Genomic DNA, 56937 nt, shown 5'->3' with positions numbered 1-56937 from the left:
ACGCGCCCTGGACGAGTTGTTTCCCGACTGGAAAGAGCTCGGCGCCCCGCTCAACACGCAGGTTCTGCGGGACGACATCTACCTCCTGCAGGGGCCGGAAACCGCTACCCAGGTGCCAGGCTTCTTCGTACCGAAAACCATGCACAACGAGGGCAACTACATCATCTCCCTCGGCAACCTGTGCCGCTGGCTGGCCCAGCAGGCCGAAGCCCTGGGCGTCGAGATCTACCCAGGCTTCGCCGCCCAGGAAGCGCTGATCGACGAGAGCGGCGTGGTACGCGGCATCGTCACCGGCGACCTCGGCGTCGACCGCGAAGGCCATCCGAAAGAGGGTTACTACACCCCGGGCATGGAACTGCGCGCCAAATACACCCTGTTCGCCGAAGGCTGCCGCGGCCACATCGGCAAGCAGCTGATCAAGAAGTACGACCTGGCCAGCGAAGCCGACGCCCAGCACTACGGCATCGGCATCAAGGAAATCTGGGACATCGACCCGGCCAAGCACAAGCAGGGCCTGGTGGTACACACCGCAGGCTGGCCGCTGAACGACGAGAACCCGGGGGGCTCCTTCCTCTATCACCTGGAGAACAACCAGGTGGTGGTCGGCCTGATCATCGACCTGTCCTACTCCAACCCGTTCCTGTCGCCGTTCGACGAGTTCCAGCGCTACAAGCACCATCCGGTGATCGCCCAGTACCTGGAAGGCGGCAAGCGCGTCTCCTACGGCGCCCGCGCCATCTGCAAGGGCGGCCTGAACTCCCTGCCAAAGATGGTCTTCCCGGGCGGCGCGCTGATCGGCTGCGACCTCGGCACCCTGAACTTCGCCAAGATCAAGGGCAGCCACACCGCGATGAAGTCCGGCATGCTGGCCGCCGAGGCAGTGGCCGACGCCCTGCTGGCCGACGGCCAGGGCGGCGACCTGCTCAACGGCTACGTGGACGGCTTCAAGGCCAGCTGGCTGTACGACGAGCTGTTCCGCAGCCGCAACTTCGGTGCGGCGATCCACAAGTTCGGCGCACTGGCCGGTGGCGCCTTCAACTTCATCGACCAGAACATCTTCGGCGGCAAGATCCCGGTCACCCTGCACGACAACAAGCCGGACCACGCCTGCCTGAAGACCGCCGCCGAGTCCAAGCGCATCGACTATCCGAAGCCGGACGGCAAGCTGAGCTTCGACAAGCTCTCCTCGGTGTTCCTCTCCAACACCAACCACGAGGAAGAGCAGCCCTGCCACCTGAAGCTGGCCGACGCCAGCATTCCGATCAGCGTCAACCTGCCGAAGTACGACGAACCGGCGCAGCGCTACTGCCCGGCCGGCGTATACGAGGTGGTGACCCAGGAGGACGGCGAGAAGCGCTTCCAGATCAACGCGCAGAACTGCGTGCACTGCAAGACCTGCGACATCAAGGATCCGGCGCAGAACATCACCTGGGTCGCGCCGGAAGGCACCGGCGGGCCGAACTATCCCAACATGTAAGCGAACACGGCGGCCTGTGTGCCGCCCTCCTGAAGGAGCGGAAAATGCCCTACGAAACCCTGATCCTGGAAAAACAGGAAAACGTCGGCTTGGTTCGACTGAATCGTCCCGAAGCCTACAACGCGCTGAACGATCAGTTGATGAACGACCTGACCGCAGCCCTGGACGACCTGGAGCGCGATGACAACATAGGCGCCATCGTCCTGATCGGCAGCGAAAAGGCCTTCGCCGCCGGCGCGGACATCAAGATGATGCGCGAATGGGACATGCTGGATGTCTTCAAGCAGCAGTTCATCACCGCCAACTGGGAACGCGCCTCGCGTTGCCGCAAGCCCGTGATAGCCGCTGTCAGCGGCCTGGCCCTGGGCGGTGGCTGCGAACTGGCGATGATGTGCGACGTCATCATCGCTGCCGACAATGCCCGTTTCGCCCTGCCGGAGATCACCCTCGCCACCATCCCGGGCGCCGGCGGTACCCAGCGGCTCACTCGGGCCGTCGGCAAGTCCAAGGCCATGGAGATGATCCTCAGCGGTCGCCCGATGCTGGCCGATGAGGCCGAACGCTGCGGCCTGGTCAGCCGCATGGTAGCGCTGGCCGACCTGCAGCGGGAAGCCCTGGCCCTGGCCGGCAAGATCGCCGGTTTCTCCCAGCCCGTGGTGGCCCTGGCCAAGGAGTGTGTCAACCGCGCCTTCGAAAGCAGCCTGAACGAGGGAATTCTCTACGAACGACGCATGGCCTACGTCACCTTCGGCACCGAAGACCAGAGCGAGGGCCTGGCCGCATTCGTCGAAAAACGTGCGCCTCAATTCAAGCACCGCTAGCAGGCCGTTGAAAAACGTAGGCGAGGTAGGCTGGCCTAGGCAAAAACGGCCGAAAAAGCGCAGTTTACGCGCTGTAAATGAGCATTTTGAGGCCGTTTTTAACGACGGCCAGACAACGCAGGTAGTTTTTCAACGGCCTGCTAGGGGAATTCACATGGCAGAACAGGATACAACACCGAAAAAGGCCGTCCGCTATTCCGCATACCACATCGAAGTTCCGTTTCTCGATCATCTGGACATCCTGGTAGAGCCCACCCCGGAAGCCCCTCTGCTGGTGGTCGATCTGAAGCGCATGCACATGAACGGCGGCGGGCGGGCGCACGGCGGCCTCATCATGACCTTGCTCGACATGGCCATGGCTGCCGCGGCACGCAATGGAGACAGTGGCGGAGGCCGCTTCGGCGTGACAGTGGAAATGAAGACCAACTTCCTGCGCCCCGGCGGCAGCATCGGCGGACGCCTGTCGGCTCGCGGCAAACTGCGCCACGCCAGCAGATCACTGGCCTTTTGCGACGGCGAACTGCTCGATGCCGAAGGGCAACTGGTGGCGACGGCCAGCGGTACCTTCAAGTTCGTGAGCCGTCCGAAGGGCGACGACGCGCCCTGAACCCCTACTCTGGTGGCGTCCACGCCACCAGAGCCTCTACTGTCCGTCAGGCCTGGTTTTCCATCACGGCCTTACGCATCGCCCCCCGTCCCAGTTGCAGAACGAGCGCCGCCAGCGGCATCGCCAGGGCGAACAGCAAGGCCAGCGAATAGCCCAGCTTGCCGTCATCGCGGAACAGGAAGTCGGTGAATGCCGCGACGACGGACGGACCTGCCCCGATGCCCAGCAGAATCATCACGAACAGATAGATCGACGACAGCCGGCCACGCAGATGCGCGGGGGCGGCGAGCTGCAGCGCCGCAGCCGAGATGCCCATGATCGGGCTGACCAGAATCTGCACCAGGAAAAACGCACCGAGGAACACATAGGGGTCGTGCCAGAGAATCCCCACTACCGCTACCGGCAAGCTGAGCAGGGAGGTCATGCTGAACAGCCACATGTGTGCATCCAGACGCCCCTTGGCGACCTGCCGGTCGATAACCTGCCCGCACAGCAGGGCACCGATGATTCCACCCAGGGTGCCGACACCGCCGAGCCACAAGCCGATCTCCCCCGGCTTCCAGGCGAAGCTGCGGCTCAGGTAGCTCGGCGCCCAGAGCGCCATGCCGGTGACGGCCGCCACGCAGATGGTGAAACCCGCGTGGTGGCAGATGAAGAAGCGCAGGTGGCGGCGGATGTACTGCCACACCTCGTCGAGCATCCCAGCGCCACTCACACTGCCCGCAGCCAGCGTGGTGGAGACACTGCGGCGCAGAGGCTCGCGGAAGGTAAACACCAACAGGCCGAGAAACACCCCGGGCAGACCGATGGTGATGAACACCATCTGCCAGGAACGCACCTCGCCGATCAGTGGCAACAGCACCGATTCGTGCTCGGCCACCAGACCGACGATCATGCCGCCCAGCAGGTAGGCCATGCCGGTGCCGAACAGCGAGCCCATGGAGTAGACCGCCAGCGCCGTGGTCAAACGATGTGCAGGGAAGCTGTCGGCCATCAGCGAATAGGCCGCCGGACTGAGGGCCGCCTCGCCCGCCCCCACACCGATGCGTGCCAGAAACAGCTGCCAGTAATTGTGCGCCATGCCGCATAGCGCAGTGGCGATGCTCCAGATAGTCACACCGCCGAAAATGATCCAGCGCCGGCTGAAGCGATCGACCAGCCAGCCCAGCGGTAATCCGCACACCGCGTAGAACACGCCGAAGGCGAAGCCCTGCAGCAGCGACAATTCGAAATCGCTGATGCCGAGGTCACTGCGGATCGGGTCGACCAGCAGCGAGATCACCAGGCGGTCCAGCAGCGACAGCCAGTACAGCAGAAACAGCACACCGGTCATGTACCAGGCGGCCGAAGTGCGTGGGTAGGGCAACGCGGCCATGCCGCGCTCGGCAGGTTCGAATTTCATCGCGACTCACTCCGCAGCAGGAAACAGGACAGGGCGGGGATCAGGATCAGGGCGCCGATCATGTTCCAGAGGAACATGAAGGTCAGCAGGATGCCCATGTCCGCCTGGAACTTGATCGGCGACCAGGCCCAGGTGATGACGCCCGCCGCCAGGGTGACGCCGACCAGGGCGACCACCTTGCCGGTGAACAGCAGGGCGCTGCGGTACGCCTGTGCCAGCGAGGCCCCAGCACGCATCTGCCACAATTGCACGCTGAGCAGGTAGAGCGCGTAGTCGACACCGATGCCGACGCCAAGGGCGATCACCGGCAGGGTGGCCACCTTGACCCCGATGCCCAGCGCCACCATCAGCGCCTCGCAGAGGATCGAGGTGACAACCAGCGGCAGCACCGCCACCACCACCGCACGCCAACTGCGGAAGGTGACGAAGCAGAGCGCGGCAACGGCCAGGTAAACGAAGAACAGCATGGTACGGTTGGCGTCGCGCACGACGATGTTGGTCACCGCATCGATCCCCGCCGAACCGGCCGCCGGCAGGAACTGGATCTCCTCGGAGTCGTGCTCGCGGGCGAAATCCTCGACCGCCGCCAGTACCCGCTCCAGGGTCTCGGCCTTGTGGTCGGCCAGATAGGCGACCACCGGCAGCACCGAGCAGTCGGAGTTGACCAGTTCCGGGTTGGCCTCCTGGGCACGCAGTACCGAGGTATTCACCAGAGCCTGGCTGTGGCTGATGGTGATCCACTTCGGCGAGGCCTCGAACAGCGCCGAGGACAGCCGGCTCACCGCTCCGGCCAGGGACACCGTGCTCTGCACGCCAGGCACCTGTTGCAGTGCCCACTCCAGGCGGTCTACCTCCACCTGCGTGCGCCAGCTCTCGCAGGCACCGGGCGGAGTCTTCACGATCACCGCGAACTGGTCGCTGGACAGGCCGTAGTGCGAGGTGATGAAAGCATTGTCCCGGTTGTAGCGCGAGTCCGGGCGCAGTTCCGGAGCGCCGGCATCGAGGTCGCCGATCTTCAGGTGCAGGCTGACGGCGAATCCGGCGGCCGCCATCACTGTGCTGCCCAAGATGGCGAGCAAGGCCCAGCTCGGCTCGGTGAAGCGCACCAGCAGCTCCCAGCCCCGCCCCTGCTTCGTCTGCGCCGCGCGGCTTGCCGCGGTAGCACTGACACCGAGATAAGACAGCAGGATCGGCAGCAGGATCAGGTTGGTGAACACCAGCACCGCCACGCCGATGCTGGCGGTCAACGCCAGCGACTTGATGACCGGGATGTCGATGATCATCAGCACCGCGAAACCGACCACGTCGGCGATCAGCGCGGTGAGTCCGGCCAGGAACAGGCGGCGGAAGGTGTAGCGCGCCGCCACATACTTGTGGGTACCGGCGGCGATATCCTGCATGATGCCGTTCATCTTCTGCGCGCCATGGGAAACGCCGATGGCGAAGACCAGGAACGGCACCAGGATCGAATAGGGATCGAGCGAGAAACCCAGCAGCCGCACGATACCCAGTTGCCAGAGCACTGCCACCAGCGAACAGGCGACCACCAGCAGGGTGCTGCGCACGCAGCGCGTGTAGCAGAACAGGATGGCCACGGCGATCAGCGCCGCCACCGCGAAATACAGCATGACCTGGTACAGCCCGGCGATCAGCTCGCCGGCCAACTTGCCGAAGCCGACGATATGGATGCGGATCTTGCCGGGCTTGTCCGGCAGCGCGCTGTGTTCCAGGGCGCGAATGCTCTCCAGTTGCTGCTGGAGCTGGCCGTAGTCGAGCAGCTTGCCGTCGTCGGCATAGCGTTCCAGCAGCGGCGCGACGATCATGCTCGAACGCTGGTCATTGGCCACCAGATTGCCGCGCAACCCGGCGCGGGCGATGTTGGCACGCAGCTCCTCGAGGGATTGCGCCGAGCCGTTGTAGGTATCGGGCATCACCGGGCCGCCACGGAAGCCTTCCTCGGTCACCTCCGTCCAGCGCACCACCGGCATCCAGATCGACTTGACAAAGGGCCGGTTCACCCCAGGGGTGAGAAACAGCGCATCGTTGACCTGACGCAGCACCTCCAGGTAGTCCGGGTCGAAAATGTCGCCCTCGGTGTTTTCCACCACGACGCGCAGGTTGTTGCCAAGCCCGCGCAGGTCGGCCTTGTTGTCCAGGTAGTTGCGAATGTAAGGATGCGACTGCGGAATCAGATCCTCGAAGCCGGCATTGACCTCCAGGCGTGCGGCCTGAAAGGAGAAGATGGCCGTCGCCAGAACGCACAGCAGCACGATCAGCAGACGGTGGTTGAACAGCAGGCGTTCGAGACGGCTGCCCGAAGCGCTATCGAAGCGCTGCGGATCAGCGACCACGGGTCGCCCGTCGGCGCCGCTGCCTTGCAATGGAGTCATGCCGACTTCCTCATTGGGATGGCTGCCTGGATTCGAGATCGATACGTGTCACACCCGCGGCGCCCACGGCGATCAGCGCCGCCTCCCCCGCCGGAGCGACGCCATAAAGCGGCGTCGGCCGATCGATGGTCAGCGGAGTGAAATGCTCGCCACGGGCATCATCGCTCAGCAGCACCTCACCCTTGAGGCTGACCAGCGCCACCCGACCGTCGGCCAGCAGAGTCCCCGCGGTAAGCGTGCCGTCGCTACCGGTGGCGACCCGGCTCCAGCTGGCTCCCTGATCATGACTGACATAGGCATTGCCGCGCAGGCCGAACAGCAGCAGCAGGTCATTGCGCTCCAGCAGGCCGAACCAGGTACCCTGGTAGGGCGTGGCGACAGCCTGGAAGCGCCCGCCCTGCGGGTCGCCGCGCAACAACAGGCCCTGTTCACCAGCCAGGTAAAGTCGGCCGTCATCGGCCAGGGCTATGGCGTTGAAGTGCAGCGCCCCGGGGTTGTCGGCACGCTCGGAGAGCAACTGCCAACTGGCACCACCGTCGCGGGTTTCCAGCAACAGGTCGTAGGCACCAACGGCGTAGCCGGTACGCGCATCAAGGAAATGGACATCGAGGAACGGCCGCCCCGGCCCTTCCTCCTTGAAGCGTTCGGCATCCTGCAAGGCAAAGGTAGCGCTCGGCTCATCCTCAGTGGCTTGCGCTGCCAGAGGCTGCCAGTACTCGATGAGCAGATCGGCCAGTTGTCGTCCGTCCAGTTGCCTGCTCCAGGTCTTCCCGCCATCCGCGGAGTGCAGGATCACCCCGCCATGGCCGACCGCCCAGCCGTCGTCGGTCGTCGGAAAGTGCACCGCGACGAGGTCGACGGAAACCGGCACCTCGGCCTGTTGCCAGGCAACCCCGTCGTCCGAATACAGCACATGCCCTCGCCGCCCCACGGCCACCCAGCGCCCTCCCGGCGTCTGCGTGACACCGGTGAGCATGCTGGCCACGGCCTTGTCGCTGGCAATGGCCGCCACGTCCAGAGGGTCGTGGAACTGCGCCAGCACGCCACCGGCATACGCGCACAGCAGCGCGACAAACAACAGCAGGCCACGCTGCCTGATCGCCATCGATTCGACCTCCTTGAAACTGCGGGTAATGACTCAGCGACCGCTGCGTGCCTGCATGGCTTCCGGCACGAAGATCGAACGTGGCAGGGGCTTGTCCAGCACTCGCCAGCCAAACCTGGTGTCGGCGTAGAGCTGCGAGAACGAGTAGACCCCGGTCGACAGGTCGTAGGCCCAGTAGGTCCGCGACATCGGCGCCTGCTTGTCGTAGAGCTGACTCATGCCCATCTGCAACCCCTTGTAGAGCTTGCCGGAGCCGTCGTACTCGTCGCTCATGCCGGCGCCGGACCAGTCCTCGTCGAAGTAGTACACCCGCTTGCTGTAGACGTGGCGCACGCCGGGCTTGAGGGTGGCCTCGACGACCCAGACCCGATGCAGCTCCCAGCGCACATGGTCGGGATTGACATGGTTGGGGGTGAGCGACTCGTCCGAAGGAACGTTGAAGCTCAGGTCATAGATGTTGTAGGGAATGTACAGCTCGCGCTTGCCGACCAGCTTGAAGTCGAAACGGTCGAGCCGCCCGGTATACAGCTCGGCGTCATCGTAGGTGGTCACCCCGCCCTGGGAAGCGATTGGGGTGTCATAGGCGATGTCCGGGCTCAGGCGCACGCGCCGGGTACTGGCCGAATAGGAATAGCCACGCCGGGGCATGTCGACCATGTCGATGGTATCGAAGTACATCGTCGCATCGCCGACGTTGCGCGCCGGTCCGGTGAAGTTGTAGACGTTCTGGAAGATGAACGAGTCGTTCTTCCTGATCGTCTCCGCCGTGGCCTCGGGGTTGTGGAAGGTGAAGTTGCGCGACAGCTTGATCTCGCCCGACATGATCCGCTTGCCGGTGTTGTCGACATAGAAGTTGCGCATGTGGTCTTCCGCCGCCACACCGTTGTAGCGAGCCATGTGGTTCCACATCACCTCCTGGCCGGTCTTCGGGATCGGGAACGGGATACCGCCGATGGCGCCTTCCAGCGCGTCGCCGTTCTTGGCCAGGCTGGCGCGGGCCGCGTTGTCCCGGGTCTTGTCCAGGATGTATTGCGGGTAGTTGACGCTGCGGTGAGTCGGGTAGACGTCCAGGCGGTAGCTGGGATGGCGCTGCAACATGGCCTTGGTGGCTTCCGACAGCTTGTCGGCGTACTGCTCCATGTTCGCGGCGGTAATCGAGTACAGCGGTTTTTCCTCGGCATAGGGGTTGACCCATTTGCCGCTGTCCTTGACGAAGCCGGGTGGATTGGTCGAGGTGGGCAGCCCGCCGTCGTAGGCCGGTATGCTGCCATCGGCGTTGCCCGCCGCTTCGGCGCCGAACAGCGTCAGATTGTTGCCCAGTTGCGCGGCCTCCTCGGCGCTGACCGCAGCGAAGGCACCAGTGCAGCAGCTTGCCAAAATGCAGGCGAGCAGAGTTTTCTTGTACATGGGGAAATGCCTCGTTGTCGTTGGCGACGGCTCAGAATGAGGTCTGGTAGGTCAGCGATACCCAGCTCTTGTCCAGGTAAGGAGCACCCAGAACCAGATCGCGGGAATCGCTACGCTTCTGGTCGTAGTAGGTCACCGCCAGGTCGACGAAGTGGCGTGCATGGGCCTCCGCCGAAATGCCCACCTTGGCGGTGGTGAAGCCCTCGCTGCCGCCGCCGTTGGTGGGCGCGTTGCCGCTGATGTTGCGCGACAGGAAGATCGGCAGCTTCAGGTCGATGCTCGGAAGCACCTGCACCCAGGTAGGCGTGAAGGACATGGCGACGGCGTAGAATTCATCGTCGGAGCAGCCCCTGATCTTGGTGTCGCCGGCGCAGCCTGCGTTGTAGCCCCTGGCACGGTAGGCGTCGCGATTATCGGTGACCTTGTCCAGGCGCGCCCAGGACAGCTCCCCGGAAAGGCTGGCCGAATCGAAGAACGGCGTATCGCCAAAGGTCTTCACGGCATTGACCACCGCATGCCAGGTCGAGCCGCGCGCGCCCTCCAGCCCGTTGGCCTGATCCGCCGCCAGGCCGCTGGAATTGAGCGGCATGTTCTTGCGGTAGGAGAGCTCACCACTCACCGCCACACCGCCGAGGTTGGAGCTGGCGCTGATGCCATAGAGGTCGATGTCCTTGGCGTAGACGGCACGCGCCAGACCACTGGCGGCATCGACCTGAGAAACCCAGGCCGACTTCTCGTCGAACCTGCGGTAATAGGCGCCGAGCGTGCCGTCGAACCAGTCCGGGCGCCAGCGCAGCGCCAGGCCGTAGTCGCCCTTGTCTCCCTCGATCGCCTTGCCGCGGCCGACGTTGGGGCCTTCCAGGATCGCGTCGGAGCCGGCGAAATAGGTGCCACCCTCCGGAATGCGGTTGGGCTTCCATTCGAACAGGTACTGCGCCGCCAGGATCAGTTCGTCGTTGACCTGCAGGATGGAGGACAACTGATCCACCGGCAGGGCCGTTTCCTTGGCCGAGGCTCCCGGGTTGTCCGTGGCCTTGCGTGAGTCGTTGGGCGCCTGGGAATAGGAAATGGCGTTGGTGCTGCCGAACATGCCCTCGCCCCAGATGACCGAATGCTGTCCGGCGCGCACGTCCAGGGGCATGTCGCCCAGGTCGAAGCGGCCATAGACGTAGGCATCGAGAATTTCCCCGGACGGCCCCGCGTAATAACGCTTCACCACGCCGCTGTAATGATTGTTGACGTAACTGGTGCCACCGGGGACGGTGGCGGGGTTCTTGCCGGCGTAGGCATCGTCGTACCAGGCCGAGGCGCTCAGGCGGGCACCGAAGCGATCCTGGTAGCGCAAGTCCACTTCGCTCAGCAGGTCGAGCCGGTTGGTAATGGTGTCATGGCGGTCGAAGGCCGCGTTGCTCTGGTCGAAGGCTCCGCCCGCGGCGCGATCGATCAGGTGGCTGCGATCCTGCAGACGCATCCCCCAGTTGTAGCGCAGGGTGTTGTCCCAGCGCAGGCGAAAGTCCGAGTCGCCCAGATCGACTTCGAAACCATGGGCCTGCCCGGCAGCCAGCAGAGCGATGGTCATACTCAGGAAAGAGGGCCGCAAGCCCCCCGCGATGACGTGTTTTTTCATTGCCGTGAACCTTTTCTTGGATTTATTGAATAAGGCCATACGAACGGAACAACCCGGTGAAACGAGACTCCAGCCCGGGCAAGTCAAAGCGACACATCATCATTCACATAAATGAACGATATTCAAAATAAAAATAGCACCTCCGTGCACCCTGCACAAGCACACGAATCCCCCTAGAAAATCGCGCAAACGCTCAAGCACGCGCGACCGGTAGCAGCGACCAAGCCGATCCGGCATCTTGCAAGCGAAGAATAAAATCATGAACACTATTCGAGGTTTTCCCTCCACCATCCTGCTCCGGTGTCCGCACATGCCCTACCTCCGCAGAGTTCATACGGTTCTCCTGCCTCCATGCTCAGCCGCGCCATGAGCGAATCCGCCATGCTGAGCGCCGCGCAGCTCCAAAGAGTGGTGGATGCCAACCCCTATGGCTGCTGGCTGCAGTTGCGCGTCCATGCAGTGACGAACTCCGGCATCGAGCTGCGCGTGCCGGGACGCCCGGAATTTATCGGCACCCAGGCACTGCAACGATTGCACGGCGGGGTCATCACCAGCCTCATCGACGTCGCCTGCGGTTACGCCGTGCTCGCCGCCACCGGCCAAGCCGTCAGCACCGTCAGCCTGCATACGGACTTTCACCGTGCCGCGAGCCTCGGCGAACTGCACATAGAGGGCCGGGTACTGCACCAGGGCGGACGCATCTGCACTGCCGAAGCCTTCATCCGGGACGACGTCGGCACCTTGCTGGCCAGTGGGCGCTGCACCATCCACAAGAGCCGGGAAATTCATCCTGCCCTGGCCCCTCAGCCCTGACCCAGGCATCGCTCAGAACATCGCCTGAAACAGAACGGCACTCACAATACCAAACAAACAACCGTACTCGATGCGGCTCGACTTTCTCGTACCGACCCAAGGCCCTCAACGAATGACCAATATCAACGTTCAGACCACAAGCGGCTGGCTCGAGGGAGCCAAAGCGGGAAACACCATTCGCTGGCTTGGCATTCCATACGCGCATGCCGAACGCTTCGGCCCGCCCGAACCCGTAGCGCCTTGGGAAGGCACCAGACCAGTAAAGGAGTTCGCAGCCCAATGCCCACAGCGGCGTGGTAGTGAAACCAAGCGAGCCCAGATCGCCCCGCCAAGCCACGGCGAAAACTGCCTCAATCTCAACATCTGGGCACCTGCAGGCAGCGGAGGAACACTCAAGCCAGTGATGGTCTGGATCCATGGCGGCGCCTTCCTGATCAGCGGCAGCAATCCCTACAATGGAGTCGAACTTTCAGACTTGGGCGATATGGTGGTCGTAACCATCAACTACCGTCTTGGCGTTCTTGGATTCGCCAATTTCGCAGAGGGACTCGACATGCCTGAGGTTCCGTCGAACCTCGGATTGCGCGACCAGATCGCTGCACTCGAATGGGTTCGAGACAATATTCAGGCCTTCGGAGGCGATCCATCCCGCGTGACCATCTCGGGCGAATCCGCCGGCTCCATATCCGTGTCTCTCCTGATGCTTTGCCGCAGAGCCTGGCCGCTATTTCATGGCGCGATCATGCAAAGCGGGGCGCTTAGCCTCATCCATGATCGAGAAAAAAGCCGCCGAGTCGGGGAGCAGTATGGAAAGCTGCTAGGAGTGGAGGCGAGCAATCTCGACGCGCTACGTCGAGTGAGCCTTGCCCAGTTGCTTGATGCGCAGGCCACCATCAATTCGCAAGCCCCGAACGTGATACCTGCTGCGCCGTGGTTCGATGGCGATCTCCTGCCAGCCTCACTGGAAGATGCTCGCACCGCACCAACGGCTCCAGTGCCCTTGCTAGCCGGGGCCAACCGTGAAGAAACCCGGAGATTCGAACTCTTTCCGGGCAACCTGGTGCCGATCCACTGGCAGGATCTGGAGCGGATTCTCCGCAGCCAGCTCCCGCCCGATCAGGTCGACCGCATTATGGCCACTTACCCGGCGACACCTTCCGGCCAGCGCGCCCTGGCCTCGGACCTCACCTTCATCTTACCCACCCGCCATTTCGCCGAGCGCCATTCCGCCGCGCATCCGACCTGGTACTACAGCTTTGACTACGGCCACCCGGTGCTGGGCGCATGTCATGCGCTGGATCTCGCGTTTCTATGGCCAGTACGCGGCATTCTGGGACTACTCGTACGAGGTGGCCCGATGAGGGGCGCGCGCGCTGCGCTTGGCAATCGCATCAAGGCAAACTGGATTCATTTTGTCCGTAATGGCTGTGCGCTGCCCGATTGGCTTCCCTATGCGGCCGATACGCCTAACGTGCGGCGGTTCAATCTGACGGACGAGATGGTATCGGGGCCCGATCATGAGCGTTACGCCGCCTGGGCCGGTCGCGACGTCGGACCGGGGCTCACGACGACCTTGGGCTGATTCGTTATGGTATTGCGGAAGATTCAAGAGAGCACGTTACCGCACCTCATTCATGCCTTTTTGCAAAAAACTCCCAAATCAAAGAGTCAATTCTGCGCAAGAGTAATAGCCCCGGGTACGCCCCCCCTGATTCTTGAGCTACCTATCGGCTTTTCAGTCATGAGCGCAGCCTACTGTGGAGGATCCAGAGCCACTTCAGGCTCTGGTGTTTCTGGCGCATGCAGATCGGCGTAGATGCTCTCTGCCAGCACAATATCCTCATCCGTCAGGTGCTGGAACAAGCCCGTCCGCTTACGCTTGGAGACACGCCCGCTGTTCTCATAGATCACCCCGACAAGCAGCTCAAGATCCCGGTTCGACAGATCCAGCTCGCGATTCAGTTGCTCTTTGAACCTGTCACGCCGGACCAGATGGTTGACCTCATCGCGCATGAGCCCATCGAGGACTCGCGCGGCGCTTTTATTGACCTCGCCTTGCAGATCAGTGAAGTCCAGGTGGGCGAACAGATGAGCATGCGCCTCATCCAGTTCAGGGTCGCTGGCCAAGTCCCTCCGGTGGTACTGCGTGGCGCCAAGTAGCCGTCGCGACAACGCATCGAGCGTGCCGATGTAACTGTCCAGGTTGACCAGAAGGCCGGCAGAAATGGGCAGAATGATGCCCTGTAGTTTGAGACCTTCATTGGCCAGAATGTCCTGCATGATGAAGCGGGACAACCGGCCGTTGCCGTCCATGAAAGGATGGATGTAGATGAAGCTGTGCGCGATCGCGTTTAGCTTCACTAGCGCTGGGGCATCACTGCGCATGACGCGCTCACGCATGACGAACCACTCCTCCATCATCTCAGGCACTTTTTCCGGCGACGGCGGGATCAGGTGGATGAGATCACCGCGGCCGAGCCAGTTTTGCAGATGCCTGTATGCGCCAATGGACGGATCGGGACGCCCAGTACCGAGGGCTATCCGGTGGATGTCGAACAGAAACTCTTCATCCAGCGGGCGCTGGCCCGCCTGTTCCAGCACTCGCACAAAGCGCAAGATTCGATCGGAAGCCGGGCGCTCGTGCTCGATCTCATAGGAGCTGCGAGTCTCGGTCGTCAGCAGGTATTGCGCCGCTCTGGCAACCTCGGTGACCGAGAAATCAACCATCTGACCATGCATACGCTCGACTATTTGCGCGTTCAAAAGACTGTCGTCTGCCCAGCCCTCGCGGCTAATCAGCGCTGAAAGCCGAGGCGTTCCCAGGAGATTCATCCGCACGCGATGCCTGCGCGACATCTCCTCTGGGCCGGTGAAATACTTCTCCGGAGGGAGCAGGTGCTCATAGGGAATGTTCTGGGCTGCATCGGGCAGAGGCAACGGGTGGCCTGCAATGTTCTCGCAGATATACCAGAGCCGGCGCAGATAGCCGCTGGCTGGCTTCTCAGCGATTGCAGCAGCCAGTTCGTCCCGGACAGCGGGAATTTGAAAGGCGCGCTCCAGGACGCCCAGATTTACCCCTTCGTACGAGAGCGCAAACAGCATCTGGTCGATGGGGCGCCGCTCTCTGGCGTATCCCTTGGCGAACATCTCTACCTTCACACCACCGGCGGACTGAGTGCGCGCCGGGCGCGAGCCTATGACACACTCATGATCAAGCGACACGCAGCGAAGATCGAGAGCGTTGATCAGCCAGCTGTATCCGGCTCGATCAATGGGTTGCCGCATGGAGAATTTCCTATAGGAAGCACGAGAAAATTATAATTTACACGATATCCCTGGAAAAAATTATAGCCAATTGCCCGACTCATGAGCACGACAGAGCGAGCCAAGGACAGGCAGTCGGGTGAAGCGGCAAAGGCCGAAATGACCCCCTGCGAAGCCTTTGCAGAGCGCACGGGCGGCGCTGCGCTTTATTCGCGATCCTTTCACGAAATCGCATACTGAATTCGCCCCTATCTTGTTACCCGATTGCCCTGCCAACGCCCCCTCGACACCCCATTCAGCAGAACGTCCTACTGGAGCAACAAGATTTTTCCTTTGCTGCTTTGGCATCGTGCGCTATTGGTATATTATGAATATCGTTCACAATAAAGAACGACCATGACCAAATTCATTGCGCCCGAAGACACACTCGACCTGAGCAGCCTGATTCATCCCGGAGACACGGTGCTCTGGGGCCAGGCCAACGCAGAACCGCTGCCATTGACGCAGGCGCTGATGAGCCAGCGTCAACGCATGGGGCGCTTCCGCGTCATGCTGGGCATTACCGACAGCGACACCTGCCGTCCCGAACATGCCGACTGCGTGGACTTCCTGTCCTATTGCGGAAGCGGTGCGAACCGGGCACTGGCCAAGGCAGGCGTACTGGACATCCTGCCCTGCCACTATTCGGAATTCCCGCAGATGATCCGTCACGGCTCGTTGCGGGTGGATGTGCTGATGCTGCAGCTGGCTCCGCCGGACGCCCAGGGCCGCTACAGCCTCGGCCTCGCCAACGAGTATCTGCTGGCGGCTCTGGAAACGGCTCGCGTCGTCATCGCCGAAGTCAACCAGGCCTGCCCATGGACTTATGGCGAGCGCTACCTCTACGAGGACGAGCTGGATGTCGTGCTGCACAGCGACCGACCGCCTCTGCAAAGCAGTCCCGTCCAGCCGGGCCTGGTGGAGCAGGCCATCGCCCGGCAAGTGGCCGAACGCATCGAGGATGGCTCCACGCTGCAGCTCGGTATCGGCGCCATTCCCGAAGCCGTGCTCCAGGCCCTCGACGGGCACCGTGAACTAGGCGTGCACTCGGGAACCATTGGCGACGGTGTCGCCGACCTGATCCGGCGCGGCATCATTACCAATTCACGCAAGACCCTGGACAAGGGCGCCACGATCGCCGGCGTACTCATGGGCAGCCGGGAACTGCATCGTTTCGCCCACCGCAACCCGCAGATCCGCCTGCGCTCCACCGACTACACCCACGCCCCGCAGATACTCGCCGGGCAGGATCGCCTGGTGGCCATCAACTCGGCCATCGAAGTCGATCTGAGCGGCCAGATCAACGCCGAAAGCGCCGCCGGCAACTACGTCGGAGCGCTCGGCGGAGCGGTCGATTTCCTGCGTGGCGCCCGCCGCTCCCGGGGCGGCCTGCCGATCATCGCGCTGCCCTCCATGGCCGGTCAGCGCAGCCGCATCGTTGCCCGGCTCAATGGCCCGGTCAGCACGCCTCGCTGCGACGCGGGGCTGATCGTCACCGAGTACGGTGTCGCCGACCTCCGCGGCCTGAGCCTCAAACAACGGGTGCGTTGCATGATCGAGATCGCCCACCCCCACTTTCGCGAACAACTGGAACGAGATGCCGCCAGCCTGTGAGCTGGCCCACTGGAGCCCCCATCATGAGACGAGCAGCAATTGTCGCCCCCCTGCGTACCCCGGTCGGCACCTTCGGCGGCAGCCTCCGCCCCCTGTCGGTCGAAGTCCTGGGCGCGCATGTCGTCAACGCGGTATTGGCCAAGAGCGGCCTGGATCCTGCCCGCATCGACGACATCGTCTTCGCCCAATCCTACGCCAGCAGTGAAACGCCCTGCGTAGGTCGCTGGATAGGCCTGCAGGCCGGCCTTCCCGTAGAGGTTCCCGGCATGCAGCTGGATCGCCGCTGTGGCGGCGGCCTGCAGGCGGTGCTCAGCGCCGCGATGATGGTGCAGACCGGGGCCGCCGACGTGGTGGTCGCCGGCGGTGTCGAAAGCATGAGCAATATCGAGTACTACACCACCGACATGCGCTGGGGCTCGCGCTCCGGCAGCGTCAAGCTGCACGACCGCCTGGAACGCGGCCGCGAACGCTCGCAGCCGGAAGAACGCTTCGGCTACATCTCCGGCATGATCGAGACGGCGGAAAACCTCGCCCGCACCTACGGCATCAGCCGCGAGGAATCCGATGCCTACGCAATCCGCAGCCATCAACGCGCGGCTCTGGCCTGGGCCGAAGGGCGTTTCGACGCCGAGGTGGTACCGGTCAGCGTGCCGCAGCGCAAGGGCGAGCCGATCCTCTTCAGCCGCGATGAAGGTATTCGCGCCGACGCCAGCCAGGACAGCCTTGGCAAACTGCGCACCCTGGCGCGCGATGGCACCGTGACCGCCGGTAACTCCAGCCAGCAGAACGATGCCGCGGCGGCCTGCCTGGTGGTCGCCGAGGACAAGCTGGCCGAGCTGGGCCTGGAGCCCATGGGCTTTCTGGTCGGCTGGGCAGCTGCCGGTTGCGAACCCTCGCAGATGGGTATCGGGCCAGTGCCTGCCGTGCAGAAACTGCTGGCCAGGACCGGCCTGAGCCTGGAGCAGATGGATCTGGTGGAACTCAACGAGGCCTTTGCCTGTCAGGTGCTGGCAGTGCTCAAGGGCTGGCAATGGAGCGACACCGACCGCCTGAACGTCAACGGTTCCGGCATATCCCTCGGTCACCCCATCGGCGCAACCGGCGTGCGCATGCTCACTACCCTGCTGCACGAACTGCAGCGTCGTCAGGGCCGCTATGGCCTGGAGACCATGTGCATCGGTGGCGGCCAGGGCCTGGCGGCGATCTTCGAACGATTTTGAGCGTTAACCTGGCACCCTGGATGCACGGCTTGGGGTGCCAGGTCTTTTTGTGGCCCCCCTTGACCGTCGACAACCCGGCATCAACGCCTCGCTTTTATCGCACAGGTACAGGCGATGCATGCGACGCGACCACCAACACCCGCCGGGAGACACCATGTCGAATCGTTGTCGTCCGCAAGACTGCTGGATCGAGAGCCCCCACGGCGGGATGTTCGCCCGGAGATGGATGCATGAAACATCCCCCAGCTCCGAACCGCCCATCGTGCTCTTCCACGACTCCCTGGGTTGCGTCGAGTTGTGGCGCGACTTCCCCGAGAAGCTTTGCATGGCCAGCGGACGCACGGTCATCGCCTATGATCGCCTGGGATTCGGCCGCTCGGATGTGCACCCCGGTGGCTGGACGGCCCGGTTCATTCGCGACGAGGCGGAACGCTATTTCCCACGGGTAAAGGACGCGCTGGGCATCGGCACCTTCGTCGCGTTCGGTCACAGCGTCGGTGGCGGTATCGCCGCGCACTGCGCAGCTCACATGCCGGAGCAGTGCCAGTTTCTGGTGACGGAGTCGGCGCAGGCCTTTGTCGAGGACAGGACGCTGCAGGGCATACGTGCAGCGGAAGCGGCATTCCAGGCACCCGGCCAGCTGGAACGCCTGAAGAAATACCATGGCGAGAAGGCACAGTGGGTGTTGCAGGCCTGGACACGAACCTGGCAATCGGAGGCCATGCGCAACTGGGATCTGCAAGGCGCGATCCACTCCATCGGCTGTCCAACGCTGGTGATCCATGGCGAGCTGGACGAGTATGGCTCGGAGCGCCATGCCCAGCGAATCGGCACCCTGGCCGGTGATCTTGCGCATGTTCTGCTGATCGAGAACTGCGGACACGTGCCGCATAGAGAACGCGAAGAACTGGTTCTCAAGACCGTCGCACAGTTTCTGCTGAACGACGGTCTTCTGCTTTAGCGGATCGGAATAGCTTCCTATCCCTTGCGCTCAACGCCCCTTGAACACCGGCTTGCGCTTCTCGCGGAAGGCGTTGACGGCCTCCTGGTGATCCTCGGTCAGGTTGGACAAAGCCTCATAGGCAAGCGACGCATCGATCACCGAGGTCACCACCTGCTTGAGCGCGATGTTGATCGACGCCTTGGTCCACTGAATTGCATTGGCTGCACCATTGGCAAGCCTGCTCGCCATTTCCTGAACTTTGACATCCAGCTCTTCCGGCGCCACGGCATAGTTGATCAGGCCGATCTTCTCGGCCTGCTCGGCACTCAGCGCATCGCCGGTCAGCAGGTACTCCTTGGCCTTGGCGAACCCCACCAGTTGCGGCCAGATGGCTGCGCCGCCATCGCCCGCAACGAAGCCGACCGCCACATGGGGATCACCGATCTTCGCCGGCAGCGCTGCGTAGGTGATGTCACAGAAGAGCGCCAGCGTGGCTCCCAGGCCGATGGCATGGCCGTTGACCTTGGCGATGATCGGCTTCTGGCAATCGAGCATCGAGAAGACGATCTGCTTGCCTCTGCGCATACTGTCAACAAAGCGCTGTGGCTCGTCGATGACCTTCTGCATTTCCTCGATATCACCGCCCGCGCTGAATGCCCGACCGGCGCCCGTGAGGACGATGACCTTGGTATCGGCATCATGGCCCGCCTCGATAAAGACCCGGGCCAGCTCTTTATCCATGTCGTCATCGATGGCATTGAGTGTGTCCGGGCGATTAAGGGTAATGGTCAGAATGCCATTGTCACGCTCAAGCCTGAGCGCCTGGTAGCTGGAGAAATCCATCGATTGTCCTCGTCTTCACGGCCCATTCGGAGCCTGTTATCGGCCTTGCGGATCCAGATTTCGAACATCTGAAGTCGCACCCGGCTGCCTCGCACGAGAGGCAGCCCAATCTTCACGTGTTCCTCTCATCCAGCCTGACATGGCGTTCCCACCGGCCCGCCTGCAGCGGGATGGTGGATCACCGACGGTAGTAGCGTCAGGCCGTCCTTTGCACGGCGATGCCCTCCTGGCCCCCGTCCTCCTGCAACCACGCTCGCAACAGCAGCTTCTGCAGCTTGCCGTTGATCGTCACCGGAATACTCTGCAGAACCACGATCCTTCCCGGGCGCTTGTAGGGCGCCAGCTCGTTCTTGAGGTAGCGTTGCAATCCCGCCATGTCCAGACGCTGTCCGGGGCGCAGCTCGACGAACGCCACGACCTCCTCGTTACCACCCTCCTCGGGGCAGCCCACAACGGCCGACAACTGGATACCAGGCCAGGCATTGAGGACGGACTCGACCTCCACGGGATAGACATTGAAGCCGGAGCGAATGATCAGATCCTTGGTGCGCCCCACGATGAACAGCGCCCCTGTGTCGTCGACGCGTCCGAGATCGCCCGTCATGAGCCAGCCATCGGCCGACAGAACCTCGCGGGTCGCCTCGGGATTGCGGTAATAACCCCGCATCACTCCCGGGCCCCGTATGTGGATCGCCCCAACCTGGCCGGACGACACTTCCTGACCGGCCTCGTCCAGCAGACGCAGTTCGACCCCCGAGTTACGATGCCCCGAGGAATCGTCATCGCGCGGTTCGTCGACCCGAGTGATGAACATCGAGCCGGCATATTCCGTCATACCGTAGCCCTGATGGAGCGGCATGCCGAAGGCTGCCTCCACCTCGCGCTTCACGGCCATGTCCAGCGACGCGCCGCCCGAATAGAGATAGCGCAGCGCCGGAGCATGCAAACGGGCTCCCGTCTTTTTCAGGTGCTCGAGCACCCGGGTGAAGAGCGTTGGAACCCCCTGGAACGTGGTGATGCCCTCATGCTGCAGAACCTCGAGCAGACGCTCGGGGGTGAAACGCCGTTCGAGCGACAGGCATGCGCCAGCGTACAGCGTGGACAGCAGGACAGTGGCGAAGCCGAAGATATGCGCCAATGGCAGCACACCATAGACCCGATCCGCCGTCCCCAACCCACGCGAGGCGCAGGACACGCGAGCGAAGTGCAGCAGCCCCTGGTGGCTCACCATCACGCCCTTCGGCGCCCCGGTGGTTCCCGAGGTGTAGAGCAAGGCCGCCACGTCGCGGGCCAGCGCTTCATCCTCACGCGCCACATCGTCCTGGGCCGCCAGCAGGGAAAAGCCCGCGAAGAACTCGTCGCCCGGCCAGGAGGAGGCGCCCAGCCTGGCCGCATGGGCTTGCGCATCGGTCGACACGGTGGAACTGAACAGCATCAGACGCGGCTGACAGTGGCTTCGTATCGACGAGATCTCGCGCTCGCTCAGTCGCGCATTGACGTTGATCGGCCAGGCTCCCAATTCGGCGCAGGCGAATGTCAGCGCCACCTGCTGCACGCAGTTCTCCGCGACCAGCATGACCCGGTCGCCGCGGGCGACCCCCGCCTCGGCCAGGCGCCCCGTCGCCAACACGATCGCGTGCCACAGCTCGGCGTAGGTCAGTTGCCACTCGGGATCGCGCAGGGCCGCAGAGGCGCCCCCATGCGTAGCCCAAATGCGCACGACATCGCTGATTCGCGACGCATTTTCCAGGAGCGCCCGTACCGCCATGGTCTCGACCTCAGACCGGATCCCAGGAGAACACATCCCCGGAACGCTCGACCGGGATGAACGAGCCCTTGAGCGCCGGCATGCCGTGCTCGGCCAGGCTTTCCGGCGTCCAGCCCTCGGAACGCTGCACCGAACGAACCGGACGCGGCTGGCTCATGAGGAAGATCTCGTTGTTGCGTACCGCGAAGACCTGCGCGTTGACATCCGCGGCCTGATCACTGGCCAGGTACACGCAGATGGGCGCGATCTTGGCGGGGGTCATCTGCTTGATCTTCTCTACCCGCGCCTGCTGCTCCGGGGTATCCGTCGGAATGGCGCCGATCATGCGGCTGAACGCGAACGGCGCCACGCAGTTCGAGCGCACGTTGAACTTCTGCATGTCCAGCGCGATGGACTTGGACAGCGCCATGATGCCCAGCTTGGCGGCGTTGTAGTTGGCCTGCCCCAGGTTGCCGATCAGGCCGGAGGTCGAGGTCATGTGCACGAAGCAGCCCGACTCCTGCTCCTTGAAGTAGTTCGCCGCGGCACGGCTGACATAGAAGGAGCCGTACAGGTGAACCTTGAGCACCGAATCGAATTCCTCGGCGCTCATCTTGTGGAAGAAGCGATCGCGCAGGATGCCTGCGTTGTTCACCACGCAGTCGATGCGACCGAACTGCTGGACGGCCTGGTCGACCATGCGAGCGGCAGCGCCCGCGTCGGAAACGCTGTCGGTATTGGCCACGGCCTCTCCGCCCGCGGCGACGATCTCGTCCACCACACGCTGCGCCGGCCCCACATCGACCCCTTCGCCGGTCACGGAAGCGCCCACATCGTTGACGACAACCTTGGCGCCATGACGGGCCATGAGCAGCGCGATATCGCGCCCGATGCCACCGCCAGCGCCTGTAACCAGCACTACCTTGCCTTCGACCATTGCCATACGTGATTCCTCCGTCGCACCGAGGCAGCGCCAAACCGGGCACCTCGGCTCTGCCTATCTATAGTGCCTGCCGACAGCGATGCCAGCTGGCTCCGAAAACGCTTGCGAGAGCATAATAATGAACGATATTCCTATATGCAAACGCAAGTTGTGCTATAGAAGCTAAAGCCGAAGGCCTCATCGTGGCGGACGACCACCAGTCGAGCCGGCATGCGCCGGCCTGGAGAGGAAAAATCATGGTTCCCAGAATGGACAGTTACATGTAAACGCTATTTGATATACTGCACACTTAATCGCATCTCGACATACAGCGCGACATTTCTCCCACTCAAAAGGGATATTTCATGAAAAAAAGGGAAAACGACGTGGGTGCCACTGAAACGCCGGCTTCGATGGGCCCTCGATCAGTTACCCGGATTCTCGGTCTCTTCGAGGTTCTGGCAAAATCTCCCGACGGACTCTCCCTGGCGGAACTCAGCAACAGCCTCGAATCCCCCAAGAGCAGCCTGTTGACGCTCCTGAGGCCCCTGGTCGCAGAGGGCTACCTGAACCATGCCAACAGCCGTTATCACCTCGGCCCATTCATCTACCGGCTCTCCGGCAACATCCTGGCCACGCGCAACTTCCCCAGGATGATGCGCTCGTACCTGCAGGAACTGGCGGACAAGACGGGGGAAAGCGTCTACCTCTCGGTCATCGACATGGACTCGCAGATGGTCACCCATATCGACGGCATCGATTCGCAGAATCCGGTGCGCTACGTCTCCCCGCTCGGCGCACCTCGCCCCCTGCACTGCACCGCCCCCGGCAGGCTACTGCTGGCCTACCAGGACGAGAAGGTTCAGGAGCGCTATCTACGCACCGCCAAGCTCAAGGCCATGACCTGGCGGACGGTGACCGACCGCAGCACGCTGAAGAAGCAGCTCAAGGAAATCCGCGAAAGCGGCATCTCGATCAGCATCAGCGAACTCAGCGAAGGCGCCGCCGGTATTGCCGCCCCGGTGTTCGATACCGATGGCTCCGTTGCAGCAGCCCTGGTCATCGCCGCTCCGGCGGAACGCATGCAGCACAAGATCAACGATCTGCGCCCGATGCTGATGGAAATGGCAGCCGAGGCCTCAGGGCATCTGAAAAGCTGAGTTACCCACACCCTCCGCCAATCAAGGGCGGAGGGTGCGCTTTCCATCTCCCACCGCAGCTTCTCGGAAGCCTGCATGCTGCTTCGTAGAACGCTTCCTTCACTCCCGGATCAGGGAAAGGGTTTGCCTTTTCCATCCCCATGGGAACGCAAGATCAAGCCGTAGCCGCAGCGGCACGCTCAAACAGACGAGCGGCGATCAGTGCGCCCGACTCATTGGCCTGCCAGGGCAGATCCAGTTTTCCCGTATCCATGACGGCCTCGAAACCTGCAAGCAGCGCCTCGGCCGAGTCAAATGCACGCCCCTCGGTCTGCCCCACAACTACGCGAGAAAGATGCTGCCCCACACTGTGGAACAACTCGCCATTGGCAGGACATAGCTGGTGCGCGAACAAGGTGATGGACTCTGCGACATACTGTGGTGCCATCATTTCAGCAAGCCCATCCGGCACATCCTGGCCATCCCAGGCGCGCGTAGCAGCCACTGGCGCCACGCAGTTGACGCGAATCCCATGCTCCTGACCTTCGCCGGCCAGGTACTTGGCAAATCCCGACATCGCTGACTTGGCCATAGAGTATGCCGGCATGCCGCCTCGCCCCCAGAGACCCGCAGCGGAGTTGATCAGCACCATCCGTGCGTATTGCTGCGCCCGGAAGATCGGCCAGCATTGGCGCGCCAGCTCCCAGCTACCCACGGCGTTCGTATTCATGCTGGCATGGAAACCTTCCTGAGTAGCGTCCTCAAAACTGGTCATCGGCATCACCGGGCTGGCGTTATGGATGACGATATGCACACCACCCAGCGCGACTGCTGCGGCAACCGTCTCACGCACCCCCTCGGCACTGCCGATATCGGCGACAACCGGAACGGCACGACCACCCGCAGCGATGATTTCGTCAACGACCTCTTCTGCCGGCGCTCTGTCACCACCTTGGGTACCTATAAGCTGGCAGCCATAATCATTGACCACTACTGCTGCGCCCCTTGAGGCGAGGCTCAGGGCGATTGCCCGCCCCAGCCCACGACCGGCCCCGGTGACAATGGCAACCTGGCCATCAAAACGAAGTTCCTGCGTGCTCATTGGATTCTCCTTTCTTGTAGTAAGAGGAGCCCGCGCAATACCCGCCGCATACGTGTCGACCGGTGAGCAGGCTCCGTGCCGCTTACAGGTCGTGCGCGCACGACACCTGAATCGAGCGCGCGTAGCGCGAACGGTGAAATTCAAGCCCGCCCCACCAGGTATTACTCAGCACCAACCGCCGATAGTGATGACCGACCCGATACTCTTCGGTGATGCCATAGCCGCCATGCAACTGAATGCCCTGAGCCGTGACGATTTTCGCACTGCGCATGACCTGCGCCTTGCAGCCGGAAATGGTGGTGCTGCGCTCGTCGTCACCTGCACCCGCCTCCAGCACGGCAAGCCCGCGATGAAGGCTCGCACGGGCCTGCATCGTTTCAATGGCCATATCGGCCATGCGATGCTGCAGCGCCTGGAAGCTGCCGATCAGCACCCCGAACTGCTTGCGCGTCTTGAGGTACTCGGCGCACAGGACGAGCACATCCTCCATACCTCCGACCGTCTCCGCACACTGCTGCACGATCACTTCGTCCACCGCCCTCTGCAGCCCGGCATGGGCAGCGCCCTCGGTGCCCAGCAGCGCTTCGGCGGCAACGACCACGTCCTGCAACACCAACTCCGCGGCCGGGGTTCCGTCCAGCAGGCTGACGGCCTCCAACGACACACCGGGGGCGTCACGCTGAACCAGGAAAATCGAGATCCCCTCGGGCTCTGCGCAGTCGCCGGCGCTGCGCGCCACCACCAGCAGCCAGTCGCTCTGCATGGCGCCGACCACCACGCTCTTGCGGCCATTCAGCACATAGCTGCCATCACCCTGGCGCTGCGCACGGGTCGCCACCCAGGCAACATCGCCGCGTGACTCCGGCTCACTGTGCGCCACAGCAAACAGCTTCTCACCCGCTGCAAGGGCTGGCAGCAGTTCAGCTTTTTGGGCAGCGTCAGCACAGTGCTGAATGACGAAAGTCGGAAACAGGCAGCCCTGCAGATAAGGCTCCAGCAGCAACCCACGCCCCAGTTCCTCGGCGAGAATTGCAGCTTCGACATGGCCAAAGCCTACGCCGCCAAATTCCTCCGGCATGGCCACAGCCAGCCAGCCCATATCGGCCATCTCACGCCATACCTCAGGCGAGAAACCACCCCTCCTGGCGATCTCTTCGCGCTTGGCGAAGGTGTAGCTTTTTTCCATGAAGCGCCGGGCGCTTTCTTGCAGCATGCGCTGCTCATCGCTCAGATTGAAATCCATGCCATTCCCCTTAAAGACCAAACAGTGCCTTGGCAATGATGTTGCGCTGAACCTCAGCGGCACCGCCGTAGATCGAGCAGGCACGACGATAGAACAGCTCGGCACCAAGGCCCGGCGCGAAGTCCGGCCCCACGAAGCTGCGCCCGCGAAGTTCGCGCTCTTCATTCGGATCGGGGTAGTGAACGGGGCCGTAGTCGCCCAGCACCTCCACCAGCATTTCCGTGAGTTTCTGATGCAGTTCCGAGCCGCGCACCTTGAGCATCGAGCCAATGGCCATGCCCCCGGTCTGCTCATTCACACCAAGGTGCAGAACCCGCTTGACCGCCATGTCGATAGCCAGCACTTCCAGCTCGTACTCGGCCAGGCGATTGGCAAATACCGGATCCTGAATCAAAGGCTGCCTACCCGCGCGCTCCTGCGAAGCGTAACGGCGGATCTTGGCCAGATAGCGCTTGAGCGCAGGTGACTCGGCGCCGAGAAACGCTCGCTCATTGAAAAGCAGGAATTTGGTGTAGCCCCAACCTTTGTTCACCTCACCCACGAGGTTCTCAGCGGGCACCCGCACGTTGTCGAAAAACATCTCGGCCAAATGATTGCTGCCATCGAGGCTGGTGATCGGTCGCACCGTCACGCCGGGCGTTTTCATATCAACCAACAGGAAGGAAATACCCTTCTGCGGCTTGGCCTCGGGATCGGTACGCACCAGCAGGAAGCACCACTCCCCCCAAATCCCGTTACTGGTCCAGATCTTCTGGCCGTTGACGATGTAATGGTCGCCGTCACGAATCGCGGTGGTACGCAACGATGCCAGATCAGAGCCTGCTTCGGGTTCCGAAAAGCCCTGCACCCAATACACCTCCCCCTTCTGGATCGGCGGCAGGAAGCGACATTTCTGCTCCTCGGTACCAAATTCGCAGATCACCGGCCCCATCAGGGTGACCCCCTGCTGGTTGGGCGACGGAGCACCCGCCAGATAGCACTCCTCCTCGAAGATATAGCGCTGCTCAGCAGTCCAATCGGTTCCGCCATATTCCCTGGGCCAGAAAGGCACCGACCAGCCACGGGTTTCGTGCAGGATGCGCGTCCATTTCAGCGAGTCGTCGTCGCCAGGCAGGTAGCCCTGCTGTCCACGCCAGGCCATGTCGGCCGGCAGATGCTCGCGCAGGAAGGCCCTGACCTCTTCACGGAATGCTTCATTGGCGGCATTGGGTTGAAAATTCATGTTCGAACCTCACTCAGCGGAAAGAAATCGTGTGGCCACCGTCCACCGCGATCGTCTGGCCATTGATATAGCCACCGGAAGGAGATGCGAGCAGCACGGCCAGACCTGCAAGCTCCTCCACCTCGCCAAAGCGCTGTGATGGGTTGCGCCCCCGGTACCAGTTCACCATGGCCTCATCCTCCCACTGGGAGCGAGCCATCTCCGTCTTGAAGGTGCCCGGCGCAATACAGTTGGCGGTGACGCCCTTGCTGGCGAACTCGTTGGCCATGTTGCGCACCAGCTGCATGTCGGCGGCTTTGGTCAGGCCATAGGTGCCGGTCATCGGGTCGCCGAGCAGGCCGACGATGGAGGCCACCACGATGAAGCGCCCATAGCCACGCTCCAGCATGCCCGGCATGGTCATCTGAGTCAGCCAGATGCTGCTCTGCACATTGACCTGCATGAACTTGTTGAAGGTCTCCTCCGACAGATCCAGCACAGAGCCGACCCAGGGATGAATGGCGGCGTTGGCCATCACGATGTCCACCCGCCCCCAGGTCGCCAGGGTGGTATCAACCAGATGCTGCAGCTCTTCCTTGCGACCGATATTGCACGGCACGGCGATCGCTTCACCGCCCGCGGCACGGATCTCCGCCACTGCCGCCTCACAGGCGTCGGCCTTGCGCCCGGAGATCACCACCTTGGCGCCATGCTCCGCCATACCCTTGGCACTCGCCAGCCCCAGACCACGGCTGGAACCGGTGATGATCGCCACTTTGCCGCGCAGATCGAACAAGGAAGATGCTGTCATCGTAACCTCTTTCAAATTATTCGCTATGCGAATACATTATCCACAATGTGAATTCAGACTATACTCCGAAAACCTTTTGCGAGCACAACCCGATGAGCCCAGCACTCCCCAACGAGCCCCTCCCCGAGGGCGAAAAGGATCGGCAGTACGTGACCGCCCTGGCCAGGGGCCTGCAGATCCTGCGCTGCTTCAGCCACGAGAAACCCGAGCTGACACCACAGGAAATCGTGCGCATGACCGGCCTGCCACAGCCCACCGTGTGGCGCCTGTGCCATACGCTGACCAAGGAAGGCTTCATCGTCTGCGCGGGGGACAACCAGCGCATGGCGCTCGGCCTGCCCGCGCTCGCCCTCGGCTATGCCGCACTGGTTCGCCAGTCCCTGCCGAAGATCGCGCTGCCGCACATGCAGGCCCTGACGGACAGTTGCCGCATGGGCATGTCGCTGGCAGTTCGCGATGGCCTGGACATGCTCTACATCCAGCGCACCCACGGCGACTTCGTGTACATGAACGACCCCGTCGGCGCGCGGCGTCCGTTTGCCCTGGCCCCGACGGGATGGGCCTGCTTCGCCGGCTACGACGCCGGCGAACGCAGCGAAGTGCTCGACGCCTTGGAACGGCAGAATCCGGCGTCCCTGCCCGCTACCCGCACCCACCTTGAACAGGCAGCCGAGCAATACGCACAGCACGGTTTCGTAACCAGCATCGGCGTCATCCACGAACACCTCAATGTCATCGCCGTCGCCATCCGCTCACCCAGAAGCGGAACCCTCTACGGGCTCTCCGCATCGGGCCTGGCCACCGAGTGGCCGAAGGAAAGGCTGATGGCGATCGGCCCGGAACTCGTCGACATGGCCCGGCAGCTCGCTGTCGCAGCTGACTGAGCCGCTCAAGCCCCCCATGAAAGGAGATTACCTGTGCCAACCAACCGTCCTCTGATCCTCGTCACCGGCGCCACCGGCGCCCAGGGTGGCGCCACCGCACGCGAACTACTCGCTGCGGGTTACCAGGTGCGCTTTCTCACGCGCAATCTCGATACGCTTGCCGCACAAGCATTGATCGCACTAGGAGCCGAAGGCGTTACCGGCGACATGGAAGATGCCGCCTCCGTAGCCGCCGCCATGCAAGGCACCTACGGTGTGTTTTCGGTGCAAATACCCGACTCGGCGGGCACCGATGCGGAACGCCGCCATGGCCAGGCCCTGGTCGATGCCGCCCTGGCGGCCGGGGTCACCCATTTCGTCCACACGTCGGTATGCGAAGCCGGCAAGCACACCGGCTTTCCCCGCTGGGAAAGCGGCTACTGGTGGCAGAAATACTGGACGGACAAATGGGATGTGGAAGAGGCAGTGCGCAATGCCGGCTTCCCGTTCTGGACGGTGCTGAAACCGGCTTTCATGATGGACAACTTCGCCCAACCCAAAGCGCAGTACATGTTTCCCCATCTACAGCAGGGGAAAATCATCACCGCCCTGCTCCCGGCCACTCGCATGCAGCTGATTGCCGCCGATGACGTGGGCGTTCTTGCCCGTGCAGCACTCGACTCCCCGGAGCGTTTCAAGCACAAGAACATCGACCTTGCGGCAGAGGCCCTGACCATGGAAGAGGTCGCCGCCACCCTGGGCCGCGCGCTGGGCAAATCGGTTTCGGCTCAGTCCCTCACCCCGGAGGAGGCGATAAAGGCCGGGTTGTTCCCCGGCTGGGTACGCTCCCAGGAATGGACCAACGAGGTCGGTTATCGAGCCGACATCGATGCGCTCAACGCCGATCTTGGCAGGCACGGCATCACGCTCATCCCCTTCGCTCAGTGGATCGAACGGCATGCCGGCGAAATCCGCATCGACGCCTGAGCACCACACCTCCAGGAGACGGCTATGGAGCTGAACAGTAACGTCAGCGCAGTGGTGGTAGGCGGTGCATCGGGCATGGGAGAGGCGACCGTGCGAGCCCTGCGTTCGCAGGGGGTCCATGTCGCCATCCTCGATCTGGACGAGGACAAGGGAAAGGCGGTGGCCGCAGAAACGGGCGCCGCGTTCTTTCGCACCAACGTCACCGACGAAGAGAGCGTTATCGGCGGCTTCGAGTCCGCTCGCGCGGTCAATGGGCAGGAACGCATCCTGGTCACCACCCCCGGAGGTGGCGGCCTCTCCTACACCGCCTGGCGCGACGCCGAGTCAGGCGCCATTCGCCGCCATGACTTCCAACGCTTCAACCGGATCATTTCCCTGAACCTCAGCGGCACCTTTCTCTGCGCCTCCGTAGCGGCCGCCGGCATGATGAATCTCCCCTCGGAACTCGGTGGCGACAGAGGCGTCATCGTGATGACCTCGTCGGTCGCCTCGAAGAACGGGCCAGCCGCGACGATCGCCTATGTCGCCGCCAAGGCTGGCATCGACGCCATGACATTGTCGATGGCCAGGGATCTCGCGCCAGAGGCGATCCGCGTCAACACCATCTTGCCCGGCAGCTTCGAAACCCCGCTGATCGCCTCGGTTCCAGAGAACTACAAGGCCGGCATGCGCGACTGGAACCTTCATCCCAAGCGCTTCGGGCACCCTGACGAATACGCCATGCTGGCCCTACACATCATCGAAAACAGCTACCTGAATGCCGCCCTGCTACGCCTCGATGGCGGCGCCCGCGTCTGACCGATCGTGTCTGACCAGACCGCATCCAACCTCACCAAGAGCATCCCCATGACCAATCTCTACGATCTTCCCGACGACATCCTGGTCACCGCCGAAGGCGGCCTGCGCATCATCACCCTCAACCGGCCGGACGACCTCAATGCGTCGACGACCGAGATGCTGTTTACCTATCCCAAGCTGTTCCGAGCCCTGGCCGAGGATCCTGAAGCCAAAGTCGTCATTCTGACTGGAGCCGGTCGGGCATTCAGCGCTGGCGGCGACATGAACCATTTCGCCAAAACCCTCGACGACGGCGACTTCGCACGGGCCGTACAGGAGAACTCCCGCCGCACCATTCACAACTTCATCGACCTACCCATCCCCGTCATCGCAGCAGTGAACGGCCCGGCGGTCGGCTGGGGGGCAACCATGGCGACACTCTGCGACATCGTGCTGATGTCCGAGAAATCCTTCATGGCAGAACCCCATATCAACATCGGGCTGGTGGTAGGTGACGGCATATCCGTAGCCTGGCCGCTCTACACCAGCCTGCTGCGGGCCAAGGAACTCATTTTTACCGGCGACCGCATAACTCCGCAGCAAGCCGTCGAGTTTGGCCTCGCCAACCGAGTGGTGGCGCCGGAGAAGCTGATGGAGGAGGCTCGGGCTTTGGCTGAAAAACTACTTAAGCAGCCGGCCCAGGCATTGCGTGAAACCAAGAAACTAATGAACCTGTACCTGCATCGCTCTGCAGCCCAGATGCTCGATGCCACCCTCGGCCGCCAGCTGGCTGCAACGATGAGTGCCGAGCACCACAGCATTGCCACGAACTTCATCGCCCAACAAAAGCGTCAACAACAACCCTAAATGACTCTCAGGAAATACCCGACTCCCATATGCCCCCAAAGTGCTCCAAATGCTGGTCAGCGTGCTGACTCAAGCGTCCGTATTTCAGAGATGCAGCGTGACAATGGTTTCTCGAATCGATCACTTGGTATACCTATAGTCACAGCAACTCAAACATGCACAGCCCCTGCCGACCGTCAGTTGCCAGGTATACAAAAGGGCGATCTATGGGCTAATGCCGATCAGTTAAGAGGAATGCCTCGCGCCCTATGTAGGGCCGCGAGGTTTTTTGTCGTAGGACGGGCAGTCGAAGGCTTGTCCGCCGGCGGTGCTGTCCCGGAATCATGGTGGACATGGCGCTCTCACGCATCCATCTCCCGACGCTTAACTGACAGGCATTAACCTATGGGCCGCCCTAATGAGATAGTCATCCCCAGACACCCTGCGAAGGCCGACCTTCGCAGGGTGTTTTATTTCCGAAGACCATCACCATGAACAACGCAGCATTGATCGGTACTGATCTGGGCAAGCACGGTTTTCATCTACATGCCCAAGATAATTCGGGCGGAAGGTCATGCGCCAAAAGGCTACACGCCAACAATTGTTGCGTGTGCTGATCAACCTACTGCCTTATACGGTTCCCATGGAGGCTTGCACAGGCACTCACTTCCTAGCGCGCGCAATTCAAGCACTAGAAAATGAGGTCAAGCTGATCTCGCCGCAGTTCGTGCGACCGTTCGTGCAAGGCAACAAGAACGACTTCATCGATGCACAAACCATCTGTGATGGTTGCCTGGCATGGCTGTCATGAAACGATTTGAACGGCCCACCGGCCCGAGCGAAGAACCTGAATTTAAAATCGGCTCATCAAGCCGTTGGCCTTTTCAGGACCGCCAGGCACGACTCTCGTCGTGGCGCGGGCATGCTCCAAGTAGACGACGGATAGATTCAAACAAGCCAAACATCCATCGCTGATCAGCATTGCAAAAACGGGGGTGGCCATAGATTCTAATCCGACACCCTAACCCCATGCGCCTGCTGATCAGCATGGTACGAAGAGCGCACCAGCGGGCCGGATGCAATATTCTTGAAGCCCATCTTCTGCCCCTCTTCGGCGAGCCATGTGAAGGTGTCTGGATGAACGAAGCGCTGCACCGGCAGGTGGTTGCGCGACGGCTGCAGGTACTGGCCAAGGGTGAGCATATCGATGTCGTGCTCGCGCATGTGCTGCATGGCTTCGATCACTTCCTCGTCGGTCTCACCAAGGCCGAGCATCAAGCCAGACTTGGTAGGCACGTGCGGCACCAGCTGTTTGAACTTCTGCAGTAGGTCCAGCGACCACTCGAAGTCAGAACCAGGACGCGAGGCACGGTACAGCCGCGGTACTGTTTCCAGATTGTGATTGAAGACATCCGGTGGCTCGGCAGCGGTGATTTCCAGCGCTACATCCATGCGCCCGCGGTAGTCCGGCACCAAAGTCTCCAGCTGCACACCGGGGCTCAGCTTGCGGATCTCGCGCAGGCAGTCCGCGAAGTGCTGGGCCCCGCCATCGCGTAGATCGTCGCGGTCCACCGAGGTGATAACCACGTACTTCAAACGCAGGTCGGCAATGGCCACGGCAAGGTTTCTCGGCTCATCCAGATCCAGCGGCTTGGGGCGGCCGTGGCCAACGTCGCAGAACGGGCAACGACGGGTGCAGATGTCGCCCATGATCATGAACGTGGCGGTACCGCCGCTAAAGCACTCCCCAAGGTTCGGGCAGGAAGCTTCCTCGCAGACACTGTGCAATTTGTGCCTGCGTAGAAGTTGCTTGATGCGGTCAACCTCCGGAGAGACCGGCACGCGCACGCGAATCCAGTCAGGCTTCTTTGGCAGTTCCTCGGTGGGGATGATCTTCACCGGAATCCGCGCGACCTTATCGGCGCCACGCAGCTTGATTCCGGCTTCCACCTTGGCTGGGCCTTTACCCGTCACTTCTTTGCTCATCGCGATGCGATTCAGCTTTTACTCCAGCGCAAGGCAAGGAAACGCCTCAGTTCCATCGTCACCTCCATATCTTCCGGAGTACCGCCGAAGCCGCCATGCGGCATCGCCTCGAAGACGTGGAGTTCGGCTTCGACACCGGCCTTGCGCAGCGCACGGTGCATGCGCACCGTGGCCGACAACAGCAGATCGCGCGTGCCGGACTGAAGGAAGGTTGGCGGGAAGCTGGCGTCGAACTGGCCGAGCACGGGGGAAACGTAAGGGTGGTCCAGCGGCGTGTCGCCGGCATAAAGCCGGAGCATTTCGGGTACCGGCGTCGGCAGCACCGGGTCGATGCCAAGCAGGGTATGGAGGGTGTCGCCGCTATTGGTGAGGTCTACGCCGGGAGTCATCAGCACCAGGCCGGCCGGTAGCGGCAGGCCCTCGTCACGCGCCCGCAGCGCCAGTGCCGCGGTAATGCCGCCGCCAGCCGAGACACCGCCGACGACGATGTTCTCCGGGGCATACGACTCCAGCAACGCGCGATACACCGCCATTGCGTCGTCCAGGGCAGCCGGGAAAGGGTGATCGGGCGGCATCCGATAATCGACGGAGATCACCCGCACGCCGGTGCGCAGAGCCATGCCGATCGCCATCAACCGGCAGCTCTCGCCACCGCCCAGCGCAAAGCCGCCACCATGAAACTCAAGAAAGACACGCGGGTCGTCTTCCGACACGCTGGCCGGCGTCGCGACATAGGTGGTCACACCCGCAGTCAGCCGGGTTTCCACCGTGTAGCCCTGCTGTGGCAGGACGGCACTGATCATCTTCTCCACATGGCCATCGATGTCGGCGATGAGTGATTTCCAGGCCGCCTTGTCGTCCAGCGGAGGGTACTGCGTGGGCATGACCATGCGCGGATTGAGCAGCACCTGCCGGCTTTGCTCACTGATGGTCGTGGGCAGTGGAATGACGCGCTCGGGAACCACAAGGCCTGCGGCTTGAGAGTTGGAGGTTTGGGAGTTGGACATTGTTATTCTCCATTGATCCATGAGAAGCAGCTGGGCTCCCGCCTTCGCGGGAGTGACCGTGGGGGGCTAATTCAGCGCTTCCCTAATGAGGCTCACAAGCACGATGGCCATGCTTCCAGGTTTCACGCATGGCCCCGAGACCCCGTTCAAGATCGCCTTATAAGCGCGATCAGTGCCTGCCCCCTGAGGTGGCACGACATACCTCTACTTACAGCGGGATCTGGCCAGCAAGGCGACGCTGCACTGCCTCGGCCTCGGCGATGATGGATTCCATCAGTTCGGCGATGGAGGGCAAGTCGTGAATCAACCCCACCGATTGCCCCGAGGCGGTCATCCCCTTGTCCAGATCCCCGGTGGACATGGTCAAGCCGTGCATCTGCAACATCTTGGACATGCGCATCATGGACTCGATCTGGCGCGGCCCCAGCGACAAGGTGTGCTTGACCAGCTTGAGCCACGGCGTGTTCAGTTCCTTGGCGATGGTGAACGAATTCATGAATATCTCGAACACATTCAGCATCTTCGCGTTCACCATGCGCTCGGCGGCGGCGGTTTTCATCTGCCGGCACGGAATGCCGTCGAAGCGATCGGAGAAGATGGTGTCCTGGACATCGAGCTCCACGGCTTTGTTCTTGAAGTTCTGGTGCATCGGGCCTTCCTGGGTGGTCCAGAAACGGGTGCCCATGGAAACGCCACCCGCACCGAGGGCCAAAGCCGCCACCAGACCGGCGCCGTTGGCCACGCCACCGGCCGCAATGACCGGGATCTTCAACAGTTCCGCCAGGCGGGGAAGCAGGACGAAGGTGCCAATCTCGCCAGCATGGCCGGCCGCCTCGTAACCTGCGGCGATGATCGCATCGCAGCCATGGGTTTCGGCCCGCTGGGCTAGCCGCACATCGCTGACCGACGCGACGACCTTGCCGCCGTAGGCATGCGCAGCCTTGACGATCCAGTCGCCCTTGCCCATCGAATAGTTGATCACCGGTACCTGCTCTTCGAGCATGACCTTGGCGTTCGCCATGCCATTGGGCAGTGCCAGAGGCGCGTTGGCGCCGAAAGGCTTGTCGGTCAGCGAGCGAATCTCGCGAATGGCCGCACGCGTCACCTCGGGCGGATTGGAGCCTGCACCATATACCCCCAAGCCACCGGCGTTCGACACCGCCGCGACCATGTTCGGGAAAGCGACCCGACCCATACCCGCATTGAGTATCGGATAGTTGATGCCAAGCAGTTCAGTAAGGGCTGTTTTCATAGTTCTGACTCCCTAGACGCCGAAAGGCGTCTAGCCGCTGTTATTTTGAAGTTAAGAGCAAGACGGCCCAGTTAGTAGGGCATTTCGAACTTCGGCCCCTGGCTTGTTTCATTCGCAGTAAGGATCGTGCGACAGAACGAGTTAACCGTGAGCTGATTTTCCAGTTGGATGGTGCGCCCGTCCGGCAGTTTGACCTCGCCGGTCATCGTCGACAGCAGGTAGCAGTACATCCGTGTGCCGGTCGACGTTGGCCAGAAGCTGTACGCTCGTCCGTGCGCGGCAATCCGTACATCGACGCTGGTCTCGCCGTTGGCCATCTGCAGATGCCACTTGACCGGCAGATTCATCCCCGTACGCGGGTCTTCCCACTTTTCGAGGATTTCGAATTTAGCGGTTCCAGCCCCGGCAGCCGGGTTGATATTGACCTGCTCCTGCTCGCCGTACTTCACAAAGCCAAGCGTCATCCCGTCTCGCGGCTGGAAGAAGTTGACCTTGAGGTCATCCTTAATCGCATACAACCACCACATCCAGTTGGGGGCTGGCAGATTGGTCACCGGGTCGTTCGACTGGCCCGTAATGATGTGCTCACGCACACCGTAGCCATTAGTGAGTTCAAGGTTATGAGCAGAAGTCTTGATGCTTCCCTCCACCTCTACAAAAACGTCATAGCCGGCCCGATCACTCTCATGTGCCTTGGCAAACGGCCCCCAGTTCCACAACGGGGAGCCGTTCTGGGAATAGCGCAGATCGAACTCGGCGTCTCCTGCCTTCCCTTCCAGCTTCCAGGACGGCGGCTGGGAAATGAACTTGAGCCCATCGAAATCCCAGGTAACCGAGTCCTCCCCCTGGGTGACGGAGAATTTATCGCCCTCAAGGCGCTCGGTGGGGGTCCAGCCGACACGCACGAAGTTGTTGTCGCTCATCGTGCCGCGCCCAGACTTGGGCACGACGATCAGCTGAATTTCCCGCTGGGCCGATGCGCCACGCCCCCAGATCCCCTTGCCGTTGCCAAACAGTGCGTAGCCTGCAGCCCAGAGCAGAACATCATAGTCACCAGACTCGGCCACAACACCCAGTGCCGTCTCCTCCCACAGGTCGGTACTACTGGAAGGCAGCGCCAGCGACTCGAAATGAGTACCCTCGTCTTCCAGCGTGATGCCTGCATGGGAATGGGCGATGCGGTTGTACTTGGCGTTGTAGTCGTCACTCATGATGTTGGCCTCTGTGCATGAATGTTGAAGTCAGGAATAAGTGGGCTCTTCCCACCAGGGGAAATAGTCCGGCATGTCATTGTTTACCGTGCAGGCAAACTCCGGCAGGCGCTTCTCCACGAAGGATTGCACACCCTCTTTCGCATCCGGGCTGCGGCCACGGGTGCAGATGCCACGACTCTCGATGCGGTGCGCTTCCATCGGATGGGCCATGCCCAGGCTGCGCCAGGCCATCTGACGCATCAGGGCCACGGAAACAGGGGCGGTATTGTCGGCGATTTCCCGGGCGATCTCGTAGGCGCGCGGCAACAGTTGCTCGTGGGCAACCACCTCGCTCACCAAGCCGCCAGCCTTGAGTTCTTCAGCCGACAGAACCCGGCCACTCAAGCTCCACTCCATGGTTTTGGCGATACCCACCAGACGCGGCAGGAACCAGGACGAGCAGCACTCGAAGACGATGCCACGGCGGGCATAAACGAAGCCCAGACGTCCCTTCTCACTGGCGATGCGGATGTCCATCGGCAGCAGCATCGATGCACCGATACCCACGCCGGCACCGTTGATGGCACCGATCACCGGCTTGAGGCTGTTGAAGATACGCAGGGCCAGCTTGCCACCGCCATCGCGTGCGGCCTCACTGGCGTAGTCGAAGGTGCCGTCCTCGCGAATGGGGCTGGCCTTTTCCTTCACCACACTCCCATTCTTGTTTTTGTCGAAGATGTCGGCTCCCTTGGACAGATCGGCACCACCACAGAAACCCTTGCCCTCGCCGGTTACCACAACCACGCGCACGTTATCGTCGCGATCGGTTTCGTCAAACACGGCGATCAGCTCGTTCATCATCGCCGCGCCCATGGCATTGAAGATATCAGGGCGGTTCAGCGTCACCGTCGCGATGCGATCCTTGACCTCATAGCGGATATTTTCGTACGTCACTTTTGACTGCTCCTTTGCAGCCACTCGAACGGGCTGCTTAAGATAAGCAGCCTGCGATTGATCGAGCGGCCGAACGTCGTTATTTGAACGAGAAATTCGGCGCACGCTTCTCGAAGAACGCCTTCTGCTTCTCGACCTTGTCCTCGGTGGACTGGGCCACGTACACGCCGCGCCCCTCAAGCTCGATCGCCTGCTCCAGGCTGCCGGCATTCATGTTCTGCCACAGCGACTGCTTGGTTACCCAGATACCCATCGGCACGTTGGCGACGATGTTCCTGGCGATCTCCAGACAGGCGTCCTGCAGTTCCTCGTCCGGCACTGCCTTGAGCACCAGGCCGATGCGCTCGGCCTCTTCCGCCAGCACCGGGCGCGAGGTGTAGAGGATCTCGGCGGCGCGCTGCGCCCCTACCGCCCGTGGCAGCAGGTAGCTGATGCCCAGTTCTGCACCCGAGCCGGCGTTGTGGATCGCGTTGACGAACTTGGCGGATTTCGCCGCGATGGTGATGTCCGCCGCCAGCGGGAAGGCCAGCGCCATGCCGGCCACGGTGCCGTTGACAGCGCAGATCACCGGCTGCGGCAGGTTGCGCATCAGTACCGGCAGGGAAGCGATGACGTCCATTGCGTAGCGCGAGAAGAACGGCTTGCCCACGCCTTCCGGCACCCAGTGCGCCGTGCCCGGGCTCTTCAGGTCATGGCCGGTGCAGAAGTGCCGGTTGCCCGCGGCGGTCAGGATCACCACCCGGGTGGTCGGGTCGTACTTGATCTGTTTGAACAGATCGGCCAGTTCGGTATACATCTCGAACTGGAAGGTATTGGTCGACTCGGGACGGTTGATCGTAATGCGCTTGACGCCCTCGACCGGCTCGTCGATCAGAAAATTGTCACTCATCACTCTGCTCCTTTACCGGCGCTCAGCCAATGCGATTTGACCATGCCGTCGCCATAAGGCTCGTCACGTTTTTTCAGTGCCTCTTTCAAGCCATGTTCCGCCATATCGGCCTTGAACTGAGCACGGCGCGGCCCCTGGGTCAGGTGAGCGCGGGCGTCCATTTCGGCGGCGAAACGCTGCAGCGTCCTGGCGCCCTGCAGTTCCAGCGCGGCATTGACGACACGCTTGTGGGCCGACAGCAGCTCGGCATCCACGAAGCTGATGCGCCGCGCCAGTTCGTTGACCGCCGCGTCGAGCTCTTCGGCCGGCACGGCATCGAGCACCAGGCCGATGCGAGCCGCTTCATGCCCACGCAGGTTGTCGCCGGTCATCAGCATTCGCTTGGTCCACTGCGGGCCGACGTGATAGACCCACATCTGGATGGGCGGAGTGCCATTGGCGCGCGCCGCCGGGAAGCCGATCTTGGCGTTCTCCGCGCAGATGACGAAATCGCACATCAGCGCCAGGTCGGTACCACCGGCCAGGCAGTTGCCCTGGACCTTGGCGATGACCGGCTTGTGCATGTCGAACAGCACCATGTTGAGCTTCTGGGTCTGCTCCAGATTCCAGCAGTCGTCGTCGATGGACTTGTTGATCGTGCGGTAGCGGGACTCGTCCCATGGCGGCGTACCGTCCTTGAAGCCCGCGTAGGCGCCAGCCAGGTCATAACCTGCGCAGAAGTCCTTGCCGGCCCCCTCCAGGATGACCACAGTAACGTCATTCAGGTCGTCCGCCTCAAGCAGCGCATCGCGCAGCTCGGCGAGCAGGGCCGGGTGCAGGGCATTGCGCTTGTCGGGGCGATTCAGGGTGATGCGGGCAACACGGTTCTCGACGCTAAACTGAAGATATTCCGAGCTGCGGAGGTGCTTGTTCATATTGTCTCCATGCATTCTTTTGAACGATGGTCGATAATATAAACGATGATTGCTCGGGGTCAAGCCGACCCTCGTCGCCTCCGGCCTGATGGCGAGCCCCGTAAAAAGCCAGTCGATACATGGCCTTCAGGCTCATCAGATAGCCAACCGGAAACCCTGCCTGGCGCATGCGCAGGCTATCGGGATTTCTATCCGTTCGACGTACTTCACGCCAGTCCGAGCGGCCACCACCTGGTGGCCGCATCGGGGCGATGACCTCCTAGGCCAGGTTGACGGCGTCGATTCTGTCGCTCCTGAACAGGTACTCCTCGCGCAGCACCCGGTGCTTGTTCACGATGGCCAGCTCCTGGACGGGGTTGGGGCGATTGCCAGGGAAGCCGAAGGACTTCATGCCGATCTGCACCTGCTCCATATTCTTGAAGTCCTGATCGAGAATGATCGAGACCTCGCCCACCCCGCGCCAATCCTCCTTGCCCATGAACTGATGGCGGGTGATGGCGGGCTCCGACCCCGGGCTGTAGCGCTGCAGGCCCCAGACGTCGTAGATACAGGAGTCCGGGTTGTCGCCATCGGGGCGTGAGCGGTACACGATCACACCATCGGGGTAAGGCAGGGTAACCAGGTTCGGGAACACCAGCCAGTCAGCCCCGGCCCTGGCCATCTGCTCCGGGGTCAGGTCGGGCCAGCCGGCACCTTCCGCGAGAGCCGCTTCCCTCTGGAACTGGAGAGTCTTGCCTATTACAGAGGCAAACGACTCGTCGGCACTGGCCTCCGTCATCAGGCGTCGAGCCGCCGCCGCATCACGCTGCGTGTAAAGCACCACCGGCAACTGGCGGGTCAACTGATCGAAGTGACCGATAATCCCTTCCCGCAGGTCGCGGGGCGGTTTGTTCAGACGTGGCGAGGGCTGACCGAAAGGAGCCCGCTCGTACGGATACATGAACATCCCGTGCTTGCCGTGAGCGTAGCTGCGCGTGTAGTCATCACCCATGAACTCCAGCACCTGAGGGTGGGTAGCGGCCACGTGGTAGCCCTCCTCGAAGGCTTCCGGCGCCACCTTCCAGTTGCACGGCAGGCGGAAGGTCGCATAGAAGCGGAAGCGCATCTTGCCGTATTCGTAGGGCGTAAGCGCCTCGGCCGCGGCGCCCAGGTACTGGATCAGGGGCTCGGCGTTCATGTCCATGTTGATGAAGACGAAGCCTTCCCAGGTCTCGCAACGGGTTTCGCGCAGATGCAGGTCGTCATCGTTCATCGAACTGCAACCGTGCCAGTCTTCACGGTCGAGCACCCGGGCGATCGAGCCGTCCAGGTTCCACTGCCAGCCGTGGTAGTTGCAGTGGAACTTGGCGGCATGACCGCAATTGGCGGTCAGGCGCCGGCCACGGTGCAGGCAGACGTTGTAGTAGCTCTTGATCGTGTCCGGCGCGGTACGCACGACGATGAACGACTGGTTGCCGATCTCGTACGTGACGTAATCGCCCACCTTGGGAATCTCCTCCTCCCGACAGGCGACCTGCCAGACCTTGTTCCACATGCGCTCGTATTCGAGCTGCTGGAAGGCCGGGGAAATGTAACCGGAGGCAGGGATGAAATCGTCACGAACCGTCTCCGCAGCCAGCGCTGCTTCTACTTCTTTGGGTATGAGCATGAGCTTCTCCTGGTACTAATCGAACGGTCTTGGTGCCGCCTATCCCTGGCGCTGAAAAACGCAAACCACCGCTTTATCCATACTTGTGGCGTGGTTATTCTGGAGCAGCCGCATTTGGGAAATAAGTGGGATAGTTGTAAAATAACTTTTAACCCAGGGTTCAAAGTAAGGCTTGAGCACATGGACGACATCAGCGGCCTGATCCCCTTCGTGCAGGCGGTCAAGAGCGGCAGCTTCACCGCAGCCGCCAAGCAGTTGGGCATCTCGACCACTGCGGTCAGCAAGAGCATCGCCCGCCTGGAACGCCGGCTCGACACCCGCCTGTTCAACCGCACCACGCGGCGGCTGCACCTGACGGCCGAAGGCCAATTGTTCTACGAACATGTGGACGCGGGGCTGGCGCAGATTCGCCAGGCCTCCGCCCTGCTCAGGGATGCGCGGGAAGGCCCTGCCGGCACCCTGCGGGTCTCGACCGTGACCTATTTCGGACGCTACTTCCTGATGCCCCTGGTGCCGGACTTTCTGGAGGCCTACCCCAAGATCGACCTCGAGATCAGCATCAATGACGAGATGCCGGATCTGGTCGAAGAGGGATTCGATATTGGAATCGTGCACGGCACGCCGAGGGAGACGCGCTACGTGTCACGGCATCTCTATCGGCTGCCTCTCGTGCTGGTGGCCAGCCCCGAATACCTCGCGCGCAAAGGCGAGCCGCACACGCCTCAGGAACTGAAGGAACATGACTGCGTAGTGGCTGTCGGCCCCGCCGGACGGGCCGTCTGGAGTTTCCAGCCGGCCTCGCGACCGGGCTCGGAAACGGCAGAGCACTACCTGTACAACCCAACGGGCCGGGTGGTGGTCTCCAAGCTGCTCGACACGGTCGTCGATGCTGCCCTGATGGGCCTGGGGGTTACCATCGCCTTCGTCGAGTCGGTACTGCCGCACCTGCAAAGCGGGCGCCTGCGCGTGCTCCTGCCCGACTACCTGATCGAAGACCAGGGCGACGCCAACGTCGAAATCCACCTGCAGTACCCAAACCGGGAATATGTCTCGCTCAAGGTGCGAGCCCTGGTCGACTTCCTGGTGGAACGCTTCCGCGCCTACGAGAAACTCGACTACAGGCCCGCGACCCTCAGAGCCCTGTATGGCGAAACGGTCGACTGAACGCGCCAGCAAAACCCGGATCGAGGCCTGACGCGGGGCGGCCCTCACCTACCGCTATTCGGGTGCCATGGTTCAATGTCGACGCGCAGCCGTTTCAGCCGCAGGGACTGGATCCGCCACTGTCCATTGATACGCCGGTAGGTCTCGAAGTAATGGCCGTATCCGTGCAGCGACTTGATGGGCGAATCGCTCCCCTCAGCCCAGCGGAGCACGTCTTCCATGGCCCAGACTCCATTCGCCATCGTCCCGCACGTGATCTCGATCTCGGGGCAGTGGCCATGGTGAACACTGACCGCCGACGCCAGAGATGGAACGATCACACGCAGAATCTCGGAAACACCAGTGATTGCGCATCCCGGAACATCGTCACTGATGTCGAAGCTCGCATCCGCTGCGAAGAGCGCTTCGAGGCCCGGCCAGTTCTTGCTGTCGATCATCCGAAAGTAGCGCGCCTTGAGCTGCTTGATGTCCTCGATCGCAACCAACCGATCCACCGCATTCATTCATGAAATCTCCACCAACTTCCGCGCCACACTCAAGACCTGGCCCACTCGGCAGCCTGGCAGAGTTGCTCCTGGCACTGCCGCACCATGCGTTCGAGCAGCTCTGCGCAGGTCGGGATGTCGTCCATCAGGCCGATGGCCTGACTCGCCCATATCAACCCGTCACTGGCGTTACCCGACTCCAGCGCAGCCCGTCCGCGCGCACCGGCCACCAGTGGCCGCACATCCTCGAAGGTGCAGCCTCCAGGGCGACGCTCGATGCCCACCACCTGTTCGGAAATCTCGTTCCTGAACACGCGACCTGTATTCTTCAGGGTTCGGAAGATCAACAGCGTATCCCGTTCGCTGCCCTTGATTACCGCTTCCTTGATGTCCCGATGGATCGGAGCCTCCTCGGTGAGCATGAAGCGCGTCCCCATATTGACGCCCTGCGCGCCCAGTGCCAGCGCCGCCGCCAGGCCACGACCGTCGGCAATACCACCGGAGACGATAACCGGAATCTTCAGTGCCTGCAGTGCTGCAGGAACCAGCACCAGGCCACCGACGTCTTCCTCACCCGGATGGCCCGCGCATTCGAAGCCGTCGATGCTGATGACGTCGACCCCGTTGCGTTCCGCACTCACCGCATGACGTACCGAGGTGCACTTGTGCAGGATGCGAACGCCGGCCGTCTTGAACCTGTCGACAAACTCCTTCGGGCAGTTGCCCGCCGTTTCGACGATCTTGATCCCGCTGTCGATGATCGCCTGCACGTATTCGGCATAGGGTGGCGGGTTGGCCGAAGGCAGGATGGTGAGGTTCACGCCGAAGGGCTTGTCGGTCATGCCACGGCAGCGCTCGATCTCGGCACGCAGCGCATCCGGCGTCGGCTGGGTCAGCGCCGTCAGGATGCCAAGCCCCCCGGCGTTGGAAACGGCGGAGGCGAGTTCGGCACGACCGACCCACATCATGCCGCCCTGCACGATCGGATACCTGATGCCAAGGAGTTCTGTGATTGCAGTTTTCATGGTTCCCTTTTCTCCTGATGCGTAGAGCTTGCGAGCAGATGGATTGCGTGGCACTCAAGAGACGGCCATGGCCATGTGCTGCACATCGACCAGTGGCGGCGCCGGTCATGGCGCTCCACACGGTGGTGCCTGGGGGCCAGACCCGCTGCCGTACCTGGATTTCTTGAGCGCCCGCCGCCGTTCTGCTATATGAACATTGTTCAAGATAATCTATCATTTCTGGCGGATCAAGCGCCCGATCCACGCCGTATGGACGACAGCCATACACCAGAACGCCGTCCATCCTTCGGAGAGATCATGTTCAAGACTCGAATCACCGACCTTTTCGGTATCCGCTACCCGCTGATCCAGGGCGGTATGCGCTACGTATCACGGGCGGAACTGGTGGCCGCCGTGGCCAACGCGGGAGGTCTAGGCTTTCTCTCGGCCCACAGCTTCGCATCGCCCGAAGCCCTGCACGCCGAGATCGAGAAAATCCGCACCCTGACCGACAAGCCCTTCGGTGTGAACCTCACCATCCTGTCCAAGCTAAGCGTCAGGCCGGAGGACAGTGCCCAGGTGATCCTCGACGCCGGAGTGCAATGCGTGGAAACCGCCGGAGGCAATCCGGCCAGGTTCATCACTGCCTTCAAGGAAGCAGGCATCAAGGTTCTGCACAAATGCACGGCGGTTCGCTTCGCCCTCAAGGCGGAGCAACTCGGCGCGGACGCCATCAGCCTGACCGGTTTCGAAGCGGCAGGTCATCCGGGCGAGGACAACGTCCCCAATACGGTTCTGATCCCGGCAGCCGTCGACAGACTGAAGATTCCCGTGGTGGCCAACGGCGGCTTCGCCGACGGGCGGGGCCTGGCAGCGGCGCTGGCGCTCGGCGCCGAGGGCATCGCCATGGGCACCCGCTTCCTCATGACTCAGGAATCGCCAATGCCCAATGCCGTGAAGGCCCGCTACCTGTCCGCCAGTGAATGCGACACGACGCTGATCTGCCGCTCCATCGGTGATTCCACCCGGGTGCTGAAGAACGGCTTGGCCGACCAGATCCTCGAACTGGAGAAATCGGGCACGGCCACTCATGACGAGCTGATGCCGCTGGCAAGCAGCCTGCGCTGGATTCAGGCCGCCGAGAAAGACGACCCGGACGACGGCGCCTACGCTGCCGGCATGGGCGTGGGCCTGATCCACGATATCCCCAGCTGTCATGAGTTGGTGCAGAAGATCATCGGTGATGCCCGCGCGATCATCGACAAGCGCTTGCGGGACATCGCGGGCTGAGCCGCCTAAAAAGGTTCATCACGGATTACCAGCAAAGCAGCGCTGATCTTTATGAAGCTGCTGCTTTCCCGGTCGCCATAGGCCATGCGTTTGATCACCTGGATGCAGTTATTGATCTCCTCTGCTGTCCGGCATGCAGGATCAGCGCATGCGCCCACAAATACCGCGCCCATATCCCGCTCAGGCGTTTGGCAAACAGCCTCAAAGCGGGAACCTGACTTTCCCGGGCACTCCGCAGCCATTTGCTTCCAAGCCGCCCACCACAGCCAAGCGCTGCCTGCCATCCATACGAGTGCAGCCACAGATGCGGCCTATCGACGAACATTTGAAAACGCGGATCGCGTGCGTCACATGATTATCGGCTGGCTAATCGACCACACTCCGCGCTGACCAGGCTGGATGCACGAAGCCGGGATTTCAATGAGCCGGGAGCGCAGCATGAGGATAAGTCATGGCTCATACACAACCGCTCGGGTGGGGGCCAGAACGCCGCCGAGCGTTTGAGGTAGCAGCAGTTGCCGAGGTCGCCGCAGAGGTACATAATTGTGTCAATTCTCGTTGAGCGAATTAAGAAATCATATTATTAATCAACGAGTTGTATGCGTTTCTATGTTCCCATCGCCCGCTCCAGACTGCAACAAAAAAAGCCCTGATCACTCAGGGCTTTTTTATTTCCGCAAGCTCGCTGATTCAGGCCTTCATAGACCAAATCAACGCATGCTTACTCGGCTACTTTCAAACCATCCGCAGCCACGTCGCGTACGCCTTTGATCTCCTTGGTTCTGGAGATGGCCATATCGCGCTCGGCTTCGGTAGCGACTGTGCCGGACAGTGAAACCACCCCATTCTTGGTTTCCACCTCAATTTCCATACCGGGGGTGGTGTCATCGGCCAGCAGGGTGGATTTGACCTTGGTAGTGATCCACGTATCGGAAACCGCATCGCCTGCCTCATCCATGGTGTCATTAGCGGCCAGTAGCAGCGACTGGGCAGGAACGGTCTGAGGGAGCTGATTATCGGCCAGGGCCAGACTTGCGAACGGCAGACTAAGGGCGGCGGCAATGGCTACCGAGGTCAACGAGGTCTGGAAGTTTTTCATGTTTTTCACTCCTGTCTTTTAAGGAATCTGCAACGCGCTCCGGCTACAGATATCAGAACAGGCGCAAGCGGCATGCCAGCTTCGCTTAACTTTTAATCCTTTATATTTCAATAGCTTAGTAAACGATACGCACCATGACTCTATGCAATTTGCACGCTTTTGCCGTTGCGTTGCGTGCAACCTGCAATGCACCAATCTCGCTCACAAAAACAAAAAGGCCCCGAAGGGCCTTTTCTTTATGCGCTGTTCAATCAGGCTTGGGACGCTTTCGCCGCCGCCACGTCCTTGATCGACAGCTTGATGCGACCGCGGTTGTCCACGTCCAGCACCAGCACTTCAACTTCCTGGCCTTCCTTGAGCACATCGGTGACCTTCTCGACGCGCTGATCGCTCAGCATCGAAATGTGCACCAGGCCGTCCTTGCCCGGCAGGATGTTCACAAAGGCACCGAAATCGACGATGCGCTCGACCTTGCCGACGTAGATCTTGCCGATCTCGGCTTCTGCCGTGATGCTCAACACGCGCTGCTTGGCAGCTTCGGCCGCATCTTTGGTTTCGCCGAAGATCTTGATCGAACCGTCATCTTCGATGTCGATCGACGCCTTGGTCTCTTCGCAGATGGCGCGAATGGTGGCGCCGCCCTTGCCGATCACGTCGCGGATCTTGTCCTGGTCGATGCGCATGGCAATCATGGTCGGTGCGTTGGCGGACAGCTCGCTGCGCGACTCGCCGATCACCTGGTTCATTTGCCCCAGGATGTTCAGGCGTGCTTCCAGGGCCTGATTCAGGGCGATCTCCATGATCTCTTCAGTGATGCCCTGGATCTTGATGTCCATCTGCAGCGCGGTTACGCCCTTGGCAGTACCGGCGACCTTGAAGTCCATGTCGCCCAGGTGGTCTTCGTCACCGAGAATGTCGGTCAGGACGGCGAACTTCTCACCTTCCTTGACCAGACCCATGGCAATACCGGCCACCGGAGCCTTCATCGGCACACCAGCGTCCATCAGCGCCAGGGACGCGCCGCACACCGAAGCCATGGAGGAAGAACCGTTGGATTCGGTGATTTCCGAGACGACACGGATGGTGTAGGGGAATTCGTCAGCGCTCGGCAGCATGGCGGCGACGGAGCGGCGGGCCAGGCGACCGTGACCGATTTCGCGGCGACCGGTGGCGCCCATGCGCCCACATTCACCGACCGAGTAGGGCGGGAAGTTGTAGTGCAGCATGAAGGGGTCTTTCTTTTCGCCTTCCAGGGTGTCGAGCAACTGCGCGTCACGGGCGGTGCCAAGCGTGGCGACAACCAGTGCCTGAGTTTCGCCACGGGTAAACAGGGCCGAGCCGTGGGTCTTGTCCAGAACGCCGACTTCGATGTTCAGGCCACGCACAGTGCGCGTGTCGCGACCGTCGATACGCGGCTTGCCGTTGACGATGTTCTCGCGCACGGTGCGGTATTCGATTTCGCCGAAGGCTTCCTTCACTTCGCCGGCGGAAGGCTGGCCTTCTTCACCAGAGAAGCGAGCGACGACCTGGTCGCGCAGCTCACCCAGGCGCGCGTAGCGATCCTGCTTGATGATGATGGTGTAGGCCTGGGAAATCGCCTCACCGAACTCGCTGCGGATGGCATTGAGCAGCTCGGTGTTTTCAGCCTTCGGCTGCCATTCCCAGCTCGGCTTGGCCGCTTCGGCCGCCAGCTCGGTGACCGCCTGGACCACCACCTGGAACTCCTCGTGGGCGAAGAGTACGGCGCCCAGCATCTGGTCTTCGGTCAGCTCCTTGGCTTCCGACTCGACCATCAGGACGGCGTCCTTGGTGCCTGCCACGACCATGTCCAGGCTGGAGGCCTTGAGCTGCTCATAAGTCGGGTTCAGCAGGTAGCCGGTTTCCGGGTGGAAGGCTACGCGAGCGGCACCGATAGGACCGTTGAACGGAATACCGGAAATGGCCAGCGCGGCAGACGTACCGATCATCGCGGCGATATCCGGATCGGTCTTCTTGCTGGTGGAGATCACAGTACAGATAACCTGCACTTCGTTCTGGAAACCTTCCGGGAACAGCGGACGGATCGGACGGTCGATCAAGCGCGAGGTCAGGGTCTCTTTTTCGGAAGGACGCGCTTCACGCTTGAAGAAGCCACCGGGGATCTTGCCGGCAGCGTAGGTTTTTTCCTGATAATGCACGGAAAGGGGGAAAAAGCCCTTGCTCGGATCAGCCGTCTTCGCGCCGGTTACAGCAACCAGCACGGCGATATCGTCGTCAACGGTGACCAGCACTGCGCCGGAGGCTTGGCGGGCGATACGGCCCGTCTCGAGGGTTACGGTCGATTGACCGAACTGAAATTTCTTGATGACCGGGTTCACGGTGTGTTCCTTCTTATGTTGCCTTGGGGGAAATCTTCAGAGGATGCGGGAATCGGACCCAGCCTCCCCTGAAAAGCATGAAGCTGGAAGCACAAAGCTGGAAGCAAGCGCAATGTGCGTTGCTTCCAGCTTCATACCTCCAGCTCCAGCTCGGCGTGCGACGCTTAGCGACGCAGGCCCAGGCGACCGATCAGGGCGCTGTAACGAGTGATGTCCTTACCCTTCAGGTAATCCAGCAGCTTGCGGCGCTGGTTAACCATACGGATCAGACCACGACGGGAGTGGTGGTCCTTGCCGTTGGCCTTGAAGTGGCCTTGCAGCTTGTTGATGTTGGCGGTCAGCAGGGCTACCTGCACTTCCGGGCTACCGGTATCGCCTTCAGCTTGCTTGTACTCGTTAACGATCTGGGCTTTTTCTTCAACGCTCAGTGCCATGGTAATGGACTCCTAGAGTGAACAGGCCGGGACGAATCCCGTGTTTTAAAAAGAGGCATGACCGTGCCTGCTAACAGCCACCCTCGTTGCCGCGAATCGCATGACGATCCGCGGGTTCCGGTCATTCCGACCGAATCAGTCGACGCGGCGCAACGCGCCCGTCATCACTCACTTCACCGATACCGATAAAGCGACCGGTGTGATCCTGCACCCGCATCATGCCGAACTTCGGCGCTTCCGGGGCACGGACTGGCTGACCATGCAACCAATAATAGGCGCTATGCTCGGACAGCTGGATCAGCGGCCAATCTGTCAGGCCACAATCCACCGGCAACAGAAAGCGATCCACAGCTTCCGCGCCGCCTTCAGCATGAACGGCTTCCAGCTCTTCCAGGCTGATCGCCTGATCCAAGCCGAACGGCCCTGCCTGAGTCCGGCGCAATTCAACCACATGGGCACCACAGCCGAGCAGCGCACCCAAGTCTTCCACCAGGGTACGAATATAAGTGCCCTTGCTGCAGCCAACGGCCAGGCGAACCTTGTCGCCCTCACAGGCCAGCAATTCCAGGCGGGAGATAGTAACAGAACGCGCCTCGCGCTCCACTACTTCCCCGGCACGCGCCAATTTATAGAGAGGCTGACCGTCTTTTTTCAGTGCCGAATACATCGGCGGCACCTGCTGGATCTCACCGCGAAAGCGCGGCAGCAAAGCCTCGATCTCGGCGCGACCAACCGTCACCGCGCGACGCTCGAGAACTTCGCCCTCGGCATCGCCGGTGGTGGTCGTCACGCCAAGTTGCATGACGGTTTCGTAGGCTTTGTCGGCATCCAGCAGGTACTGGGAAAACTTTGTAGCCTCACCGAAACACAGCGGCAGCACACCGGTTGCCAAGGGATCAAGGCTGCCGGTGTGGCCCGCTTTTTCCGCATTCAGCAGCCAGCGCACTTTTTGCAACGCGGCATTGGAGCTGAAGCCATGCGGCTTGTCGAAAATCAGTACACCGTTGACCTTGCGGCGTATGCGTTTGACCTGAGCCACGCGTTATTCCCCGTCCTTGGTGTGCTGGCGATCCTCGGCTACCGCACGCTCGATCAGCACCGACAATTCAGCACCACGACGAATGCTCGCATCATAGTGGAAGCGCAGCTGCGGCACGCTGCGCAGCTTCATCGACTTGCCCAGCAGCATACGCAGGTAACCAGCCGAGTCGTTGAGGATGTCCAGATTCAACTTGAGCTTTTCGTCGTCAAAATCACCCATCAGGGTGATGAAAATCTTTGCATGCCCGACATCGCGACTGACTTCCACCGCGGTGATGGTCACAAACCCGAGCCGCGGGTCGCGAACCTCACGGGGAATCATTTGCGCCAGCTCGCGTTGCATCTGGTCGCCGATGCGCTGGGTGCGACTGTATTCTTTAGCCATAAAAACCTGCCTCAAGCGGCCAGTGCACGCTTGGAAAAACCATGAAACTGCAACGGCAAACGGCAAGCTCGATCAGTAGCCAAAAGGCCACCTCTCGAAGCTTGCCGCTTGAAGCGTGCAGCCGCTCGTTAGAGCGAGCGCGCCACCTGGACCTTCTCGAACACTTCGATCTTGTCCCCGACCTTAACGTCGTTATAGCTCTTCACGCCGATACCGCATTCCATGCCGGCACGCACTTCGGCCACGTCGTCCTTGAAGCGGCGCAGGGATTCCAGCTCGCCTTCAAAAATGACCACGTCCTCACGCAATACACGGATCGGACGGTTACGGTGCACCAGCCCCTCGAGCACCATGCAACCGGCAACCGCGCCAAACTTCGGCGAGCGGAAGACGTCGCGCACTTCGGCAATACCCAGGATATTCTCCCGAACATCACTGCCTAGCATACCGGTGAGCGCCTTCTTGACGTCCTCGATGATGTCGTAAATGACGTTGTAGTAGCGCATGTCCAAGCCTTCGGCCTCGACAATCTTGCGCGCTCCAGCATCAGCCCGCACGTTGAAGCCAAACAGTACGGCGTTGGAAGCCAGTGCCAGGTTGGCATCGGATTCGGTGATACCGCCGACACCACCGCCGACTACGCGCACCTGCACTTCGTCATTGCCCAGGCCGTTGAGCGAACCCTGCAGAGCTTCCAGAGAACCACGCACATCGGACTTGAGGACGATGTTGAGCGTCTTCTTCTCGTCCTGGCCCATGGTCTCGAAGATGTTCTCCAGCTTGCCGGCGTGAGCACGGGCCAGCTTCACTTCGCGGAACTTGCCCTGACGGAACAGTGCTACTTCGCGAGCCTTCTTCTCGTCGGCGACGACAGTCAGGTCATCACCGGCTTCAGGCGTACCATCCAGGCCGAGAATCTCGACCGGAATAGCCGGGCCAGCTTCTTTGACCTGCTTGCCGCTCTGATCGAGCATGGCGCGGACGCGACCGAAGGTCACACCGCACAGAACCACATCACCCTGACGCAGAGTACCGTCCTGGACCAGCACGGTTGCTACCGGACCACGACCCTTGTCAAGACGCGATTCGACCACGACACCGCGGCCTGGCGCAGACGGGGTTGCCTTGAGCTCGAGAATTTCGGCCTGCAGCAGCACGGCTTCGAGCAGCTCATCAACGCCGGTACCCATCTTGGCGGACACCGGAATGAACGGCGTGTCACCGCCCCACTCTTCCGGAATCACATCCAGCGCGGCCAAGCCGTTCTTGATGTTGTCCGGATTGGCTTCGGGCTTGTCGATCTTGTTGATTGCAACGACCAGGGGCACCCCAGCGGCTTTCGCATGCTGGACCGCTTCTTGTGTCTGAGGCATGACGCCATCATCAGCTGCCACCACGAGGATCACGATATCGGTCGCCTTCGCACCACGGGCACGCATGGCGGTAAACGCGGCGTGACCAGGGGTATCCAGGAAGGTCACCATGCCGCGCTCGGTTTGAACGTGGTAGGCGCCGATATGCTGGGTGATGCCGCCAGCTTCGCCCGAGGCGACCTTGGCGCGACGAATGTAGTCGAGCAGCGAGGTCTTGCCATGGTCGACGTGACCCATCACGGTCACAACCGGTGCACGAGTCATTGCCTCGCCTTCGAATTTCAGCGATTCAGCCAGCTGCTCTTCAAGCGCGTTGTCGCTGACCAACTTGACCTTGTGGCCCAGTTCTTCAGCCACCAGCTGTGCGGTTTCCTGATCAAGAACCTGGTTGATGGTTACCGGAGTGCCCATCTTGAACATGAACTTGATCACTTCCGCGGCTTTCACAGACATCTGCGCAGCAAGATCGGCCACGGTGATGGTTTCGCCGATGGAAACATCACGCACAACCGGACCGCTCGGGCTCTGGAAGCCGTGCTGATTACGCTTCTTCAGCCGGCCCTTGCCACGTCCGCCACGACGAAAGCCATCGCTTTCTTCGTCGAGAGTACGCGGTGCGACACGTGGAGACGGGGCCTTGTCCTTGGAAGCCGGACGCGGCTGCGCAACCTTGCGCTCACGCCGATCATCCACCACTTCGCGTTTTTCAACACGACGCGGCTCTTCTTTCTTACGCACTTCACCGGCAGCTGGAGCAGCTGCTTCGCGCACCACCGGGCTACCCGGCTCAGCCTTGGCAGCTACCGGAGCTTCTGCGCTCGCGGCAGGTTGCTGCCGGGCAGCTTCTGCCTGGGCTTTCTGCTTCGCTTCTTCTTCGGCCTTCAAACGCGCCGCTTGCTCAGCAGCACGCTGTTCTTCCAATTCACGCTGCTTGTCGGCCTCGATTTCAACCGGGCTGCGCTTGACGAAGGTCTTCTTCTTACGGACTTCGACACTGATGGTCTTGCTGCCTGGAGCTTTCAGGGTCGTGGTGGTCTTGCGCTGCAAGGTAATCTTGCGCGGCTCATCTCCCTTCGCACCATGATCACCCTTCAGGTGGCTCAACAGCGCCTGTTTTTCACTATCGGTCACTACTTGCTCAGCGCTCGTGTGCGGCAGGCCAGCCTCACGCATCTGCAGCAGCAGTCGCTCGACCGGTGTGTCGACCACTTGGGCCAGTTCTTTCACCGTGACTTGCGTCATGCATTTCTCTCCTCAGGCCGCAATTGCTTTACTCGAACCAGTGGGCTCGGGCGGCCATGATCAGCTTGCCGGCACGCTCTTCGTCCATGCCGTCGATGTCGAGCAGGTCGTCGATCGACTGCTCGGCCAGGTCTTCGCGGGTGGCAACGCCCCGCAGTGCCAACTCAACTGCCAGCTCCTTGCCCATGCCCTCAAGGGAGAGCAGGTCTTCGGCCGGTTGCACGTCTGCCAGTTTTTCTTCGGTCGCGATCGCCTTGGTCAACAGGCGATCCTTGGCCCGGGCGCGCAGCTCATTAACGATGTCTTCGTCGAAGCCATCGATATTGAGCATTTCCTCCATGGGTACATAGGCAATTTCTTCCAGGCTGGTGAAACCCTCTTCCACCAGGACCTGTGCCAATTCTTCATCAACTTCCAGCTCATCGATGAATGCTTGCATGATGTCGCCGGTTTCAGCCTGTTGCTTGGCCTGAATATCGGCTTCGGTCATGACGTTCAGTGTCCAGCCAGTCAACTGACTGGCCAGACGCACGTTCTGGCCGCCGCGGCCAATGGCCTGCGCCAGGTTGTCTTCGCCGACGGCAATATCCATCGCATGGGCATCTTCATCGACAATGATCGCCACCACTTCCGCGGGGGACATGGCATTGATCACAAACTGTGCGGGGTTGTCGTCCCACAGCACGATGTCGACACGCTCACCACCCAGCTCACCGGAAACTGCCTGCACGCGCGAACCGCGCATGCCGATACAGGCACCCTGTGGATCAATGCGCTTGTCCTTCGAGCGCACCGCGATCTTGGCGCGCGAGCCCGGATCACGGGATGCTGCCATCACCTCGATCAGCTCTTCGGCTATTTCCGGCACTTCGATACGGAACAGCTCGATCAGCATCTGCGGCGCAGTGCGCGACAAAATCAGTTGGGGGCCGCGGTTTTCTGCTCGAATTTCCTTCAGCAGCGCACGAACGCGCCCACCGACTCGGAAAATCTCCCGCGGAATGATCTCTTCACGCGCCAACAAGGCCTCGGCGTTATTGCCCAAGTCAATGATTGCACTGTCCCGGGTAACCTTTTTCACGGTTCCGGAAATGATCTCGCCGACCCGCTCGCGGTAAGCGTCGACAATCTGCGCGCGCTCGGCTTCGCGCACTTTCTGCACGATTACCTGCTTGGCAGTTTGTGCAGCGATGCGGCCGAACTCGATAGATTCGATCTTTTCTTCGACGACATCACCGACCTGAGCGTCAGACTTGTGCTCTTGGGCCTCGGCAACGGTTAACTGAGCTGCCGGATTCTCCTGATCCTGGTCTTCGACCACAGACCAGCGACGGAATGTGTCGTAGTTGCCGGTTTGGCGGTTAATCGCCACCCGCAGCTCAACCTCGTCTTCAAAACGCTTTTTGGTGGCGGTTTCCAGAGCGAGCTCAAGCGCCTCAAAAATAACATTAGCCGGTACGCCCTTTTCATTGGACACCGACTCAACAACCAGCAGTACTTCTTTGCTCATTGTACGCCTCGCCTTTCGCAATCCATTGGATCCGCGGGATCCGCGTTTTAGTCAAAACGGGGAACGATATTGGCCTTATCGATCGAATCGATCGGCAACAGGTACTCATGATCGTCAACTAACACCACGACATCCTGCTCTTCTACCCCGCGGAGAATCCCCTGAAAGTTGCGTCGCCCGTCAAAAGGAATACGCAGTTTGATCTTCACCTGCTCACCGGCATACACAGCGAACTGCTCCAGTGTAAACAAGGGCCGATCCATTCCCGGGGAGGAAACTTCAAGGGTGTATTCATTGCTGATCGGGTCTTCCACATCAAGCACGCCACTTACTTGACGACTGACCTTTTCGCAGTCATCGACGAGAATGCCATCAGCATGATCAATATAGATTCGCAGCAGTGAATGCTTGCCTTGGGGAAGAAATTCGATACCCCAGCATTGATAGCCCAAGGCTTCGATCACAGGAGACACCATCGCTTGCAACTGTTCTAGCTTGCTCGACATCGAGAGCCTCCTTTTTTTGGAAATAAAAAATGGGCGAAACGCCCATCCATTCACCCATCCATGAACAGGATGGAACTGACCATGCAGCCAACAAAAAGCCCCTGAACAGGGGCTTGGCTACAACTGGCTGCGGGGCTGGATGAACCAACGTCCTTCGGGATACGCGCCCGACGAGCTACCAGACTGCTCCACCCCATACACCTAAAGCTGGAGCGGCAGTATATTGCCCTGCCCTACAAAGGTCAAACACACATCCCGCAAACAAGAATACCCGCTAACAGCGGGCATTCTTGTGTATGGTACCGAGGAGGGGACTCGAACCCCTACAGCCTATGGCCACTACCACCTCAAGGTAGCGTGTCTACCAATTCCACCACCTCGGCAAAACTGCTTTGTTACTCCTGACCCGGAACTACCGGCACATCAGCCTCATTGGCTGCTGGCTTGGTCGCTTCGGGCAGCGGGACGTCTTCGACGGCCGCTGGCTTCTGCACTTCCAACACTGCAGGATCAGGCAAACCGACCTGGTCAAGCATATCAGCTTTATCTTTAGCAAAATACGCTAAACCCAAGCTGGTAATGAAAAAAACCGCAGCGAGTATACCAGTAATTCGACTCAGAAAGGTAGCAGAACCTTGACTACCAAATACTGTATTCGAAGCGCCAGCACCAAACGACGCACCCGCATCCGCGCCCTTACCTTGCTGAATCAGCACCAGCCCGATTACCGCCAGCGCCATCAACAAGTGAACAACAATCACGACAGTCTCAAGCATCTTCAGCTTCCCGCGGCACGACAGATCGCACCAAACTCTTCCGCGTTCAGGGAGGCCCCACCAATGAGCCCACCGTCGATATCCGCCATGCCGAACAACTCAACCGCATTGGCCGCCTTAACACTGCCGCCGTAGAGAATTCGGACACCGCGCGCAACCTCAGCACTTTCAGCTCTCAGCTGCGCACGTATCGCGGCATGTACTTCTTGCGCTTGCTCCGGGCTCGCTGTCAATCCGGTACCAATGGCCCAAACCGGCTCGTAAGCCACCACCGCACGCGAAAAGGCACCAACCCCCATTTGTTCAATCACGCTACCCAACTGACGCGCAACAACTTCTAGCGTCAACCCGGCCTCACGCTGCTCCAGCGTTTCGCCAACACACAGCACCGGCATCAAGCCACAAGACTGTGCGGCTGCGAATTTCCGGGTCAACATGGCATCCGTCTCACCCAGCACCTGACGACGCTCGGAATGACCGATCAATACCATGCTGCATCCAGCATCAGCCAGCTGACTGGCTGCAATCTCGCCAGTCAAGGCACCCTGCATCGGTTCTACTGCGCAGTTCTGCGCCCCGACAGCAATTGCCTTACCTTCCAAGCCCATGACCACCTGATGGAGGTAAAGACTCGGCGGCATGACCGCAATCTCAACACCAACCGGCAACGCCAACTGACGAAGACCTTTAATCAGCTCCGCAACGCTGGCGCGGGTACCGTGCATCTTCCAGTTACCAGCTACCAGTGGTCGACGCATGCTGCACCTCGTCGGTCAAAGTGGGCGCAGATATTACCCAACAGATTGAATACTGGCAAGCGAATCAAATACATAGATTGGCTTCGCTTGCTCGATGGATTACGCGCAAGCATCAGCCACGATTTTAGCCAAAGCCTCGGCATGACTACGCACCTGAGCCTCATCGTCACCTTCAACCATGACGCGCACCAGCGGTTCGGTTCCGGACTTGCGCAACAGCACGCGCCCACGCCCCGCCATCTTTCGAGTAACCTCATCACACGCCTCCTGCACTGAGGGATTTGCAACGGGATCCTTACCGCCGCCAAAACGCACGTTGACCAGCACCTGAGGGCATTTGCTAAGCCCCTGACGTGCTTCCTGCAATGTTTCCTTGCGATGCTTGAGCGCCATCAACACCTGCAATGCGGCAATGATCGCATCACCGGTAGTTGTGTGCCGGCAGCATACGATATGCCCC

50 protein-coding genes, 1 tRNA gene and 1 pseudogene (2 of these 52 only partly in view) are annotated in these 56937 nt (G+C 61.3%); 16 read left to right on the top strand and 36 right to left on the bottom strand.

Features of this window, described 5'->3' with window-relative positions:
• The 3 genes from ACTV8E_RS14925 to ACTV8E_RS14915 form a co-directional block, all read left to right on the top strand.
• Positions 1-1477, top strand: partial view of an electron transfer flavoprotein-ubiquinone oxidoreductase gene (locus ACTV8E_RS14925; protein ID WP_443200054.1) — the 3' portion only. The gene continues 164 nt to the left of window position 1, outside the view; only the last 1477 of its 1641 coding nucleotides appear in the window; the start codon falls outside the window, past its left edge; its stop codon occupies positions 1475-1477.
• Between the two features lie 44 nt (positions 1478-1521).
• Positions 1522-2298 carry an enoyl-CoA hydratase gene (locus ACTV8E_RS14920; RefSeq protein ID WP_443199981.1) on the top strand — a complete coding sequence of 259 codons (777 nt, stop codon included), beginning with the start codon at positions 1522-1524 and terminating at the stop codon, positions 2296-2298.
• A gap of 154 nt (positions 2299-2452) precedes the next feature.
• Entirely contained in the window at positions 2453-2905 is a 453-nt protein-coding gene (locus ACTV8E_RS14915) for a PaaI family thioesterase (RefSeq protein ID WP_443199980.1), read from the top strand.
• A 46-nt stretch (positions 2906-2951) separates the two neighbouring features.
• Here ACTV8E_RS14915 and ACTV8E_RS14910 read toward each other — a convergent pair whose 3' ends face one another.
• The 5 genes from ACTV8E_RS14910 to ACTV8E_RS14890 are packed head-to-tail and all read right to left on the bottom strand — an operon-like array spanning position 2952 to position 10836.
• The gene (locus tag ACTV8E_RS14910) at positions 2952-4307 is read right to left on the bottom strand and encodes a spinster family MFS transporter (protein ID WP_443199979.1); all 1356 of its coding nucleotides are present in this window, start codon (positions 4305-4307) and stop codon (positions 2952-2954) included.
• A complete protein-coding gene (locus ACTV8E_RS14905; RefSeq protein ID WP_443199978.1) occupies positions 4304-6697 on the bottom strand; it encodes an efflux RND transporter permease subunit in 2394 nt (797 codons plus the stop codon). The genes ACTV8E_RS14910 and ACTV8E_RS14905 overlap by 4 nt, the downstream gene beginning before the upstream one ends.
• A 10-nt stretch (positions 6698-6707) precedes the next feature.
• Positions 6708-7802 carry a WD40/YVTN/BNR-like repeat-containing protein gene (locus ACTV8E_RS14900; protein ID WP_443199977.1) on the bottom strand — a complete coding sequence of 365 codons (1095 nt, stop codon included), beginning with the start codon at positions 7800-7802 and terminating at the stop codon, positions 6708-6710.
• Between the two features lie 33 nt (positions 7803-7835).
• Entirely contained in the window at positions 7836-9209 is a 1374-nt protein-coding gene (locus tag ACTV8E_RS14895; RefSeq protein ID WP_443199976.1) for a DUF1329 domain-containing protein, read from the bottom strand.
• 31 nt (positions 9210-9240) lie between these two features.
• Positions 9241-10836, bottom strand: a complete 1596-nt coding sequence (locus tag ACTV8E_RS14890; RefSeq protein ID WP_443199975.1) for a DUF1302 domain-containing protein — start codon at positions 10834-10836, stop codon at positions 9241-9243.
• 366 nt (positions 10837-11202) lie between these two features.
• On the opposite strand from ACTV8E_RS14890, the gene ACTV8E_RS14885 reads away from it, so the two are divergent.
• Complete coding sequence (locus ACTV8E_RS14885) at positions 11203-11649, top strand: PaaI family thioesterase (RefSeq protein ID WP_443199974.1); 447 nt, start codon at positions 11203-11205, stop codon at positions 11647-11649.
• 112 nt (positions 11650-11761) lie between these two features.
• Positions 11762-13231 carry a carboxylesterase/lipase family protein gene (locus ACTV8E_RS14880; protein WP_443199973.1) on the top strand — a complete coding sequence of 490 codons (1470 nt, stop codon included), beginning with the start codon at positions 11762-11764 and terminating at the stop codon, positions 13229-13231.
• A gap of 170 nt (positions 13232-13401) precedes the next feature.
• Here the strand turns inward: ACTV8E_RS14880 and ACTV8E_RS14875 are convergent, their stop codons facing one another.
• The gene (locus tag ACTV8E_RS14875) at positions 13402-14934 is read right to left on the bottom strand and encodes a Fic family protein (RefSeq protein WP_443199972.1); all 1533 of its coding nucleotides are present in this window, start codon (positions 14932-14934) and stop codon (positions 13402-13404) included.
• A gap of 375 nt (positions 14935-15309) precedes the next feature.
• On the opposite strand from ACTV8E_RS14875, the gene ACTV8E_RS14870 reads away from it, so the two are divergent.
• The 3 genes from ACTV8E_RS14870 (at position 15310) to ACTV8E_RS14860 (ending at position 18747) form a co-directional block, all read left to right on the top strand.
• Complete coding sequence (locus ACTV8E_RS14870; RefSeq protein WP_443199971.1) at positions 15310-16566, top strand: acetyl-CoA hydrolase/transferase family protein; 1257 nt, start codon at positions 15310-15312, stop codon at positions 16564-16566.
• Between the two features lie 23 nt (positions 16567-16589).
• Positions 16590-17786 (top strand): acetyl-CoA C-acetyltransferase, encoded by a 1197-nt coding sequence (locus tag ACTV8E_RS14865; protein ID WP_443199970.1) that lies wholly within the window; start codon positions 16590-16592, stop codon positions 17784-17786.
• 226 nt (positions 17787-18012) lie between these two features.
• Positions 18013-18747, top strand: coding sequence for an alpha/beta fold hydrolase (locus ACTV8E_RS14860; RefSeq protein WP_443199969.1), 735 nt, complete (start codon positions 18013-18015; stop codon positions 18745-18747).
• A gap of 30 nt (positions 18748-18777) precedes the next feature.
• Here the strand turns inward: ACTV8E_RS14860 and ACTV8E_RS14855 are convergent, their stop codons facing one another.
• From ACTV8E_RS14855 to ACTV8E_RS14845, 3 genes are all read right to left on the bottom strand, one after another.
• A complete protein-coding gene (locus ACTV8E_RS14855) occupies positions 18778-19572 on the bottom strand; it encodes an enoyl-CoA hydratase/isomerase family protein (RefSeq protein WP_443199968.1) in 795 nt (264 codons plus the stop codon).
• A 196-nt stretch (positions 19573-19768) separates the two neighbouring features.
• Entirely contained in the window at positions 19769-21340 is a 1572-nt protein-coding gene (locus ACTV8E_RS14850) for a class I adenylate-forming enzyme family protein (protein WP_443199967.1), read from the bottom strand.
• Between the two features lie 10 nt (positions 21341-21350).
• Positions 21351-22262 (bottom strand): SDR family oxidoreductase, encoded by a 912-nt coding sequence (locus tag ACTV8E_RS14845; RefSeq protein WP_443199966.1) that lies wholly within the window; start codon positions 22260-22262, stop codon positions 21351-21353.
• A gap of 365 nt (positions 22263-22627) precedes the next feature.
• Here ACTV8E_RS14845 and ACTV8E_RS14840 point away from each other — a divergent pair, with 365 nt between their 5' ends.
• On the top strand, positions 22628-23401 hold the full coding sequence (locus ACTV8E_RS14840; RefSeq protein ID WP_443199965.1) for an IclR family transcriptional regulator: 774 nt from the start codon (positions 22628-22630) through the stop codon (positions 23399-23401).
• Positions 23402-23555: 154 nt separating this feature from the next.
• On the opposite strand, the gene ACTV8E_RS14835 is transcribed toward ACTV8E_RS14840, so the two are convergent.
• From ACTV8E_RS14835 to ACTV8E_RS14820, 4 genes are all read right to left on the bottom strand, one after another.
• A complete protein-coding gene (locus ACTV8E_RS14835; protein ID WP_443199964.1) occupies positions 23556-24482 on the bottom strand; it encodes an SDR family NAD(P)-dependent oxidoreductase in 927 nt (308 codons plus the stop codon).
• 82 nt (positions 24483-24564) lie between these two features.
• Positions 24565-25725, bottom strand: coding sequence for an acyl-CoA dehydrogenase family protein (locus tag ACTV8E_RS14830; protein ID WP_443199963.1), 1161 nt, complete (start codon positions 25723-25725; stop codon positions 24565-24567).
• A 10-nt stretch (positions 25726-25735) separates the two neighbouring features.
• A complete protein-coding gene (locus ACTV8E_RS14825; RefSeq protein ID WP_443199962.1) occupies positions 25736-26947 on the bottom strand; it encodes an acyl-CoA dehydrogenase family protein in 1212 nt (403 codons plus the stop codon).
• Between the two features lie 13 nt (positions 26948-26960).
• Positions 26961-27737, bottom strand: coding sequence for an SDR family NAD(P)-dependent oxidoreductase (locus ACTV8E_RS14820; protein WP_443199961.1), 777 nt, complete (start codon positions 27735-27737; stop codon positions 26961-26963).
• Between the two features lie 92 nt (positions 27738-27829).
• Between ACTV8E_RS14820 and ACTV8E_RS14815 the strand changes: the two genes are divergently transcribed.
• The 5 genes and pseudogenes from ACTV8E_RS14815 to ACTV8E_RS14795 form a co-directional block, all read left to right on the top strand.
• A complete protein-coding gene (locus tag ACTV8E_RS14815) occupies positions 27830-28621 on the top strand; it encodes an IclR family transcriptional regulator (RefSeq protein WP_443199960.1) in 792 nt (263 codons plus the stop codon).
• 33 nt (positions 28622-28654) lie between these two features.
• On the top strand, positions 28655-29587 hold the full coding sequence (locus ACTV8E_RS14810; RefSeq protein ID WP_443199959.1) for an NmrA/HSCARG family protein: 933 nt from the start codon (positions 28655-28657) through the stop codon (positions 29585-29587).
• Between the two features lie 24 nt (positions 29588-29611).
• Entirely contained in the window at positions 29612-30385 is a 774-nt protein-coding gene (locus ACTV8E_RS14805) for an SDR family NAD(P)-dependent oxidoreductase (protein ID WP_443199958.1), read from the top strand.
• A gap of 48 nt (positions 30386-30433) precedes the next feature.
• The gene (locus tag ACTV8E_RS14800) at positions 30434-31231 is read left to right on the top strand and encodes an enoyl-CoA hydratase/isomerase family protein (protein WP_443199957.1); all 798 of its coding nucleotides are present in this window, start codon (positions 30434-30436) and stop codon (positions 31229-31231) included.
• A gap of 470 nt (positions 31232-31701) precedes the next feature.
• A pseudogene (locus tag ACTV8E_RS14795) lies at positions 31702-31997 on the top strand (IS110 family transposase); the annotation flags it as partial.
• 221 nt (positions 31998-32218) lie between these two features.
• On the opposite strand, the gene lipA reads toward ACTV8E_RS14795, so the two are convergent.
• From lipA to ACTV8E_RS14755, 8 genes are all read right to left on the bottom strand, one after another.
• Complete coding sequence (gene lipA / locus ACTV8E_RS14790) at positions 32219-33196, bottom strand: lipoyl synthase (RefSeq protein WP_443199956.1); 978 nt, start codon at positions 33194-33196, stop codon at positions 32219-32221.
• Between the two features lie 11 nt (positions 33197-33207).
• On the bottom strand, positions 33208-34203 hold the full coding sequence (locus ACTV8E_RS14785) for an alpha/beta hydrolase (protein ID WP_443199955.1): 996 nt from the start codon (positions 34201-34203) through the stop codon (positions 33208-33210).
• A gap of 208 nt (positions 34204-34411) precedes the next feature.
• On the bottom strand, positions 34412-35455 hold the full coding sequence (locus ACTV8E_RS14780; protein ID WP_443199954.1) for an NAD(P)H-dependent flavin oxidoreductase: 1044 nt from the start codon (positions 35453-35455) through the stop codon (positions 34412-34414).
• A 71-nt stretch (positions 35456-35526) separates the two neighbouring features.
• Positions 35527-36666: a hypothetical protein gene (locus tag ACTV8E_RS14775; protein WP_443199953.1), complete on the bottom strand. Its 1140-nt coding sequence runs from the start codon at positions 36664-36666 to the stop codon at positions 35527-35529.
• 30 nt (positions 36667-36696) lie between these two features.
• Positions 36697-37602: a crotonase/enoyl-CoA hydratase family protein gene (locus ACTV8E_RS14770; RefSeq protein ID WP_443199952.1), complete on the bottom strand. Its 906-nt coding sequence runs from the start codon at positions 37600-37602 to the stop codon at positions 36697-36699.
• 79 nt (positions 37603-37681) lie between these two features.
• Positions 37682-38491: an enoyl-CoA hydratase-related protein gene (locus ACTV8E_RS14765; RefSeq protein ID WP_443199951.1), complete on the bottom strand. Its 810-nt coding sequence runs from the start codon at positions 38489-38491 to the stop codon at positions 37682-37684.
• Positions 38491-39405, bottom strand: coding sequence for a crotonase/enoyl-CoA hydratase family protein (locus tag ACTV8E_RS14760; protein ID WP_443199950.1), 915 nt, complete (start codon positions 39403-39405; stop codon positions 38491-38493). The genes ACTV8E_RS14765 and ACTV8E_RS14760 overlap by 1 nt, the downstream gene beginning before the upstream one ends.
• A gap of 259 nt (positions 39406-39664) precedes the next feature.
• On the bottom strand, positions 39665-41053 hold the full coding sequence (locus ACTV8E_RS14755) for an aromatic ring-hydroxylating oxygenase subunit alpha (RefSeq protein ID WP_443199949.1): 1389 nt from the start codon (positions 41051-41053) through the stop codon (positions 39665-39667).
• Between the two features lie 180 nt (positions 41054-41233).
• Here ACTV8E_RS14755 and ACTV8E_RS14750 point away from each other — a divergent pair, with 180 nt between their 5' ends.
• The gene (locus tag ACTV8E_RS14750; protein WP_443199948.1) at positions 41234-42217 is read left to right on the top strand and encodes a LysR substrate-binding domain-containing protein; all 984 of its coding nucleotides are present in this window, start codon (positions 41234-41236) and stop codon (positions 42215-42217) included.
• Positions 42218-42261: 44 nt separating this feature from the next.
• On the opposite strand, the gene ACTV8E_RS14745 is transcribed toward ACTV8E_RS14750, so the two are convergent.
• A complete protein-coding gene (locus ACTV8E_RS14745) occupies positions 42262-42720 on the bottom strand; it encodes a nuclear transport factor 2 family protein (RefSeq protein WP_443199947.1) in 459 nt (152 codons plus the stop codon).
• Positions 42721-42752: 32 nt separating this feature from the next.
• On the bottom strand, positions 42753-43727 hold the full coding sequence (locus tag ACTV8E_RS14740) for an NAD(P)H-dependent flavin oxidoreductase (protein WP_443199946.1): 975 nt from the start codon (positions 43725-43727) through the stop codon (positions 42753-42755).
• A gap of 297 nt (positions 43728-44024) precedes the next feature.
• On the opposite strand from ACTV8E_RS14740, the gene ACTV8E_RS14735 reads away from it, so the two are divergent.
• Positions 44025-44996 carry an NAD(P)H-dependent flavin oxidoreductase gene (locus tag ACTV8E_RS14735; RefSeq protein ID WP_443199945.1) on the top strand — a complete coding sequence of 324 codons (972 nt, stop codon included), beginning with the start codon at positions 44025-44027 and terminating at the stop codon, positions 44994-44996.
• 5 nt (positions 44997-45001) lie between these two features.
• Here the strand turns inward: ACTV8E_RS14735 and ACTV8E_RS14730 are convergent, their stop codons facing one another.
• The 13 genes from ACTV8E_RS14730 to glmM all read right to left on the bottom strand — a co-directional run.
• Positions 45002-45169, bottom strand: a complete 168-nt coding sequence (locus ACTV8E_RS14730; protein WP_443199944.1) for a hypothetical protein — start codon at positions 45167-45169, stop codon at positions 45002-45004.
• Positions 45170-45717: 548 nt separating this feature from the next.
• Entirely contained in the window at positions 45718-46095 is a 378-nt protein-coding gene (locus ACTV8E_RS14725) for a BON domain-containing protein (protein ID WP_251835008.1), read from the bottom strand.
• Positions 46096-46346: 251 nt separating this feature from the next.
• Positions 46347-48452 (bottom strand): polyribonucleotide nucleotidyltransferase, encoded by a 2106-nt coding sequence (pnp, locus tag ACTV8E_RS14720; RefSeq protein WP_251835007.1) that lies wholly within the window; start codon positions 48450-48452, stop codon positions 46347-46349.
• A gap of 164 nt (positions 48453-48616) precedes the next feature.
• Positions 48617-48886, bottom strand: a complete 270-nt coding sequence (gene rpsO, locus ACTV8E_RS14715) for a 30S ribosomal protein S15 (RefSeq protein WP_251835006.1) — start codon at positions 48884-48886, stop codon at positions 48617-48619.
• 121 nt (positions 48887-49007) lie between these two features.
• Entirely contained in the window at positions 49008-49925 is a 918-nt protein-coding gene (truB, locus tag ACTV8E_RS14710) for a tRNA pseudouridine(55) synthase TruB (protein WP_251835005.1), read from the bottom strand.
• Between the two features lie 3 nt (positions 49926-49928).
• Entirely contained in the window at positions 49929-50312 is a 384-nt protein-coding gene (rbfA, locus tag ACTV8E_RS14705) for a 30S ribosome-binding factor RbfA (protein ID WP_251835004.1), read from the bottom strand.
• Between the two features lie 128 nt (positions 50313-50440).
• A complete protein-coding gene (gene infB, locus ACTV8E_RS14700; protein WP_251835003.1) occupies positions 50441-52927 on the bottom strand; it encodes a translation initiation factor IF-2 in 2487 nt (828 codons plus the stop codon).
• 28 nt (positions 52928-52955) lie between these two features.
• Positions 52956-54437: a transcription termination factor NusA gene (gene nusA, locus ACTV8E_RS14695; protein WP_251835002.1), complete on the bottom strand. Its 1482-nt coding sequence runs from the start codon at positions 54435-54437 to the stop codon at positions 52956-52958.
• A 47-nt stretch (positions 54438-54484) separates the two neighbouring features.
• Entirely contained in the window at positions 54485-54943 is a 459-nt protein-coding gene (gene rimP, locus ACTV8E_RS14690) for a ribosome maturation factor RimP (RefSeq protein ID WP_251835001.1), read from the bottom strand.
• 297 nt (positions 54944-55240) lie between these two features.
• A tRNA-Leu gene (locus tag ACTV8E_RS14685) sits at positions 55241-55326 on the bottom strand.
• Between the two features lie 12 nt (positions 55327-55338).
• Entirely contained in the window at positions 55339-55719 is a 381-nt protein-coding gene (gene secG, locus ACTV8E_RS14680; RefSeq protein WP_251835000.1) for a preprotein translocase subunit SecG, read from the bottom strand.
• Between the two features lie 2 nt (positions 55720-55721).
• Positions 55722-56477: a triose-phosphate isomerase gene (gene tpiA, locus ACTV8E_RS14675; RefSeq protein WP_251834999.1), complete on the bottom strand. Its 756-nt coding sequence runs from the start codon at positions 56475-56477 to the stop codon at positions 55722-55724.
• Positions 56478-56576: 99 nt separating this feature from the next.
• Positions 56577-56937, bottom strand: partial view of a phosphoglucosamine mutase gene (gene glmM, locus ACTV8E_RS14670; RefSeq protein WP_443199943.1) — the 3' end only. 977 nt of this gene lie beyond the right edge of the window; the window shows 361 of its 1338 coding nt (coding positions 978-1338); its start codon lies beyond the right edge, outside the window — the gene reads right to left on this strand; it ends in the stop codon at positions 56577-56579.

This window comes from Pseudomonas sp. B392_1p, from assembly GCF_052245235.1.
In the GTDB taxonomy this organism is placed as follows: Bacteria; Pseudomonadota; Gammaproteobacteria; order Pseudomonadales; family Pseudomonadaceae; genus Serpens; species Serpens gallinarum.
This window is presented reverse-complemented; position numbering and strand designations above follow the sequence as displayed.

What these genes read in the sequence shown, in the direction of transcription:
- ACTV8E_RS14755 (WP_443199949.1), bottom strand. Translation starts at nt 41,053, where the DNA reads ATGCTCATACCCAAAGAAGTAGAAGCAGCGCTGGCTGCGGAGACGGTT.
- ACTV8E_RS14910 (WP_443199979.1), bottom strand. Translation starts at nt 4,307, where the DNA reads ATGAAATTCGAACCTGCCGAGCGCGGCATGGCCGCGTTGCCCTACCCA.
- rimP (WP_251835001.1), bottom strand. Translation starts at nt 54,943, where the DNA reads ATGTCGAGCAAGCTAGAACAGTTGCAAGCGATGGTGTCTCCTGTGATC.
- rbfA (WP_251835004.1), bottom strand. Translation starts at nt 50,312, where the DNA reads ATGGCTAAAGAATACAGTCGCACCCAGCGCATCGGCGACCAGATGCAA.
- infB (WP_251835003.1), bottom strand. Translation starts at nt 52,927, where the DNA reads ATGACGCAAGTCACGGTGAAAGAACTGGCCCAAGTGGTCGACACACCG.
- ACTV8E_RS14760 (WP_443199950.1), bottom strand. Translation starts at nt 39,405, where the DNA reads ATGAACAAGCACCTCCGCAGCTCGGAATATCTTCAGTTTAGCGTCGAG.
- ACTV8E_RS14750 (WP_443199948.1), top strand. Translation starts at nt 41,234, where the DNA reads ATGGACGACATCAGCGGCCTGATCCCCTTCGTGCAGGCGGTCAAGAGC.
- ACTV8E_RS14825 (WP_443199962.1), bottom strand. Translation starts at nt 26,947, where the DNA reads ATGAATTTTCAACCCAATGCCGCCAATGAAGCATTCCGTGAAGAGGTC.
- nusA (WP_251835002.1), bottom strand. Translation starts at nt 54,437, where the DNA reads ATGAGCAAAGAAGTACTGCTGGTTGTTGAGTCGGTGTCCAATGAAAAG.
- ACTV8E_RS14835 (WP_443199964.1), bottom strand. Translation starts at nt 24,482, where the DNA reads ATGAGCACGCAGGAACTTCGTTTTGATGGCCAGGTTGCCATTGTCACC.
- tpiA (WP_251834999.1), bottom strand. Translation starts at nt 56,477, where the DNA reads ATGCGTCGACCACTGGTAGCTGGTAACTGGAAGATGCACGGTACCCGC.
- ACTV8E_RS14895 (WP_443199976.1), bottom strand. Translation starts at nt 9,209, where the DNA reads ATGTACAAGAAAACTCTGCTCGCCTGCATTTTGGCAAGCTGCTGCACT.
- ACTV8E_RS14730 (WP_443199944.1), bottom strand. Translation starts at nt 45,169, where the DNA reads ATGGGCGCGGTATTTGTGGGCGCATGCGCTGATCCTGCATGCCGGACA.
- ACTV8E_RS14865 (WP_443199970.1), top strand. Translation starts at nt 16,590, where the DNA reads ATGAGACGAGCAGCAATTGTCGCCCCCCTGCGTACCCCGGTCGGCACC.
- rpsO (WP_251835006.1), bottom strand. Translation starts at nt 48,886, where the DNA reads ATGGCACTGAGCGTTGAAGAAAAAGCCCAGATCGTTAACGAGTACAAG.
- ACTV8E_RS14745 (WP_443199947.1), bottom strand. Translation starts at nt 42,720, where the DNA reads ATGAATGCGGTGGATCGGTTGGTTGCGATCGAGGACATCAAGCAGCTC.
- ACTV8E_RS14775 (WP_443199953.1), bottom strand. Translation starts at nt 36,666, where the DNA reads ATGAGTGACGACTACAACGCCAAGTACAACCGCATCGCCCATTCCCAT.
- ACTV8E_RS14805 (WP_443199958.1), top strand. Translation starts at nt 29,612, where the DNA reads ATGGAGCTGAACAGTAACGTCAGCGCAGTGGTGGTAGGCGGTGCATCG.
- ACTV8E_RS14890 (WP_443199975.1), bottom strand. Translation starts at nt 10,836, where the DNA reads ATGAAAAAACACGTCATCGCGGGGGGCTTGCGGCCCTCTTTCCTGAGT.
- ACTV8E_RS14875 (WP_443199972.1), bottom strand. Translation starts at nt 14,934, where the DNA reads ATGCGGCAACCCATTGATCGAGCCGGATACAGCTGGCTGATCAACGCT.
- ACTV8E_RS14845 (WP_443199966.1), bottom strand. Translation starts at nt 22,262, where the DNA reads ATGGCAATGGTCGAAGGCAAGGTAGTGCTGGTTACAGGCGCTGGCGGT.
- lipA (WP_443199956.1), bottom strand. Translation starts at nt 33,196, where the DNA reads ATGAGCAAAGAAGTGACGGGTAAAGGCCCAGCCAAGGTGGAAGCCGGA.
- ACTV8E_RS14860 (WP_443199969.1), top strand. Translation starts at nt 18,013, where the DNA reads ATGCATGAAACATCCCCCAGCTCCGAACCGCCCATCGTGCTCTTCCAC.
- ACTV8E_RS14740 (WP_443199946.1), bottom strand. Translation starts at nt 43,727, where the DNA reads ATGAAAACTGCAATCACAGAACTCCTTGGCATCAGGTATCCGATCGTG.
- ACTV8E_RS14800 (WP_443199957.1), top strand. Translation starts at nt 30,434, where the DNA reads ATGACCAATCTCTACGATCTTCCCGACGACATCCTGGTCACCGCCGAA.
- secG (WP_251835000.1), bottom strand. Translation starts at nt 55,719, where the DNA reads ATGCTTGAGACTGTCGTGATTGTTGTTCACTTGTTGATGGCGCTGGCG.
- ACTV8E_RS14735 (WP_443199945.1), top strand. Translation starts at nt 44,025, where the DNA reads ATGTTCAAGACTCGAATCACCGACCTTTTCGGTATCCGCTACCCGCTG.
- ACTV8E_RS14905 (WP_443199978.1), bottom strand. Translation starts at nt 6,697, where the DNA reads ATGACTCCATTGCAAGGCAGCGGCGCCGACGGGCGACCCGTGGTCGCT.
- ACTV8E_RS14880 (WP_443199973.1), top strand. Translation starts at nt 11,762, where the DNA reads ATGACCAATATCAACGTTCAGACCACAAGCGGCTGGCTCGAGGGAGCC.
- ACTV8E_RS14850 (WP_443199967.1), bottom strand. Translation starts at nt 21,340, where the DNA reads ATGGCGGTACGGGCGCTCCTGGAAAATGCGTCGCGAATCAGCGATGTC.
- ACTV8E_RS14765 (WP_443199951.1), bottom strand. Translation starts at nt 38,491, where the DNA reads ATGAGTGACAATTTTCTGATCGACGAGCCGGTCGAGGGCGTCAAGCGC.
- ACTV8E_RS14915 (WP_443199980.1), top strand. Translation starts at nt 2,453, where the DNA reads ATGGCAGAACAGGATACAACACCGAAAAAGGCCGTCCGCTATTCCGCA.
- ACTV8E_RS14855 (WP_443199968.1), bottom strand. Translation starts at nt 19,572, where the DNA reads ATGGATTTCTCCAGCTACCAGGCGCTCAGGCTTGAGCGTGACAATGGC.
- ACTV8E_RS14920 (WP_443199981.1), top strand. Translation starts at nt 1,522, where the DNA reads ATGCCCTACGAAACCCTGATCCTGGAAAAACAGGAAAACGTCGGCTTG.
- ACTV8E_RS14820 (WP_443199961.1), bottom strand. Translation starts at nt 27,737, where the DNA reads ATGACAGCATCTTCCTTGTTCGATCTGCGCGGCAAAGTGGCGATCATC.
- ACTV8E_RS14780 (WP_443199954.1), bottom strand. Translation starts at nt 35,455, where the DNA reads ATGAAAACAGCCCTTACTGAACTGCTTGGCATCAACTATCCGATACTC.
- ACTV8E_RS14885 (WP_443199974.1), top strand. Translation starts at nt 11,203, where the DNA reads ATGAGCGAATCCGCCATGCTGAGCGCCGCGCAGCTCCAAAGAGTGGTG.
- ACTV8E_RS14900 (WP_443199977.1), bottom strand. Translation starts at nt 7,802, where the DNA reads ATGGCGATCAGGCAGCGTGGCCTGCTGTTGTTTGTCGCGCTGCTGTGC.
- ACTV8E_RS14870 (WP_443199971.1), top strand. Translation starts at nt 15,310, where the DNA reads ATGACCAAATTCATTGCGCCCGAAGACACACTCGACCTGAGCAGCCTG.
- ACTV8E_RS14725 (WP_251835008.1), bottom strand. Translation starts at nt 46,095, where the DNA reads ATGAAAAACTTCCAGACCTCGTTGACCTCGGTAGCCATTGCCGCCGCC.
- ACTV8E_RS14830 (WP_443199963.1), bottom strand. Translation starts at nt 25,725, where the DNA reads ATGGATTTCAATCTGAGCGATGAGCAGCGCATGCTGCAAGAAAGCGCC.
- ACTV8E_RS14785 (WP_443199955.1), bottom strand. Translation starts at nt 34,203, where the DNA reads ATGTCCAACTCCCAAACCTCCAACTCTCAAGCCGCAGGCCTTGTGGTT.
- ACTV8E_RS14815 (WP_443199960.1), top strand. Translation starts at nt 27,830, where the DNA reads ATGAGCCCAGCACTCCCCAACGAGCCCCTCCCCGAGGGCGAAAAGGAT.